Origin of the sequence: Pseudomonas sp. BN415, from assembly GCF_029871195.1 — a bacterium.
Lineage (GTDB): Bacteria > Pseudomonadota > Gammaproteobacteria > Pseudomonadales > Pseudomonadaceae > Metapseudomonas > Metapseudomonas resinovorans.
The window spans coordinates 54,448-106,288 of record NZ_SSOK01000020.1 but is presented as its reverse complement, the minus strand read 5'-3'; the positions used below and the strand labels follow the sequence as shown (position 1 = coordinate 106,288).

At 62.1% G+C, this 51,841-nt stretch carries 69 protein-coding genes (2 of these 69 running past the window's edge); 29 read left to right on the top strand and 40 right to left on the bottom strand.

Translation table 11 applies throughout. The features are described 5' to 3' along the window. On the bottom strand, nt 1-94 hold the start of the coding sequence (locus tag E8F20_RS06170) for a ribosome modulation factor (protein WP_028631373.1). It extends 122 nt beyond the left edge of the window; 94 of the gene's 216 nt are visible here — the first part of the coding sequence; its start codon is at nt 92-94; its stop codon lies off the left edge, out of view. Between the two features lie 432 nt (nt 95-526). On the opposite strand from E8F20_RS06170, the gene rlmKL reads away from it, so the two are divergent. Together rlmKL and E8F20_RS06160 are read left to right on the top strand one after the other, a co-directional pair. Next, a complete protein-coding gene (gene rlmKL / locus E8F20_RS06165; protein WP_280282939.1) occupies nt 527-2,704 on the top strand; it encodes a bifunctional 23S rRNA (guanine(2069)-N(7))-methyltransferase RlmK/23S rRNA (guanine(2445)-N(2))-methyltransferase RlmL in 2,178 nt (725 codons plus the stop codon). 176 nt (nt 2,705-2,880) lie between these two features. Continuing rightward, complete coding sequence (locus E8F20_RS06160) at nt 2,881-5,658, top strand: diguanylate cyclase (RefSeq protein ID WP_280282938.1); 2,778 nt, start codon at nt 2,881-2,883, stop codon at nt 5,656-5,658. 36 nt (nt 5,659-5,694) lie between these two features. On the opposite strand, the gene dacB is transcribed toward E8F20_RS06160, so the two are convergent. Then, nucleotides 5,695-7,152: a D-alanyl-D-alanine carboxypeptidase/D-alanyl-D-alanine-endopeptidase gene (gene dacB / locus E8F20_RS06155; protein ID WP_280282936.1), complete on the bottom strand. Its 1,458-nt coding sequence runs from the start codon at nt 7,150-7,152 to the stop codon at nt 5,695-5,697. Nucleotides 7,153-7,376: 224 nt separating this feature from the next. On the opposite strand from dacB, the gene E8F20_RS06150 reads away from it, so the two are divergent. Then, nucleotides 7,377-7,718 carry a 50S ribosome-binding protein YggL gene (locus E8F20_RS06150; RefSeq protein ID WP_137822801.1) on the top strand — a complete coding sequence of 114 codons (342 nt, stop codon included), beginning with the start codon at nt 7,377-7,379 and terminating at the stop codon, nt 7,716-7,718. 180 nt (nt 7,719-7,898) lie between these two features. Here E8F20_RS06150 and E8F20_RS06145 read toward each other — a convergent pair whose 3' ends face one another. Further along, nucleotides 7,899-10,853, bottom strand: a complete 2,955-nt coding sequence (locus E8F20_RS06145; RefSeq protein ID WP_280282934.1) for an HD domain-containing phosphohydrolase — start codon at nt 10,851-10,853, stop codon at nt 7,899-7,901. A gap of 412 nt (nt 10,854-11,265) precedes the next feature. On the opposite strand from E8F20_RS06145, the gene E8F20_RS06140 reads away from it, so the two are divergent. Next, a complete protein-coding gene (locus tag E8F20_RS06140; protein ID WP_280282984.1) occupies nt 11,266-11,880 on the top strand; it encodes a response regulator transcription factor in 615 nt (204 codons plus the stop codon). Nucleotides 11,881-11,903: 23 nt separating this feature from the next. Then, nucleotides 11,904-15,506, top strand: a complete 3,603-nt coding sequence (locus E8F20_RS06135; RefSeq protein WP_280282933.1) for a transporter substrate-binding domain-containing protein — start codon at nt 11,904-11,906, stop codon at nt 15,504-15,506. Between the two features lie 9 nt (nt 15,507-15,515). Here E8F20_RS06135 and E8F20_RS06130 read toward each other — a convergent pair whose 3' ends face one another. The 6 genes from E8F20_RS06130 to E8F20_RS06105 all read right to left on the bottom strand — a co-directional run bounded on the left by E8F20_RS06130 (nt 15,516) and on the right by E8F20_RS06105 (nt 20,312). After that, nucleotides 15,516-16,580, bottom strand: coding sequence for an FUSC family protein (locus E8F20_RS06130; RefSeq protein ID WP_280282931.1), 1,065 nt, complete (start codon nt 16,578-16,580; stop codon nt 15,516-15,518). 25 nt (nt 16,581-16,605) lie between these two features. Next, the gene (locus E8F20_RS06125) at nt 16,606-17,937 is read right to left on the bottom strand and encodes a deoxyguanosinetriphosphate triphosphohydrolase (protein WP_280282930.1); all 1,332 of its coding nucleotides are present in this window, start codon (nt 17,935-17,937) and stop codon (nt 16,606-16,608) included. A 61-nt stretch (nt 17,938-17,998) separates the two neighbouring features. Further along, entirely contained in the window at nt 17,999-19,171 is a 1,173-nt protein-coding gene (locus E8F20_RS06120) for an EAL domain-containing protein (RefSeq protein ID WP_280282929.1), read from the bottom strand. A gap of 120 nt (nt 19,172-19,291) precedes the next feature. After that, nucleotides 19,292-19,609, bottom strand: coding sequence for a hypothetical protein (locus E8F20_RS06115; protein ID WP_280282928.1), 318 nt, complete (start codon nt 19,607-19,609; stop codon nt 19,292-19,294). Further along, nucleotides 19,606-19,995: a phage holin family protein gene (locus E8F20_RS06110; RefSeq protein WP_274801000.1), complete on the bottom strand. Its 390-nt coding sequence runs from the start codon at nt 19,993-19,995 to the stop codon at nt 19,606-19,608. The genes E8F20_RS06115 and E8F20_RS06110 overlap by 4 nt, the downstream gene beginning before the upstream one ends. Nucleotides 19,996-19,997: 2 nt before the next feature. Then, nucleotides 19,998-20,312, bottom strand: a complete 315-nt coding sequence (locus E8F20_RS06105; RefSeq protein WP_028627179.1) for a YqjD family protein — start codon at nt 20,310-20,312, stop codon at nt 19,998-20,000. Between the two features lie 355 nt (nt 20,313-20,667). Between E8F20_RS06105 and E8F20_RS06100 the strand changes: the two genes are divergently transcribed. Both E8F20_RS06100 and E8F20_RS06095 read left to right on the top strand, forming a co-directional pair. Further along, the gene (locus E8F20_RS06100; protein WP_280282982.1) at nt 20,668-21,876 is read left to right on the top strand and encodes an ammonium transporter; all 1,209 of its coding nucleotides are present in this window, start codon (nt 20,668-20,670) and stop codon (nt 21,874-21,876) included. A gap of 255 nt (nt 21,877-22,131) precedes the next feature. After that, the gene (locus tag E8F20_RS06095) at nt 22,132-22,740 is read left to right on the top strand and encodes an FMN-dependent NADH-azoreductase (RefSeq protein ID WP_280282927.1); all 609 of its coding nucleotides are present in this window, start codon (nt 22,132-22,134) and stop codon (nt 22,738-22,740) included. Nucleotides 22,741-22,955: 215 nt separating this feature from the next. Here the strand turns inward: E8F20_RS06095 and E8F20_RS06090 are convergent, their stop codons facing one another. The 9 genes from E8F20_RS06090 to E8F20_RS06050 form a co-directional block, all read right to left on the bottom strand. Then, nucleotides 22,956-24,545: an ABC-F family ATPase gene (locus E8F20_RS06090; RefSeq protein ID WP_280282926.1), complete on the bottom strand. Its 1,590-nt coding sequence runs from the start codon at nt 24,543-24,545 to the stop codon at nt 22,956-22,958. A 20-nt stretch (nt 24,546-24,565) separates the two neighbouring features. Further along, nucleotides 24,566-25,759, bottom strand: a complete 1,194-nt coding sequence (locus E8F20_RS06085; protein WP_280282925.1) for a site-specific integrase — start codon at nt 25,757-25,759, stop codon at nt 24,566-24,568. 520 nt (nt 25,760-26,279) lie between these two features. Next, nucleotides 26,280-26,426, bottom strand: coding sequence for a hypothetical protein (locus tag E8F20_RS06080; RefSeq protein WP_280282924.1), 147 nt, complete (start codon nt 26,424-26,426; stop codon nt 26,280-26,282). Between the two features lie 249 nt (nt 26,427-26,675). Then, nucleotides 26,676-27,083 carry a hypothetical protein gene (locus tag E8F20_RS06075; protein WP_280282923.1) on the bottom strand — a complete coding sequence of 136 codons (408 nt, stop codon included), beginning with the start codon at nt 27,081-27,083 and terminating at the stop codon, nt 26,676-26,678. Then, nucleotides 27,080-27,271, bottom strand: a complete 192-nt coding sequence (locus E8F20_RS06070; protein WP_280282922.1) for a hypothetical protein — start codon at nt 27,269-27,271, stop codon at nt 27,080-27,082. Before E8F20_RS06070 ends, E8F20_RS06075 begins: the two co-directional genes overlap by 4 nt. Continuing rightward, complete coding sequence (locus tag E8F20_RS06065; protein WP_280282921.1) at nt 27,268-27,603, bottom strand: DUF4406 domain-containing protein; 336 nt, start codon at nt 27,601-27,603, stop codon at nt 27,268-27,270. Before E8F20_RS06065 ends, E8F20_RS06070 begins: the two co-directional genes overlap by 4 nt. Further along, nucleotides 27,600-27,797: a hypothetical protein gene (locus E8F20_RS06060; protein WP_280282920.1), complete on the bottom strand. Its 198-nt coding sequence runs from the start codon at nt 27,795-27,797 to the stop codon at nt 27,600-27,602. Before E8F20_RS06060 ends, E8F20_RS06065 begins: the two co-directional genes overlap by 4 nt. Nucleotides 27,798-27,930: 133 nt before the next feature. After that, nucleotides 27,931-28,125, bottom strand: coding sequence for a hypothetical protein (locus E8F20_RS06055; RefSeq protein WP_280282919.1), 195 nt, complete (start codon nt 28,123-28,125; stop codon nt 27,931-27,933). Continuing rightward, a complete protein-coding gene (locus E8F20_RS06050; RefSeq protein WP_280282918.1) occupies nt 28,122-28,451 on the bottom strand; it encodes a hypothetical protein in 330 nt (109 codons plus the stop codon). Before E8F20_RS06050 ends, E8F20_RS06055 begins: the two co-directional genes overlap by 4 nt. A gap of 173 nt (nt 28,452-28,624) precedes the next feature. Between E8F20_RS06050 and E8F20_RS06045 the strand changes: the two genes are divergently transcribed. Then, complete coding sequence (locus E8F20_RS06045) at nt 28,625-28,786, top strand: hypothetical protein (protein WP_280282917.1); 162 nt, start codon at nt 28,625-28,627, stop codon at nt 28,784-28,786. 6 nt (nt 28,787-28,792) lie between these two features. Here E8F20_RS06045 and E8F20_RS06040 read toward each other — a convergent pair whose 3' ends face one another. Continuing rightward, entirely contained in the window at nt 28,793-29,362 is a 570-nt protein-coding gene (locus E8F20_RS06040; protein WP_280282916.1) for a hypothetical protein, read from the bottom strand. Nucleotides 29,363-29,418: 56 nt separating this feature from the next. Here E8F20_RS06040 and E8F20_RS06035 point away from each other — a divergent pair, with 56 nt between their 5' ends. Further along, a complete protein-coding gene (locus E8F20_RS06035; RefSeq protein WP_280282915.1) occupies nt 29,419-30,009 on the top strand; it encodes a hypothetical protein in 591 nt (196 codons plus the stop codon). Nucleotides 30,010-30,217: 208 nt separating this feature from the next. On the opposite strand, the gene E8F20_RS06030 is transcribed toward E8F20_RS06035, so the two are convergent. From E8F20_RS06030 to E8F20_RS05965, 14 genes are all read right to left on the bottom strand, one after another. After that, on the bottom strand, nt 30,218-31,444 hold the full coding sequence (locus E8F20_RS06030; RefSeq protein ID WP_280282914.1) for a phosphoadenosine phosphosulfate reductase family protein: 1,227 nt from the start codon (nt 31,442-31,444) through the stop codon (nt 30,218-30,220). Next, entirely contained in the window at nt 31,441-31,833 is a 393-nt protein-coding gene (locus E8F20_RS06025) for a hypothetical protein (protein ID WP_280282913.1), read from the bottom strand. Before E8F20_RS06025 ends, E8F20_RS06030 begins: the two co-directional genes overlap by 4 nt. Nucleotides 31,834-31,893: 60 nt before the next feature. Next, nucleotides 31,894-32,259, bottom strand: coding sequence for a hypothetical protein (locus E8F20_RS06020; protein ID WP_280282912.1), 366 nt, complete (start codon nt 32,257-32,259; stop codon nt 31,894-31,896). Next, nucleotides 32,252-32,578 carry a hypothetical protein gene (locus E8F20_RS06015; protein ID WP_280282911.1) on the bottom strand — a complete coding sequence of 109 codons (327 nt, stop codon included), beginning with the start codon at nt 32,576-32,578 and terminating at the stop codon, nt 32,252-32,254. Before E8F20_RS06015 ends, E8F20_RS06020 begins: the two co-directional genes overlap by 8 nt. Further along, complete coding sequence (locus E8F20_RS06010; protein WP_280282909.1) at nt 32,575-33,219, bottom strand: lambda exonuclease family protein; 645 nt, start codon at nt 33,217-33,219, stop codon at nt 32,575-32,577. Before E8F20_RS06010 ends, E8F20_RS06015 begins: the two co-directional genes overlap by 4 nt. Beyond that, complete coding sequence (locus E8F20_RS06005) at nt 33,216-34,082, bottom strand: hypothetical protein (protein WP_280282908.1); 867 nt, start codon at nt 34,080-34,082, stop codon at nt 33,216-33,218. Before E8F20_RS06005 ends, E8F20_RS06010 begins: the two co-directional genes overlap by 4 nt. Before the next feature lie 7 nt (nt 34,083-34,089). Continuing rightward, complete coding sequence (locus tag E8F20_RS06000; protein WP_280282907.1) at nt 34,090-35,154, bottom strand: hypothetical protein; 1,065 nt, start codon at nt 35,152-35,154, stop codon at nt 34,090-34,092. Between the two features lie 44 nt (nt 35,155-35,198). Then, nucleotides 35,199-35,345 carry a hypothetical protein gene (locus E8F20_RS05995; RefSeq protein WP_280282906.1) on the bottom strand — a complete coding sequence of 49 codons (147 nt, stop codon included), beginning with the start codon at nt 35,343-35,345 and terminating at the stop codon, nt 35,199-35,201. A gap of 247 nt (nt 35,346-35,592) precedes the next feature. Next, nucleotides 35,593-35,748: a hypothetical protein gene (locus E8F20_RS05990; RefSeq protein WP_280282905.1), complete on the bottom strand. Its 156-nt coding sequence runs from the start codon at nt 35,746-35,748 to the stop codon at nt 35,593-35,595. Beyond that, nucleotides 35,745-36,041 (bottom strand): hypothetical protein, encoded by a 297-nt coding sequence (locus E8F20_RS05985; protein WP_280282904.1) that lies wholly within the window; start codon nt 36,039-36,041, stop codon nt 35,745-35,747. Before E8F20_RS05985 ends, E8F20_RS05990 begins: the two co-directional genes overlap by 4 nt. Further along, on the bottom strand, nt 36,038-36,223 hold the full coding sequence (locus E8F20_RS05980; RefSeq protein ID WP_280282903.1) for a hypothetical protein: 186 nt from the start codon (nt 36,221-36,223) through the stop codon (nt 36,038-36,040). The genes E8F20_RS05985 and E8F20_RS05980 overlap by 4 nt, the downstream gene beginning before the upstream one ends. Beyond that, nucleotides 36,220-36,504 (bottom strand): hypothetical protein, encoded by a 285-nt coding sequence (locus tag E8F20_RS05975; RefSeq protein WP_280282902.1) that lies wholly within the window; start codon nt 36,502-36,504, stop codon nt 36,220-36,222. Before E8F20_RS05975 ends, E8F20_RS05980 begins: the two co-directional genes overlap by 4 nt. Continuing rightward, nucleotides 36,501-36,779: a hypothetical protein gene (locus E8F20_RS05970; RefSeq protein ID WP_280282901.1), complete on the bottom strand. Its 279-nt coding sequence runs from the start codon at nt 36,777-36,779 to the stop codon at nt 36,501-36,503. Before E8F20_RS05970 ends, E8F20_RS05975 begins: the two co-directional genes overlap by 4 nt. 430 nt (nt 36,780-37,209) lie before the next feature. Continuing rightward, the gene (locus E8F20_RS05965; RefSeq protein WP_280282900.1) at nt 37,210-37,803 is read right to left on the bottom strand and encodes a hypothetical protein; all 594 of its coding nucleotides are present in this window, start codon (nt 37,801-37,803) and stop codon (nt 37,210-37,212) included. A 628-nt stretch (nt 37,804-38,431) separates the two neighbouring features. Here E8F20_RS05965 and E8F20_RS05960 point away from each other — a divergent pair. Further along, complete coding sequence (locus E8F20_RS05960; protein ID WP_280282899.1) at nt 38,432-38,761, top strand: DUF1654 domain-containing protein; 330 nt, start codon at nt 38,432-38,434, stop codon at nt 38,759-38,761. Between the two features lie 92 nt (nt 38,762-38,853). After that, entirely contained in the window at nt 38,854-39,096 is a 243-nt protein-coding gene (locus E8F20_RS05955) for a hypothetical protein (protein ID WP_280282898.1), read from the top strand. Nucleotides 39,097-39,193: 97 nt separating this feature from the next. Here E8F20_RS05955 and E8F20_RS05950 read toward each other — a convergent pair whose 3' ends face one another. The 7 genes from E8F20_RS05950 to E8F20_RS05920 form a co-directional block, all read right to left on the bottom strand. Next, nucleotides 39,194-39,439, bottom strand: a complete 246-nt coding sequence (locus tag E8F20_RS05950; RefSeq protein ID WP_280282897.1) for a hypothetical protein — start codon at nt 39,437-39,439, stop codon at nt 39,194-39,196. Between the two features lie 135 nt (nt 39,440-39,574). Continuing rightward, nucleotides 39,575-40,339 (bottom strand): DUF1828 domain-containing protein, encoded by a 765-nt coding sequence (locus E8F20_RS05945; protein WP_280282896.1) that lies wholly within the window; start codon nt 40,337-40,339, stop codon nt 39,575-39,577. Continuing rightward, entirely contained in the window at nt 40,336-40,860 is a 525-nt protein-coding gene (locus E8F20_RS05940; protein ID WP_280282895.1) for a hypothetical protein, read from the bottom strand. The genes E8F20_RS05945 and E8F20_RS05940 overlap by 4 nt, the downstream gene beginning before the upstream one ends. 139 nt (nt 40,861-40,999) lie before the next feature. Then, nucleotides 41,000-41,788 carry a PDZ domain-containing protein gene (locus E8F20_RS05935; RefSeq protein ID WP_280282894.1) on the bottom strand — a complete coding sequence of 263 codons (789 nt, stop codon included), beginning with the start codon at nt 41,786-41,788 and terminating at the stop codon, nt 41,000-41,002. A 24-nt stretch (nt 41,789-41,812) separates the two neighbouring features. Beyond that, nucleotides 41,813-42,244: a hypothetical protein gene (locus tag E8F20_RS05930; protein ID WP_280282893.1), complete on the bottom strand. Its 432-nt coding sequence runs from the start codon at nt 42,242-42,244 to the stop codon at nt 41,813-41,815. Nucleotides 42,245-42,261: 17 nt separating this feature from the next. After that, nucleotides 42,262-42,483 carry a hypothetical protein gene (locus tag E8F20_RS05925; protein WP_280282892.1) on the bottom strand — a complete coding sequence of 74 codons (222 nt, stop codon included), beginning with the start codon at nt 42,481-42,483 and terminating at the stop codon, nt 42,262-42,264. A 25-nt stretch (nt 42,484-42,508) separates the two neighbouring features. Continuing rightward, a complete protein-coding gene (locus E8F20_RS05920; protein WP_280282891.1) occupies nt 42,509-43,492 on the bottom strand; it encodes a S24 family peptidase in 984 nt (327 codons plus the stop codon). Between the two features lie 39 nt (nt 43,493-43,531). Here E8F20_RS05920 and E8F20_RS05915 point away from each other — a divergent pair, with 39 nt between their 5' ends. From E8F20_RS05915 to E8F20_RS05830, 18 genes are all read left to right on the top strand, one after another. Then, the gene (locus E8F20_RS05915; RefSeq protein WP_280282890.1) at nt 43,532-43,771 is read left to right on the top strand and encodes a hypothetical protein; all 240 of its coding nucleotides are present in this window, start codon (nt 43,532-43,534) and stop codon (nt 43,769-43,771) included. A gap of 282 nt (nt 43,772-44,053) precedes the next feature. Continuing rightward, the gene (locus E8F20_RS05910; protein ID WP_280282889.1) at nt 44,054-44,488 is read left to right on the top strand and encodes a phage regulatory CII family protein; all 435 of its coding nucleotides are present in this window, start codon (nt 44,054-44,056) and stop codon (nt 44,486-44,488) included. Nucleotide 44,489: 1 nt separating this feature from the next. Then, nucleotides 44,490-45,338, top strand: coding sequence for a hypothetical protein (locus tag E8F20_RS05905; protein ID WP_280282888.1), 849 nt, complete (start codon nt 44,490-44,492; stop codon nt 45,336-45,338). Beyond that, entirely contained in the window at nt 45,319-46,131 is an 813-nt protein-coding gene (locus tag E8F20_RS05900) for an ATP-binding protein (protein ID WP_280282887.1), read from the top strand. The genes E8F20_RS05905 and E8F20_RS05900 overlap by 20 nt, the downstream gene beginning before the upstream one ends. After that, on the top strand, nt 46,124-46,276 hold the full coding sequence (locus tag E8F20_RS05895; protein ID WP_280282886.1) for a hypothetical protein: 153 nt from the start codon (nt 46,124-46,126) through the stop codon (nt 46,274-46,276). The genes E8F20_RS05900 and E8F20_RS05895 overlap by 8 nt, the downstream gene beginning before the upstream one ends. Beyond that, a complete protein-coding gene (locus E8F20_RS05890; RefSeq protein WP_280282885.1) occupies nt 46,269-46,574 on the top strand; it encodes a hypothetical protein in 306 nt (101 codons plus the stop codon). Before E8F20_RS05895 ends, E8F20_RS05890 begins: the two co-directional genes overlap by 8 nt. After that, a complete protein-coding gene (locus E8F20_RS05885) occupies nt 46,567-47,466 on the top strand; it encodes an MmcB family DNA repair protein (RefSeq protein WP_280282884.1) in 900 nt (299 codons plus the stop codon). The genes E8F20_RS05890 and E8F20_RS05885 overlap by 8 nt, the downstream gene beginning before the upstream one ends. Further along, nucleotides 47,459-47,917: a hypothetical protein gene (locus E8F20_RS05880; protein WP_280282883.1), complete on the top strand. Its 459-nt coding sequence runs from the start codon at nt 47,459-47,461 to the stop codon at nt 47,915-47,917. The genes E8F20_RS05885 and E8F20_RS05880 overlap by 8 nt, the downstream gene beginning before the upstream one ends. After that, nucleotides 47,914-48,519 (top strand): recombination protein NinG, encoded by a 606-nt coding sequence (locus tag E8F20_RS05875; RefSeq protein ID WP_280282882.1) that lies wholly within the window; start codon nt 47,914-47,916, stop codon nt 48,517-48,519. Before E8F20_RS05880 ends, E8F20_RS05875 begins: the two co-directional genes overlap by 4 nt. Beyond that, nucleotides 48,516-49,229, top strand: coding sequence for a metallophosphoesterase (locus E8F20_RS05870; RefSeq protein WP_280282881.1), 714 nt, complete (start codon nt 48,516-48,518; stop codon nt 49,227-49,229). The genes E8F20_RS05875 and E8F20_RS05870 overlap by 4 nt, the downstream gene beginning before the upstream one ends. Next, nucleotides 49,226-49,354 (top strand): PSPA7_2676 family Cys-rich small protein, encoded by a 129-nt coding sequence (locus E8F20_RS05865; RefSeq protein ID WP_280282880.1) that lies wholly within the window; start codon nt 49,226-49,228, stop codon nt 49,352-49,354. The genes E8F20_RS05870 and E8F20_RS05865 overlap by 4 nt, the downstream gene beginning before the upstream one ends. 82 nt (nt 49,355-49,436) lie before the next feature. Continuing rightward, nucleotides 49,437-50,111 carry a hypothetical protein gene (locus E8F20_RS05860; protein WP_280282879.1) on the top strand — a complete coding sequence of 225 codons (675 nt, stop codon included), beginning with the start codon at nt 49,437-49,439 and terminating at the stop codon, nt 50,109-50,111. Nucleotides 50,112-50,204: 93 nt separating this feature from the next. Beyond that, nucleotides 50,205-50,471 carry a hypothetical protein gene (locus tag E8F20_RS05855; RefSeq protein ID WP_280282878.1) on the top strand — a complete coding sequence of 89 codons (267 nt, stop codon included), beginning with the start codon at nt 50,205-50,207 and terminating at the stop codon, nt 50,469-50,471. Nucleotides 50,472-50,601: 130 nt separating this feature from the next. Then, the gene (locus tag E8F20_RS05850; protein WP_280282877.1) at nt 50,602-50,922 is read left to right on the top strand and encodes a phage holin, lambda family; all 321 of its coding nucleotides are present in this window, start codon (nt 50,602-50,604) and stop codon (nt 50,920-50,922) included. Between the two features lie 15 nt (nt 50,923-50,937). After that, nucleotides 50,938-51,105, top strand: a complete 168-nt coding sequence (locus tag E8F20_RS05845; protein ID WP_280282876.1) for a hypothetical protein — start codon at nt 50,938-50,940, stop codon at nt 51,103-51,105. Then, the gene (locus E8F20_RS05840) at nt 51,102-51,542 is read left to right on the top strand and encodes a cell wall hydrolase (protein WP_280282875.1); all 441 of its coding nucleotides are present in this window, start codon (nt 51,102-51,104) and stop codon (nt 51,540-51,542) included. The genes E8F20_RS05845 and E8F20_RS05840 overlap by 4 nt, the downstream gene beginning before the upstream one ends. Before the next feature lie 2 nt (nt 51,543-51,544). Next, nucleotides 51,545-51,736: a hypothetical protein gene (locus E8F20_RS05835; protein WP_280282874.1), complete on the top strand. Its 192-nt coding sequence runs from the start codon at nt 51,545-51,547 to the stop codon at nt 51,734-51,736. Between the two features lie 63 nt (nt 51,737-51,799). Further along, on the top strand, nt 51,800-51,841 hold the 5' end (the start) of the coding sequence (locus E8F20_RS05830) for a hypothetical protein (RefSeq protein WP_280282873.1). 237 nt of this gene lie beyond the right edge of the window; 42 of the gene's 279 nt are visible here — the first part of the coding sequence; its start codon is at nt 51,800-51,802; its stop codon lies off the right edge, out of view.

The following is a 51,841-nucleotide window of genomic DNA, read 5'->3' as shown; positions in this document are numbered from 1 at the left end:
TGAAAGGACAAAGATCGCGGGATTTGCCATTGATGCCGTGCTGATAGCCGCGCAAGAATGCTCGTTCCATCGGATCACGCTTAAGTCTTCTCATAGGGTGAAGCCCTCATTTGTTGACTGTTATGTCCATTGGTCCCAAGTCGGGACCTGGCAGAAAAATCTCTGCCTTCGAGGGCCCGCTGCCGGCGTGACGGGCCTTCATCCATCGCCATTGCGGCGACGGGTTAAGCTGATTTCTAACCAATGCCCCCAGGCATGTGAATGATCGTTTTGTCATAAGGACGTAACTTGAAGGTGGCAACGGCCATAAGCAGATGGAAACGTTTTTTGCCACTTTTCGGTCTAAGCCCCGTGGCTTGGGGGCTGACCAGAGTCATGATGTCGTAGTGCTATTTCGTTTTGCGCACGAATCAGACAGTTTTTGATTCCGACGAAGGGCCGTTCCGCGACCTTACGTCACACATTTTCTTACCGCACAGCTTCTGCCCTGTGCCGCTGATCGCCTCTGAGGCCCCAGGATTCTCCAATGTCGGATCGCTACGAACTATTCCTTACCTGCCCGAAGAGCCTGGAGGGCCTGTTGGCCGACGAGGCCACGCAACTCGGCCTGCAGGACGTACGCGAGCAGGTTGCCGCCGTGCGCGGCCAGGGTGACCTGGAAACCGCCTTCCGCCTCTGCCTCTGGTCCCGTCTGGCCAACCGGGTACTGCTGGTGCTCAAGCGCTTCCCGGTGCAGAACGCCGAGGATCTCTACCAGGGCGTGCTGGCGGTGGATTGGCACGACCACCTGATGTCCAACGGCAGCCTTGCGGTCGAGTTCAGTGGCCATGGTTCGGGCATCGACAATACTCACTTCGGCGCGCTCAAAGTCAAAGACGCTGTCGTCGACAAGCTGCGTACTGCCGACGGCACGCGCCCGTCGATCGACAAGGTCAACCCGGATCTGCGCATCCACCTGCGTCTGGAAAAGGGCGAGGCCATCCTCTCCCTCGATCTTGCCGGGCACAGCCTGCACCAGCGCGGTTATCGCCTTCAGCAAGGTGCTGCACCACTGAAAGAGAACCTGGCCGCAGCCATCCTGATTCGTGCCGGTTGGCCGAGGATCGCCGCAGAAGGCGGTGCCTTGGCGGACCCCATGTGCGGCGTCGGCACCTTCCTGGTGGAAGCCGCGATGATGGCCGCCGACATTGCACCCAACCTCAAGCGCGAGCGTTGGGGCTTTTCCAATTGGCTGGGCCATGTGCCTGCGTTGTGGAAGAAGCTCCACGAAGAGGCCCGTGCGCGCGCTGAGGCTGGCCTGGCCAAGCCACCGCTGTGGATTCGCGGCTATGAGGCCGATCCGCGCCTGATTCAACCCGGCCGCAACAACATCGACCGTGCCGGTCTTGGCGACTGGGTGAAGATCTATCAGGGCGAGTTGGCCACCTTCGAACCGCGTCCGGACCAGAACCAGAAGGGGCTGGTCATCAGCAACCCGCCCTATGGCGAGCGCCTGGGCGATGAAGCCAGTCTGCTCTACCTCTACCAGAATCTCGGCGAGCGCCTGCGTCAGTCCTGCCTGGGCTGGGAGGCGGCAGTGTTCACGGGGGCGCCGGAACTGGGCAAGCGCATGGGCATTCGCAGCCACAAACAGTACGCGTTCTGGAACGGTGCCCTGGCGTGCAAGCTGCTTTTGCTGAAGGTCCTGCCGGAGCAGTTCGTTACGGGCGAGCGGCGTGCAGCCGGGGAGGGCGATCGCGCCGCTCCGCGTAGCGAGCCTGCGCGCTTGAGCGAAGGTGGCCAGATGTTCGCCAATCGCCTGCAGAAGAACTTCAAGCAGTTGGGCAAGTGGGCGCGCAAGGAGGGCATTCAATGCTATCGCCTGTATGACGCCGACATGCCTGAATACGCGCTTGCCGTCGATCTCTATGGCGACTGGGTGCATGTGCAGGAGTACGCACCGCCTCGATCCATCGATCCTGAGAAGGCCCAGGCGCGCCTGCTGGATGCCCTGGCCGCAATTCCCCAGGCGCTGGATGTGGACCCGGCCCGTGTGGTGGTCAAGCGCCGCGAGCGCCAGAGTGGCACCCGCCAGTACGAGCGCCAAGGCAGCGAAGGACGCTTCATGGAAGTCAGCGAAGGCGGGGTCAGGTTGCTGGTGAACCTCACCGACTACCTGGACACCGGCCTGTTCCTCGACCATCGACCGATCCGTCTGCGCATCCAGCGTGAGGCTGCCGGCAAGCGTTTCCTCAACCTGTTCTGCTACACCGCGACCGCCAGTGTGCATGCGGCCAAGGGTGGTGCGCGCAGTACCACCAGCGTCGACCTGTCGAAGACTTACCTGGATTGGGCGCGGCGCAACCTGTCTCTGAACGGTTTCTCCGACAAGCACAAGCTCCAGCAGGGCGATGTGATGGCCTGGCTGGCGGAAGACCGTGGTGAATACGACCTGATCTTCATCGATCCGCCGACCTTCTCCAACTCCAAGCGCATGGAGGGTGTGTTCGATGTGCAGCGTGACCATGTCCAGTTGCTGGATCTGGCCATGGCGCGCCTGGCGCCGGGTGGGGCGCTGTATTTCTCCAACAACTTTCGCAAGTTCCAGTTGGATGAAAGCCTGGAATCCCGCTATTCAGTCACTGAAATCAGTGCCGAAACCCTGGACCCGGACTTCGCGCGCAACTCGAAGATCCATCGCGCCTGGCGCATGACTACCCGCTGAGGCGTTCTCGCGCCTCAGCACTTTCCTTTCTCGGCACTGGCGTCGGCGGCTCCGGCCGTCCGGCGTTTACTTTGGCCGGTCGGCTGCCCATGCGCGCTCCTAGGCAAAGTGCCACCATCTAGCTATGTTGATGCTCACAGGGACGGTATTTCCACACCCAGATTCGAGAAGTGAGCATGCAGTCGCTTGCGAAGGAAAAACTGAACCTGTCGGCATTGCTGTCCGGCCGCCCGCTGGTTTGGCTGGTTTGTCTATTGACCGTCTTCGGCGGCGCGGCGCTTACCCTCCTGCTCAGCCAGGCGGTGCGTCACGCAGAAGAAGCGCAGTTGCGCGAGCGCTTCAGCTTGGCCGCCAGCGAACGCATCAGCCGGATCCAGGAGCGCCTGGACGGCCAGCTCAAGGAGCTGGATGCCGTCCAGCGCTTCTTCAGTAACTCCCGTGAGGTCACCCTTAGAGAATTCCAGGGCTTCGTCGGTCCGTTGCTGGGCGACACCCTGGTCTATTCCTGGGTGCCGCGCATTACGGGGAGCATGCGGGAGGCGTTCGAGTCGCGTGCCCGGGCCGAGGGCATGGCCGGCTTTGCCATCCGCGACCTGAAGGGCGACCGCCTGGTGCCCAGCCCACCGCGGGATGAGTATTTCCCGGTCTACTACAGCGTGACCGCGCGCATTGATGATGTGCCTTTGGGGATGGACATGAATTCCAATCCGGCGCGACGTGCGGCCATTGAGAAGGCGCGCCGGACCCACAGTATCACCGTCACCGAGCTGTTGCGGGTGATCGGCGTGGTGGAGCGTGAAGCCAGCGGGGTGGCCATCCTGGCGCCGGTGTACGAAGGCAATGTGCCGAGCGATGCGGGCCTGCGCGGTTTCGTCGTGTCGGTGCTCAGCCTGAACCTGGAAATGGAGGCGGCGATTGCGCCGCACAGCCTTGAAAGCCTGGTGATGCGGGTCAGTGATGTCAGTGACGACGGCCATGAGCAGCTGATCTACCAGAGTGCCGAGGCCCCGGAGAGCGAGCTGCGCCTGCGCCGCGTAGTGCCGTTTGCTGATCGCCATTACCTGCTGGAAGTGGTGCCGAGCGCGGCCTTCCTTGCGGGGCCGCCGCTTTCTACGGCAAATCTGGTGGCCATCAGTGGCCTGGCATTTACCCTGCTGCTGGCGGGATACCTGTTGTTGATGGTCAATCAACGGCAGGGTGCCCTGGCCCTGGTGGCCGAGCGCACGATGGAGCTGCGCGAGCGCGAAATCGAGCTTCAGTTGAGCGAGGAGCGCTGGAGCTTTGCCCTGGATGGTGCCGGGCATGGTGTCTGGGACTGGGAACCTCAAGCCGGTCGCATGTTTCTTTCCAGCGGTTGGAAGACCATGCTCGGCTATGCGGAAGATGAGGTGAATGACAGCCTCGAAGCTCGTAATCGCCTGATCCATCCCCAGGACCAGCCCCTGGCGCGTGCTGAGCTGGAGCGTCACCTGCGCGGTGCCAGTGCGGTTTACCAGAGTCAGCATCGCATGCTGCACAAGGACGGCCGCTGGCTCTGGGTACTGGACCGCGGCAAGGTCGTCGAACGCGGGGCCGATGGTTCGCCCTTGCGGATGATCGGCACCCAGACCGATATCAGCTCCAGCAAGGCAGTCGAACTGCAGTTGGCCATGGCTCACGGACAACTGCGCAGCCTCTTCAATGCGGCGACCCAGGTCGCCATCATCAGCACTGACCTGCGAGGTGCGATCCTCCAGTTCAACGTTGGTGCCGAGCGCATGTTTGGCTACCGCGCCCTCGAAATGATCGGCCGCCACCCTGTGGTGTTGCACCTGGAGCGCGAGGTGGAGGAGCGCTGTCGGGAGCTGGGGGGGCAACTGGGCAAGCGGATTCCCGACTACCAGGCCTATGTGGAGGAAGTTACGGCTGGCGACCGCTATGACGAGCATGAATGGACTTTTCAGCGTCGCGATGGCAGCCAGCTCATCGGCAGCCTGATTCTCACTGGCGTGCGCGATGAGCGTGACGTGCTGGTGGGTTTTCTGGGCGTTGCCATCGATGTGACCGAGCGCAAGCATGTGCAGCAGGCGCTGGAGGCGCGAGACCGCTTGCTGGAGAAGCTCAGTGCGCAGGTACCGGGTGTGCTTTATCAGTTCCGCATGGAGGCCAGCGGGCATTTCAGCTTCCCCTATACCAGTGCTGGCGTACTTGAAATCTTCGAAGTGGAACAGGACGTAGTGCGGGACGACGCCATGGGGCTGCTGGAGCGAGTCCACCCCGATGACCTGGAACGGGTCCAGAGCTCGATCCGTCGCTCAGCCGAACTGCTTACCCCCTGGCGCGAAGATTTCCGTGTGCTGCTTCCACGTCAGGGTCTGCGCTGGCTGCGGGGCGAGTCGGTGCCCGAGCGGGGCGAAGATGGCGCCGTGCTCTGGCACGGCTACATCACCGATATCACCGGGCTCAAGCTGGTGGAGCAGGAGCTGCGTGCACTATCGGTGACCGACGCCCTGACCGGTGTCTACAACCGGCGCTACTTCCAGGAGCGCCTGGACCTTGAAATCGCCCGCGCCGAACGTCGCGAAGGCCCGCTGGCGCTGGTGATGCTGGATGTCGATCATTTCAAGCAGATCAATGATCGCCACGGCCACGAGGCGGGGGACCGGGTACTCAAGGCCTTGTGCGTGCGGGTTGGCGAGCGTCTTCGGCGCATCGACGTGCTGTGTCGGCTGGGGGGTGAAGAGTTCGTGGTGCTTTGCCCGGATACCAATGTCGACCAGGCATTCCAGGTGGCTCAGGCACTCTGGCAGGCGCTGGCGCGGGAGAACGTGGCAGGCGTAGGCCAGGTGACCGCCAGTTTCGGTTGTGCCGGCTGGCGTGAAGGGGAGGATGCCGACGACCTGCTGCGGCGGGTGGATGCTGCGGTGTATGCGGCCAAGCAGGCTGGCCGCAATCAGATCCGCATCGCCGACTGACGGGGTGGCCGCCCGCGCGGGTCGGCCACTCATGAGTCAGTTGGCGCCAGCGACGCTCTTCGGTTGGCGATAGAGGTCCACCAGCACCTGGTCGAGGATGGCTGAGGCCCCCCAGGGGCGGGAATCGTTGAGGATTGCTACCACGGCCCAACTGTTGCCGTTGCTGTCACGGCTGAAGCCGGCAATCGCACGGACAGTGTTCAGGGTGCCGGTCTTGATATGCGCCTCACCTTCCAGGGCGGTTCGGCGCAGGCGCTTGCGCATGGTGCCGTCCATCGCCACCAGCGGCATCGAGGAGATGAACTCGGCCGCGTAAGGGCTCTGCCAGGCGGCCTGGAGGATGGTGGCCATCTCGCGGGCGCTGACTCGCTCGTTGCGCGACAGGCCTGAACCGTTCTCCATCACCAGGTGCGGTGCGGTGATGCCTTTCTTCGCCAGCCAGTTTCGGATGACCCGTTGCGCCGCCTTGGCGTCGTCGCCATCGGCGGCGGTGCGGTAACGCGCGCCGATGCTGAGGAACAGCTGCTGGGCCATGGTGTTGTTGCTGTACTTGTTGATATCGCGGATGACTTCCACAAGGTCCGGCGAGAACGCACGCGCCAGCAGCTTGGCGTCCTTGGGCACATCGCCCAGGCGGTCCTTGCCGTCGATGCTGCCGCCCAGTTCCTTCCAGAACGCGCGTACGGCGCCAGCGGCGTAGCCAGGATGGTCAAGCAGGGACATGTAGGTCTGTGCACTGCAGCCTTCCGGCAGCTTGCCGCTGGCGATCAGGGTGGTGCCGTCGTACTGGGTCACCGGGTTGTAGCGCACGTCGGGCCAGGAGGGGCACTTGCCAGCCTTGGTCACTTGCACCTTGCTGTCGATGCGGATGCTCTCGATCGGCGGCTCCATGGCCAGGTTCACCCTGCCGCCTTCGGCTCGGGCGATCAGGCGCACGGCCTTGAGGTTGACCAGCAGCGAGTCGGGTCCGACCAGGAAGGGTTTGTTGTCGTCGCCGCCGTCGTCATTGAAGGCGGGAAGTTGCGGATGGACGAAGTAGCTGCGGTCCAGCACCAGGTCGCCGGTGACCTGGCGTACGCCGTTGGCGCGCAGGTCCCGCATCATCAGCCAGAGCTTTTCCATGTTCAGCTTGGGATCACCGCCACCCTTCAGGTACAGGTTGCCGTTGAGCACCCCGTTCTTCAGGGGGCCGTCGGCGTAGAACTCGGTCTTCCATTGATAGGTGGGGCCGAGCAGCTCCAGGGCGGCGTAGGTCGTGATCAGCTTCATGGTGGACGCCGGATTCACCGACACATCGGCGTTGACCAGGGTCTGGGCGCCCGGACCGGTGAGGGGCAGCGTCACCAGGGAAAGCGAGTTCGAGGAGATCTTGTTGGCGGTCAGGGCCTTCTGCACTTTGGGCGGAAGGTTGGTGTTGACCTGCGCGGCTTGCAGCGGCGCGGTGCAGGGCAGGATCAGGGCGGCGAGCGCGAGGGTACGAATGGACTTGAACATCAAAGCGTGCCCTCCTGGCGAGGGCGAGTGACGAAAATGAATGACATGGCAGCTGTTCCCATGATGGGGCGGGAAATCGGCGCATTATGCCGCAACCCTGCCCCAACTGTGCGAGTTAGCTGCTCATTTCGTCTGCCAGTAGCACTCCTGGTGAGCTGCGGGCGGGCAAGTTGCGACGGAAGCTGCTAGAGTGCCGCCCGTCATTTCTGCCGAGGAACTGCCTAATGGCTACCAATCGCTCCCGCCGCCTGCGCAAGAAGCTTTGCGTCGATGAATTCCAGGAACTAGGTTTCGAGCTCACCTTCAACTACAAGGAGGGTCTGGATCCGGAAGCGGTTTCGGCGTACTTCGAGCGTTTCATTGACGAAGCGATCGAGGGCAACGGCCTGGGCTTCATCGGTTCCGAGGACTACGGCTTCGTCTGCCTCGGCAAACGTGGCTCGGTAACTGCGGAACAACGCGCCCAGGTCGAAGCCTGGCTGCAGAAGGGCCACGCTGAACTGGCCGGCTCGACTGTCAGCCCGTTGCTGGACGTGTGGTATCCGGAAAATTCCGTCAACGCCTGACGGGGTCGGAATGTAGAAGGGCGCCTTGGGGCGCCCTTTTTTGTGCCTGGCCGATAGGCCAGGGGCTTTGCGGTTCATGTGGGGCGATTTCAACGCCAGGCAGGCCGCAGGTCTACCTGGCGCCCTCCGCGGATGAAAGCGTCCCGCGATATCGCCCTGAATTTCTGGCCAGAACTCGAATCAGGCCAACCCCGCCTTGGTCAACACATCCGCCACATCCACCTGGTCGATCTGCTCCGGCTTGAGAAAGCGCCGGGCGTATTCCATGTACACCCCGGAACGGATGAACAGGCCGAACAGGTCGGGGTCGATGTGGGCGCTGCGGCACATGTTGGTCATGATTCCCAGGGCTTCGGAGAGCGTCTTGCCCTTCTTGTAGGGCCGGTCTACCGCCGTGAGCGCTTCGAAGATGTCGGCGATGGCCATCATCCGCGCCGGCAGGCTCATCTCGTCTCGGGTGAGGCATTTCGGGTAGCCGGTGCCGTCCATCTTCTCGTGGTGCCCGCCGGCTATCTCCGCCACGTTCGCCAGGTGGACGGGGAAGGGTAAGTGGTTGAGCATCAGGATGGTTTGCACGATGTGGTGGTTGATGATGTAGCGCTCCTCTTCAGTCAGGGTGCCGCGCCCGATCGAGAGGTTGTGTAGCTCGCCACGGTTGAATTTGTACTCGGGTGCCTGCAGCTTGAAACCCCAGGGGTTATCGGGCGGTATCAGCTCGCTTGCGGAGCGCTCGAAGAGGTGGTCCGGGCGGTCGGCCAGCAGGTTTTCCTCCACGGGTAGCCGTGGCGACGGCGTGCGGGCCAGCCGCTGCGCCTCTTCCCAGGACACGCCCAGGCGATTGTCCAGGGTGCGGGTCCAGGAGCGGGCGGCGATGTGCTTCAGGCGTTCCTGGTCTGCCTCTGCCATGGCTTCGCCGCCCAGGTTGCAACGGGCGATGAAGGCGAAGTCGTCGTCCAGTGCGGCCAGGGCAGCATCCCGAAACTGCGCCTGTTCACGCTCGTCAGCGCCTTGGGCGAGTGACTTCCAGTAGTGCACCCAAGCGTCGCGCTTGAGTACCTCGAAGCGGGTACGAATTTCATGGATACGGTCGTTCAGGGTTTCCAGTTTGGTGGCCTTGTCCACCACGTACTCCGGGGTGGTCACCTTGCCGCAGTCGTGGAGCCAGGCGGCGATGTGCAGCGCCTCCCAATCCTCGTCACTGGGCTGGAACCCGCGGAATGCCGGCTCATTGCTGGCGGCGGCAGCGCGGGCGAGCATCAGGGTGATCTCCGGCACCCGCTGGCAGTGGCCGCCGGTGTAGGGGCTCTTGGCGTCAATGGCACTGGCCATCAACTGGATGAAGGCATCCAGCAGTTGTTTCTGCTTCTCCAGCAGGCGCTGACTTTCGATGCACAGTGCGGCGACGCCGGAGATGGCTTCAACGAAGGCAATGCGTTCCGGCCTGAGGATGGCGGGGCGTGATTCCTTGCCCGAATCGCGATGCAGCAGGACCAGCACGCCGATGGTGACGCCCTGGCGGTTGTGCAATCCGGTGCTGACCAGATGCACCCGCGGGCTTTCAAGGGTTTGCAGCAGGTCGCGGTAGGCGCCGGCCTGGTCATAACCGAAGGAGCACACCTGGCTGGGGCCACCGTGGGCCGGAAGATCCAGCCAGCGCGGCATGGCTGGACCCTCCAGGTTGAAACCACGGATGCCGTGGGTTTCCAGGTCCTGCTCCTGATTATTAAGGAACAGGGCATGGGGTTCCAGGCGGCCCTTCTGGTTGTCTATCAGATAGATCAGGCCGCCGGATGCTTCGCTGATTTCGATGGTTTCGTCGAGGACGCGACGCAGCAGGTTGTCGAAGCGGGTTTCTGCCGAGAGGCTGGCGGCGATTTCGAGGAAGCTGGAAATGGTTTCTTTCATCCGCGCCATGGCCACGGCCAGTTGGTCCACTTCCAGTACCGGCGAGCGGCCCATGGCGGGCAGGCTGAAATTGAAACTGCGAATGGCTTCGGCCTGGGTCACCAGCGCCCGCAGCGGCTTGACCACGATTCGCGAAAGCAGGACGCCAACCGGGATGCACAGTAACAGGATGGCCAGGGTCAGCATCGCGCTTTGCCAGCGAATGCGGTAAGCGTCATCCAGCAGTTCGTCTTCCGGAGCCAGGATGGCCAGTTGCAAGCCCAGGGGGCCTCCCTCCTTGAAGTGTTGGCGAGCCACGACCCAGCGGCGTCCGTCGATTTCCATGCTGGTGCGTAGTTCATCCTGGGCGGGGAGTCCCATCAGCGCGGCGAGCGGCGGGCTGAAGTTCTTCACCTCGCCCAACGTGGGCGCGCCGTTGATCCGTTCGACCAACCTGCTGGTATCGGGGTAGGCCACCGCACGACCGTCATGCTGGTACAGCACCACCTCGGTGGAAGGGGTGACCCGGTGGTTGGCGAGGGTAGCGGACAGGTCGTCCAGGGTCAGGTCTGCGCCGATGACGGCATCGCTGCCGCTGGGACGCGCCAGGGTTGTGCCAACCGCACCGCTGGAGAAGAACACGTAGGGTGCGGTGGTGATCAATCCATCCTGTTCCAGGGCCCGGTAATACCAGGGCCGGCCGCGGGGATCGTAGCGCTCGTTGAGCTCCTCGCGGGTGGTGATCTGATTGAGCTGGTCGTCGAAGAAGTAGGACAGCGAGCGTGCTTTGGCCTGGTTGTCGCGCTCGATGCTCCACACCTGATAGGCAGCGTTCGGTGGGGCATCGAAGGTTTTCTTCAGGGGCTCGCTGCGCAGGGGGCGGACCATGAAGAAGTCGCCGTCGTCATAGCCCAGGTAAAGCGATGCCAGCTTGGGGTTGTCCTTCAGCGCCTGCGTCAGGGGGCGCAGCAGGATGCCCAGGCGGTCGACGCTCTCTTGCTGCTGGTGCGAGCCGCTCAGGGCCAGCAGGTTCAGCAGGTGGTGGATGGGCTGATAGGTGCGCTGCAGGTCGGTTTCCACTTCCTGGCTGATGCGGCCGAAGAGCTCGTCACTGCTGGAAAGGATTATCTGGCTGGTCTGGCGGTAATTGAAAAGGCCCAGGACGACACCAGTGAGCAACAGAAGCAAAGTGAACAGCGCGCTGATATGGACGTGCAGCGGAAAGCGACGCTCAGCAAACTTTTGCGGCATTGCGGCAGCTCCTTACCCCCTCTCCCTGAGGGGCTAAAGGAGCATAGATGAGGCCTGTGACGCTCGTCGTGCAAATCGCCATGCCAGTGCGGATGTCAGCGACAGCGCCGAGGATGCTGGGAAAAGGTAACGAGCGGCCATTCCGGAGAGAACGCCCGCTCATGGATATGACGGTCGCTTCCCCGGAACCGAGCCTTGGTTCCCGTAGAAATTAGCTCCCGCATGTAGGACAGAACCCAAGGTGGAGTAGGTTGCGTCCTGAAAGCGGTGAGCGGCCTTTTTCGGGGTCGACAGTGCATTGAGCTTCTCTATCTTGGCAGCCACCAAACCGCGCCAAGGGAGCGATGCTGTGAGCAAACTGGTCAATCTGGACGATTTCCTCGAGCCGGGGAGCGAGTCCGCCTACAAGGTCATGATCGTCGACGATCATCCAGTGATTCGTCTTGCCGTGCGCCTGTTGCTGGATCGAGAGGGCTACGCAATCGTGGCGGAGACGGACAACGGCGTGGATGCCATTGCCCTGGCACGCGAGCATCAGCCGGACATGGTGATTCTCGACATCGGGATTCCCAAGCTGGGTGGGCTGGACGTCATCGCCCGCCTGCATTCACTGGATCTGCCCCTTCGGGTGCTGGTGCTCACCGGCCAGAATCCCAACCACTACGCCACGCGTTGCATGCAGGCCGGTGCAGCGGGTTTCGTGTGCAAGGAGGGGGACCTGGCCGAAGTCACGGCAGCGGTGCGCGCGGTGCTCTCTGGCTACAGCTACTTCCCCAGCGATGTGATCAAGTCCGGCAAGCGTCAGGTCGGCCTCCCCGACGAGATCGAGATGATCGGCCGTCTTTCCGACCGGGAGCTGGTGGTGCTCAAGTTCCTCGCCAACGGCTACAGCAACAAGGACATCGCTGAAGAGATGTTCATCAGCAACAAGACTGTCAGCACCTACAAGACGCGCCTGTTGCTCAAGCTCAACGCCCGATCCCTGATCGAACTGGTGGAGTTCGCCAACCGCAACGCCCTGATCTGATTACTCCCATGCGCCTATTTGCCATGCTTGCATGCCTCCTGCTTGGAGGCTCCCTGCTGCCGTCGGTCTGCCTTGGCGAAAGCCCCCTCTCGCTGGAACTGCTGGGCCGCTCTCTGGTGCGAGGCCTGCAAGCGCCGCTGGACGAGGCGGACGAACGCTGGCTGCAGCAGAAGGGCACGTTGCGAGTGGGTACCAGCGAGCCTGATTTTCCTCCGTTCGATATAACCGCCAGCGGCCAGGACTATGAGGGGGTGACAGCTGACTTTCTGCGCCTTATCGCCCAGTCACTTGGCGTCGAGATCAAGGTCCTGCGCTTCGCGGACCGCCAAGCGGCCCGCGATGCACTGAGCAGGGGCGACGTCGATGTACTGGGTAACAGCGTAGAGGGAGATGCTGCCAGCCCCGGACTGATCCAGACGATGCCCTACTTGCAGCACCAGCCAGTGATGGTGACGCGCATAGACGATCGTCGTGCCGCCACCGGAAACCTCAAGGGGCTGCGGCTTGCCTACTCCCCGGAAGGGCCAAGTCGTGAGCTGATCCACAAGCTTTACCCCGACGCCCGCCCCATCAAGTTCGGATCGGTGCGCAGTGCGCTGCAATCGGTGGCCTTCGACCAGAGCGACGTATTCATCGGTGACGCCGTGGCCGCCAACTACCTGATCAGGCAGGGTTACCTCATCAATCTGCGCATGACCAACTTCGCCGGCTTCGAGGGGGTGGGCGTCTGCTTTTCATTGGCCGAGGGCAACGAGCGTCTCAGGCGCATTTTCGATAGCGCGATCCAAGCCATTCCCGATACGGAGAAGGCCAGCATTCTGAAACGCTGGGGAGGTGGTGTGGGAATGTTCCTGGACAATCTCCGGCCCCAGCTCACCCAGCGCGAACTTCGTTGGTTGGAGCAGCATGGATCGGCCCGGCTGGTGGTAGATGGCACATTCGAGCCCTTGACCTTTTTCAATGCCAAAGGCCGTTTTCGCGGGATAGTGCCGGACCTTCTGGACCTGATTCGACAACGGACGGGCCTGGAGTTCGAAGTCAGCAGCAGACCTTCGGCCAAAGGGATGCTCGCCGATCTGCGTGAAGGGCGGGCCGACATGGCCGCCACGCTGTTCTTCACGCCCGAGCGGAACCAGTACCTGAGCTTCACCCGACCTTATTTCAGCACCAGCAGCGTGCTGGTTGTTCGCATGTCCGGCACTGAGCCGCAGGGGCTGAACCAGCTCGGTGGACGAACCCTGGCGATTCCGGCCGGGCACTCCCTGAGTGCCTACATCCGGCAGCATTATCCCGAGGTGGCGGTGATCGAAGTGGAAACGGGCATGCAGGCCCTTGCCAGCGTGGCTGAAGGCAAGGTCGATGCGGCGCTGCATGCGATGGCGTCCTCGACTTTCCTGATCAATCGCTACTTCCCGGGCAACTTGCGCATTGCCGACACCATTGGGCGGGACCCGGGCCGTTTCTCATTTGCCGTGTCGCGCAATGCGCCCGAGCTGCAGAGCATTCTCGAAAAGGCCCTGCTGTCCATCTCCCCGGACGAGCTGGGCACGATCATCAACCGCTGGTACACCGATGCTGAAGAATCCGAAAGCACCTGGGTCGAGTACCGGGCACGGCTTTACCAGGTGGGCTTCGCCCTGCTGTTGCTGGCGCTGGTGTTTGCCGGCTGGGCGTTGTACCTGCGCCGTCAGGTGTTGCGACGTGCGCGAGAGGAGCGGCGCCTGAGTGACCAGTTGGCCTTCAAGCGTTCGCTGATCGATGGAATTCCCTTTCCGCTGTCGGTCCGGGGCCTTGATGGCCGGACCATCACCTGTAACCGCAGCTACGTCGACGCCATTGGGGTACCGCGCGCGGCCCTGATCGGTCGACGCCTGACCGACGTGAAAGGGCTGCGGATCGATGCCCTGGACGCGTTGGAGGGACTGAACCGTCGGGCCCTGGAACAGGGGGAGGCGCTGTTCAGCGATCAGCAACTGCACCTGTGGGATTGCACGCTCGAGGTTTCTTACTGGGCCATTCCCTACCGCAATGCCCAACAAGACATCCGGGGGCTGATCTGTGGTTGGGTCGATATCACCGAACGCAATGGGCTGATGGACGAACTGCGCCAGGCCAAGGAGCAGGCTGAATCGGCGAATGTCGCAAAAAGCCGCTTCCTCGCCACCATGAGCCATGAAATCCGCACCCCGTTGAACGCAATCATTGGCATGCTCGAACTGGCCCTCAAGCGTGAACGTCTGGACCGGGATGCAATCCTGGTGGCGCGGGATTCAGCCGATTCCCTGCTGGCGCTGATCGGCGACATCCTCGACATCGCCAAGATAGAGTCCGGACGCATGGTCCAGGAGCCGCGTCGAGAGGCGCCCCGTGCGCTGACCGAATCGGTCGTTCGGGTCTTCGAAGGGTTGGCATGGCAGAAGGGACTTCGGCTCTCGCTCGACCTGGACCTGCCCGACCAGGACGACGTGATGGTGGACCCCTCCAGCTTCAAGCAGATCCTGTCCAACCTCATCAGCAATGCCATCAAATTCACCGACCGGGGCACGGTTGGAGTCCACCTGCGGGCCCGGCGCGATGGCGAAGAGCACCTGCTGCTGACCATGGTGGTGGTGGACAGTGGAATCGGTATCGCTGAGGCCGATCAGAAACGCCTGTTCCAGCCCTTCACGCAGCTAGCCGGCAACATGAGTGTGGGGCGAGGGGGCACCGGCCTGGGTCTGAGCATCTGTCGGCGACTGGTGGACATGATGGATGGCCGTCTGGAGATGCACAGTGAACTGGGTGTCGGTACGCGTATATCGGTGAGCTTGCGCCTTCCGCGGCTCGAGCCTTTGCCACCGGTTGCGGAGCAGCCCGAAGCCCGGGAGCTGCCGCCAGGATGTCTGCGCGTGCTGGTAGTGGACGATCACCCGGTCAATCGGATGATGCTGGTGCAACAACTGGAACTCCTCGGGCAGCCCGGCGAGCAGGCCGAGAATGGCGAGGAGGCCCTGCGCATCTGGGCTGAGTCTGCGTTCGATCTGGTGATCACCGATTGCAACATGCCGGTTATGGATGGCTACGAGCTGGCTCGGCGTATCCGTGAACAGGAGTACGAGCGGGGCGCGCACCCCGTCCTGATCGTTGGCCTCACTGCCAATGCCCAGGCAGAGGAGCGGGCGCGCTGCCGCGAGGCGGGCATGGACGACTGCCTGTTCAAGCCCATCGGCCTGGAGGGTCTGCAGCGTTACCTGCAGCGCCTGGTTCCTCCGACCACGGCTCCCGAGATCCAGGACGACGACCAATCGGTCTGCCTCAATCTGAGCTTGTTGGATCGCACCACCGGCGGCTCACCCGACGTGGCCCGCATGCTGCTCAGTGCGTTGCATCAGGCCAACGAGGCTGATGTCGCGGAGGTAGAAGGTTTCCTGCGAGCGGGGCGTTGGGATGACCTGGAGCGCTTGGTGCACAAGATCAAGGGCGCAGTGGAGCTGATCAACGCCCAGCCGTTGTTGACCCATTGCATTGCGTTTGGCGAGGCCCACGACAGGGGAGCCGAAGGTTCCGAACTGGCGCAACGGGCCGAAGCAGTGTGGCGAAGCCTGGGAAGCCTGCAAGGAGAACTGGAGCAGCGCCTGCTTGACTGAAGTCGGGCACTAATCGCTCTGACGCACCGTTTCCATTTGCGCTGACCGGATCCCCCAGCGCAAGCGGGCGCGGTGAGCCAGATAGGCGACCAATAGCGCCAGCCCGGCCCCCAGCAGCGTGTTGTAAAGACGCAGCAAAGGCAGGTGCCAGTCAAGGGACAGGCTCTCGGCCAGCAGCACGAAGCACACGGTGGTCTGTACCACGAACAGTCCATAGTGCTGGGCGATAAAAGCCCGACTGAGCACGATCAGCGGCAACATGCAGGCTACCAGTAGGGCAGGGCTCTGCAGCCAGCTTCCCACGCCGATTAGAACCAGCGCACCTACAAGGCTTCCCAGGCAGCGCTGGATGCCACGTTCCAGGCTTCCATTGAGGTCCATCTGGATGGTGGTCATCACCGTCAGCGTCAGCCAATAGCCCCGCGGTAGGCCGGACAGGTTGACCGCCAGACCAGCGAAGGCGCCGGCCGCGCTGCAGGCCAGGGCATGGATCAGCCAAAGGCGCTGGGGCAGGCGCTGGGCATGGCGACGCATCACCCGCGCGAAGTTGCCCAGGCGCGGCATCAGCGGCCACAGCCGCATCCCCTGTGAGGCTCGCAAGGCGAAGGCAAGCAGCATCACCCAGAGGCCGCCAATGGCAAAGAGTGCCCCCACCGCCAGTCCATTGTGCAAGTTGCCGAGCCCTGCCTGGCCCTGACCCAGGCACAGGCACGCCGCAAGCCCCACTCCCAGCTTGCCGAGCTCCGTGCCGTAGCGTTGCAACACGGCCAACAGCAGTCCCATGAAGGCGAAACTGGCCAGGCTCAGGAGTGGATGGCTGGCCGCCCAGAAGCCCAGGCCAGCACAGACCGCACCCAGGCCGGTGAGCAGGCTCATGCGCAGCATGCCGAGGCGATGGTAAGGATTCGCCAGGGCAGCCTGGAAGGCTCCTGTGGCTGCCCAGAGGAAGCCGCTGTGACTTGTGAACAGGCCCAGCATCAGCGGAAGGCCGCAGCCCATGCCGGCCATCAGCGCGGCGCCCCAAGCGGGTGGGCCGGCGTGCCAGCGCAGGCTTCTTCTGAACAAGGTACGCATCAACGCGACTCCTGTAGGCGCTGGGTCAGGTCGGGCTGGAGCGGCCGGTCATCTCTCGGGCCATTTCGGTAGCGTAGCTGTCGGTCATTCCGGCGATGAAGTCGATCACTCGGACGAACGCCCGGTAAAGCGGCCAGTCCGGGTCAGGGGCGTTGTTGCCGAGCAGGTCGAGAATGCGCCGGTGCTTGAACGACGGCGTGCGCCCGCCGTGCTGCTCCAGAGCGGCTCCGCAGAAGGCGTTGAGGAGGATTTCCAGGGTGGTGTAGGCACCGATCTCATGGAGCGTCTTGCGCTTGTCCTGGAATATCTTCTCACGGGCGATGGCCTTGGCCCGCAGCACGCAGCGCTTGGCCGGGCCGTGCATGTGTTCCACCAGGTCGCCTTGCAGGGTGCCGGCCAGCAGCGCGTCGTGTTGCTCGACGAAGGCTCGGGCGGCAGCGTTGGTCAGGTGCTCGATGGCTTTGCCCCGCAGGATCGCCAGTTTGCGTCGGCGGGAGTCCTTGGGGCCGAGCTGGCGGTAGGTCTCCGGCAGGTCGTCGCCAACCAGGCCAAGCAACAGCGCCTCGACTTCCGCGTACTCCAGCAGCTCCATCTCCAGGCCGTCTTCCAGGTCGATAAGGCCGTAGCAGATGTCGTCCGCAGCTTCCATCAGGTACACCAGCGGATGCCGTGCCCAGCGGTGCTCGTCAATGCGCGGCAGCTCCAGCTTGGCGGCGATCTGCTCCAGCAGTGGCAGCTCGCTCTGGTAGCAACCGAACTTGTGCTTCTTGTAGCCCAGCGCCTCGGCATGGCGCGAGGTCCAGGGATACTTCAGGTAAGTGCCGAGGGTGGCGTAGGTCAGACGCATGCCGCCATCGAACTGGTGGTATTCCAGTTGGGTCAGCACCCGCAGCCCCTGGGCGTTGCCTTCGAAGCTGAGGAAGTCGGCTCGCTCCACTGGGCTCATGTCGTCCAGCCAGCCCCGCGCGGCGGCCTGTTCGAACCAATGGCGGATCGCGTCTTCGCCTGAATGGCCGAAGGGCGGGTTGCCGATGTCGTGCGCCAGGCAGGCCGACTGGACGATGACGCCCAAGTCCGAGGGCTCACACCAGTTCGGCAGCACATCGCGCAGGGTTTCTCCGACCCGCATGCCCAGCGAGCGCCCCACGCAGCTCACTTCGAGGGAGTGCGTAAGACGCGTGTGAATGTGGTCATTGCTGGAGACCGGATGCACCTGGGTCTTGCGCCCGAGGCGGCGGAAGGCGCCGGAGAAAATGATGCGGTCGTGGTCTTTATGGAAGGGGCTGCGGCCCAGCTCATCGGCGCTGTGCACCGGTTTGCCAAGGCGTTCGCGGGTAAGCAGAGTCTGCCAGTCCAAGGCCTGTCCTCGCCGTTCAGTGGCTGAAGACCCTACTCTAACCCAAGCGTTCGCGCACGACTCAGGCCATTGCCAGACCGGCGGCGTCGATATCCACCAGCAGCAGGCGGCGACCGTTGTCGATGAACTGTCCGGCCGTCAGGCAGTACTGGTTGGTGGTCGCATCGCGGTAGGTCGTGGACAGCGTAAGGCGGCGTTCTTCCCAACCCTCGGCCAGCAGTTGATAGAAGTAGGGGCGCCAGGACCAGTTGTGACCCCGGTAGCTCGCATCTTCCTGCCAGCCGCCCGGCCCCCAATGCAGATTGGGTGTGATCTGCGTACCGTTGCGGTCGCACTGATAGATGCGCAGCAGCCAGGGGTAGTCCTCCGGGCTGGCCAGGCTCGACGCTGGCGCGCCGCTTTCAGCCCAGGCGCGCAACCGCGACATCAACTGGTTGAGACTACGGCGCAATGTCATCAGTCGCGCCCGTTCGGCCAGCTTGCTCTGTACGTAGCGGTCGCGCAGGAGGGCGAACCGCTGTACGAAGGCATCGGTTTCAAAGAGCTCCAGGCGGGGTTCGGCGAACAGGTAGCCCTGCACGTAGCGGGCCCCGCACTCCAAGGCAAAATCCAGTTCGGCTTCGGTCTCCACCCCCTCGGCGATGATCCAGCAACCGGTTTTCTCGGCCATTTGCGCGAGGGCCTTCACCACTTCGCCGCTGGGCCCGCCACGGGCTGCCGCCTGGAACAGGCGCATGTCGAGCTTGAGGATGTCCGGTTGCAGAGCTAGCACCCGGTCGAGCTGGGAATAGCCGGCGCCGAAATCGTCGATGGCAATCCGCGCCCCGGCCTCGCGGTAACGCGCGACCACGTCTGCCAGGCGCTGACTGGCGCCGCCCAGTTCGGTGATTTCGAAGACGATGCGTTCTGCGGGTACGCCAAAGCGTTGCAATTGCTTGAGGCTGGGCAGGGTCTGCCCCGGACGCAGGCGACTGATCCAGCGCGGGGAGATGTTCAGGCTGAGGAACCATTCCGAGGGGGCTTCATGCAGGCGCCGCAGGGCATCTTCGCGCAGTTGCCGGTCAAGTCGGCGCAGGGCCGTCGGCGACACTCTCGAATCAAGGAACAGCGGGCCTACCGATTGCAACGTGCCGTCTGGCTGGCGCAGCCGGCCCAGGGCCTCGACGCCAGCGATCAGCCCCGTAGCGGTATCGATGAAGGGCTGGAAGCAGGCGAGCGGTTGCCCATCGATCACGTTGACTCCTTAGGTGGAAGGCCATGGGAATGCGCGCGGCGCACGTTGGTGCCCATGCCTGGTGCAATGGACCGCTCACCTGTAGCAAGAATGTGGCCAGTTGCCTTCCAGCAGGGGATGTCAGCTGGGATCGTCCCGCGGGGGTTTTCTCAACAGGGCCTGCAGCAGGGGGTAGAGCGCACTGCCCAGGCGCAAGCCGCGGCTCAGGCTGCCTTTGTGCGCGGCGAGAAAGCCCAGCGCTGCAACCGCTGCAATGCCCCAGAGTGGGGCGTGGGGAATGTCCAGCTTGCGGGTGAAGTCCCGAGCCTGCCGCAGTGGCTGGGTCAGCAAAAGGGACTCGTGGCGCAGTTCCTGGCGCTGCATTTCCAGACGCAGGCGCACCAGCGCCTTGCGCATGTCCCGACGGGTGGCGTTGCGGGGCAGTTCCGGCGGGTTCATGGCAACAGGCGCTCCCGGTCACGGGCCAGTTCTTCGAGGGTCGCGCTGAAGGGCGACTCGTCGTCATCCACTGCTGCCCTCAGGCGCACACCGCAGTAAAGCGTTGCGATCAGGTAGAAGGCGCAGAGGCCGGTGAGGGCCTCGAAGCGCCAGTTGTCCCAGAGCAGAGCCAGTATCAGGCCGGACAGTCCGATCAGCAGCAGCATGGCGAAGATCAGCGTGAGCCCGCCGAATAGCAGCAGATAGAGGCTGTTGGCTTTTTGCTCCTGCAGTTCAATGCCGAACAACTCCACATGGCTGTGCAGCAGGCCGAGCAGCGAGGCACTGAGACGCCTGGGCGAGGGACCGCGTCCCGCCTCCTGGGCGGAAGGGGCTTCGTCGCTCATGATCAGCGCCGGGCGGCCAGCAGGCCGAGCAGGAAACCGATACCGGCGGCGAGACCGACGCTCTGCCAGGGATGTTCCTGGACATAGTCTTCGGTGGCCTGGACGGCGGCCTGGCCACGTTCACGCAGGTTCTGCTCGGTGTCGCGAAGGGTGTCGCGGGCGCGCTTCAGGCTTTCGTGGATCTGCACGCGCAATTCATCGGCCTGCTCGCCAGCCAGGCTGGCGGTGTCTTGCAGCAGCTTCTCGGTGTCGTTGACCAGGGTCTGGAAGTCGGCCAACAGGTCGTCCTGGGCGCGGGCGGCGGTCTTACGGGGCATGGCGATTCTCCTTGTAGGACTCAAGTCCTAAGAGTAGGTGCCTTCGCGCAAGGTTCCCGCGGAATTTTCTTTGGTGCTGCTGGTATAGCGCTTGCATCGCGCTGGTGCGCGGTTGCGGCGAGATGCGCTGGATCGGGGCGCCCTGGATGGCCTGTCGAGACGCGTAATCCACGCGCAACCTAATGAAAATCATAAAGAAACGCCGTTCTAGATAATTCTTGCGCTGGCCTGCCTGCACCAATTCGGGAACCGGATTCGATCCTTTGCGGTGCGGTGTGGCCTCAGGATGGTGCGCTGGAAGTCGTTCATGAACTGCATTGGTGCTTTTTCCTTACTGCCGGAGTTGTCTTCGCCAATGGAAAACCTCAACAGCGCCGTGGAGACCCTGATCCACGGTTCCAACACCCTGTTCATCCTGATGGGCGCCGTCATGGTGCTGGCCATGCATGCTGGCTTCGCCTTCCTTGAAGTCGGCACGGTGCGACAGAAGAACCAGGTCAACGCCTTGTCGAAGATTCTCTCCGACTTCGCCGTCTCGACCCTGGCCTATTTCTTCATCGGTTACTGGATCGCCTATGGCGTGACCTTCCTGGAGCCGGCCAGTGCACTTGCCGCCGACCACGGTTATGCCCTGGTGAAGTTCTTCTTCCTGCTGACCTTCGCCGCGGCCATTCCCGCCATCATCTCCGGCGGCATTGCCGAGCGCGCCCGGTTCTACCCGCAGCTGTGCGCCACACTGCTGATCGTCGCCTTCGTTTATCCCTTCTTCGAAGGTCTGATCTGGAACGGCAACTTCGGCCTGCAGGACTGGCTGAAGAACAGTTTTGGCGCCAGCTTCCATGACTTCGCCGGTTCGGTGGTGGTGCACGCCGTGGGCGGCTGGCTGGCCTTCGGCGCCGTGCTGTTGCTGGGGCACCGCAACGGGCGCTACCGCGAAGGCCGCCTGGTGGCGTTCGCTCCGTCGAACATTCCCTTCCTGGCGCTGGGCTCCTGGATCCTCATCGTCGGTTGGTTTGGCTTCAATGTGATGAGTGCGCAGACCCTACAGGGCGTCAGCGGCCTGGTGGCGGTGAACTCGCTGATGGCCATGGTCGGCGGCACTGTTGCCGCGCTGCTGGTGGGCCGTAACGACCCTGGTTTCCTGCACAACGGACCACTCGCCGGTCTGGTCGCGATCTGCGCCGGCTCCGATCTGATGCATCCGATTGGAGCCTTGGTGACCGGCGCTGTGGCCGGTGGCCTGTTCGTCTGGGCGTTCACCGCCACCCAAGTGAAATGGAAGATCGACGATGTGCTCGGCGTTTGGCCGCTGCACGGCCTTTGCGGCGTCTGGGGCGGCATCGCCTGTGGCATCTTCGGCCAGGAGGCGTTGGGGGGCCTGGGTGGCGTCAGCTTCGTCAGCCAACTGATCGGCACCGGCCTGGGCGTGCTGGTCGCGCTGGTGGGAGGCTTTGTGGTCTATGGCTTGCTGAGGTCCACCGTTGGCATCCGCCTCAGCCAGGAAGAGGAATACTACGGCGCCGATCTGTCGGTACATAAGATTGGTGCCACTTCGCAGGATTGAGCAGCAGTCGAAAATGAGTCCGCCTCCACCGGGGCGCTCTTGCTGGTGGGCCAGGCATCATTGGCCCACCGTTTGCGGTCTGGCGTGGCCGCGGTGGTGGAAAGGCCAAGCGTCATCCCCCCGCAAAGGTAGTTTCGTCCTATGAGTGGGACGCTCAATCACAAAATCGCTGGCTAATCAGCGTTTGTCGACATGGATAGGATTGCCCTCAATCCGATCGGCCGTCGCCGGTCGCCCAACTGAGGGTAACCATCCATGAAACTCCTGCACCTCGATTCCAGCATCCTCGGCGACGCCTCCGCCTCCCGCCAACTGAGCCGTGACGTCGTCGCCGCTTGGGAAGCCGCCGAGCCGAATGCCCAGGTTACCTACCGTGACCTGGCCAGTGACGCCATCAGCCACCTGTCGGCCCTGAGCCTGGTTGCTGGCGGTACTCCGTCCGAACTGCGCGATGCTGCGCAGAAGCACGAAGCCGAGCTGGGTGAAACCACCCTGAACGAATTCCTCGCCGCCGACGCCATCGTCATCGGCGCGCCGATGTACAACTTCACCATCCCGACCCAGCTCAAGGCCTGGATCGACCGCATCGCCGTTGCCGGCAAGACCTTCCACTACACCGAAAACGGCCCGGAAGGCCTGGCGGGTGGCAAGAAAGTGGTGATCGTTTCCACTGCAGGCGGCATCCACGCCGGCCAGGCCAGCGGCCAGGCTCACGAGGACTATCTGAAGCGGGTGCTGAACTTCCTCGGCGTGACCGATATCGAGATCGTCCGCGCAGAAGGCCTGGCCTATGGCGAAGAGCCCCGTGCCAATGCCTTCAGCGCCGCCAAAGCGCAGATCGGCGAGCTGTTCGCCGCCGCCTGATTCCGCTAGCCGGAAAACACAAAGCCCCGCGCGTGCGGGGCTTTGTCGTTTGCAGCGAGTGAGCAATCTCAAGCGGCAAGGCCCGCTTTACCTGTAGCGGCGATTTCAATCGCCAACCGGACCGCAGGTTCGGCCTGCGATGCAGATGGGGGCAGCTTCGCCGTCCTTGGCGAATGAATTCGCCCCTACAGATTCGGCCTTCTTTCTGAAAGGGATCAGACAATCACACCCTGGCTGCGCAGGTAGTCGTCATAGGTGCCGCTGAAGTCGGTCACACCGTTCTCCGACAGCTCGATGATGCGGGTGGCCAGGGAGCCGACGAACTCGCGGTCGTGGCTGACGAAGATCAGCGTGCCCGGGTAGTTTTCCAGCGCCAGGTTGAGCGCCTCGATGGATTCCATGTCCAGGTGGTTGGTGGGTTCGTCCATCACCAGCACGTTGGGCTTCTTCAGGATCAGCTTGCCGAACAGCATGCGGCCCTGTTCGCCACCGGAGATCACCTTCACCGATTTGAGGATCTCGTCGTTGGAGAACAGCATGCGGCCGAGGGTGCCGCGCACCAGTTGCTCGCCGCCCTGGGTCCACTGGCCCATCCAGTCGAACAGGGTGACGTCGTCTTCGAAATCGTGGGCATGGTCCTGGGCGTAGTACCCCAGGTCTGCGCTTTCGGTCCATTTCACAGCACCACTGTCCGGGGCCATTTCGCCGACCAGAGTACGCAGCAGGGTGGTCTTGCCGATACCGTTGGGGCCGATGATGGCGACGCGCTCGCCCGCTTCGATCTGCAGGTCCAGGCCCTTGAACAGTTGCTTGCCTTCGAAACCCTTGGCCAGTTTCTCCACGGTCACCGCCTGGCGGTGCAACTTCTTGTGCTGGTCGAAGCGGATGAAGGGGCTGACGCGGCTGGACGGCTTGACCTCGGCCAGCTGGATCTTGTCGATCTGCTTGGCGCGCGAGGTCGCCTGCTTGGCTTTCGAGGCGTTGGCGGAGAAGCGGCTGACGAAGGTCTGCAGTTCGGCGATCTGCGCCTTCTTCTTGGCGTTATCGGCCAGCAGTTGCTCGCGCGACTGGGTCGCAGCGGTCATGTACTCGTCGTAGTTGCCCGGGAACAGGCGCAGTTCGCCGTAGTCCAGGTCCGCCATGTGGGTGCACACGCTGTTCAGGAAGTGGCGGTCGTGGGAAATGATGATCATGGTGCTGTTACGCGCCGTGAGGATGTTTTCCAGCCAGCGGATGGTGTTGATGTCCAGGTGGTTGGTCGGCTCGTCCAGCAGCAGCACGTCCGGGTCCGAGAACAACGCCTGGGCCAGCAGTACGCGCAGCTTCCAGCCGGGGGCGACCTCGCTCATCGGGCCGAAGTGCTGGTTCAGCGGGATGCCCAGCCCGAGCAGCAGCTCGCCGGCGCGGGACTCGGCGGTGTAGCCGTCCATTTCGGCGAACTCGGTCTCCAGCTCAGCCACGGCCATGCCGTCTTCTTCGCTCATTTCCGGCAGCGAGTAGATGCGGTCACGCTCGGCCTTCACCTTCCAGAGCTCTTCGTGGCCCATGATCACGGTGTCGATCACGCTGAAGTTTTCGTAGGCGAACTGATCCTGGCGCAGCTTGCCCAGACGCACGTTGGGTTCCAGCATCACCTGGCCACCGGAAGGCTCCAGGTCGCTGCCGAGAATCTTCATGAAGGTCGACTTGCCGCAGCCATTGGCACCGATCAGGCCGTAGCGGTTGCCGCTGCCGAACTTGACGGAAACGTTCTCGAACAGCGGCTTGGCGCCGAACTGCATGGTGATATTTGCGGTGGAGATCAAGGGGTTTACCTATCAATAACTTACGAAGTGGCGCCTTCGGCTGATACCGATTTGATACCGATATTCAACTTTTCAAGCTCGCTCCAGTCGGAGCAGGAGTTGATCCAGCGGGCATACGTCGACAGCAACATCTGGACGCTGTGGCCAAGCTGCTGGGAGATGAAGGCGGGGTTCATGCCGGACATTAAGCAGATTGTCGCATAGGTGTGACGGCAATTGTATGGCGGGCGGTATCTGATCCCGAGTGCGGCCAGGGTAGGGCGCCACTGGAAATGCACGTCTGAGGTCTGCGTGACGTACTCCCGGTTCTTCGAGGGCGGGAAAACGTAGGGAGTCTCTTTCACCTTTCCTTTGCCGTTTTTCCGACGCTCGGCATACTCCTTGGCATACTGGAGGGCGTTCAGGGCCCGCTCGTTGAGCAGGACGAAACGGTCATTACCCGTCTTGGTCCGCTCCACCACCTCACCCAGGGCCACTGTGCGGCAGACGTGCACCTGGCGCTTCTCCACGTTCACCGACTCCCAGCGCAGGGCCAGTGCCTCGGAAATGCGCAAGCCGGTGAAGAATAGGAACTCGAACAGGGCCGCGTAGATGCGGCTCGGCCAATGCTCCATCTGGTACAGCCTCTCAATGATCTGGGTCGCCTCCTCCAGGGTGAACGGGTCGATCTCCTTCCGCGCACGCCGCGGTAGCTCCAGCGGCTCTGCTGGGTTCTTATCAATCAATCCATCTGCCACCGCAGCTTTAAGGATCGTCGAGATCCGCACGATCGCATTGCGCTTAACCCCCGGTGAGGTCCACTCCGTTGCCGAGAGAATGCGACGTAGGGCGGTCGTGGTGATCAGGTCGATCCGGGTCAGCGCCAGGTGTGGCATCCAGTACAGGTTCAGGCAGCTCTTGTAGTTCTGGTAGGTGCCCGGGGTGATCTCGCGGCTGTCCAGCCAGAGCTGGGCGTAGTCGTTAAAGCGGTGGCCGCCACCGGCTGCACCGCTCGACCAAGGGAACAGCTCGGCATACTTGGCGTCATCCAGGAGGCCGAGCTTGATCAGGCCGACTACCTGATCCCTAAGCTGGGATGCAGCCTTGATCCCCTTTTGCGTGGTGGGATACGGGAGCGTTTCACTGCAGCGTCGTCCGTGCCAGGTGAAGCGAATACGGAGGGAGTTGCGGAAGAGTTCCACCCCGGTGGGCATACCCACTGACTCTCGAGCCATTCGTCATATCTCCGTTTGCTGTAGATGATCTGGCGGCCGTTTTTGATCCAGACGCCTTCCGGGATTTGTTTGCGGGCGCGGCGCGCCTGGAGGGACCGGACCGTGGTGCCGAGCAGCGCGGCCATCTGCTTCTCGGAGACCTTGTCTAGGCCCTCTTCGGTTTGTGCTGCAGACATGAGGATGCCTCCTGCCGACTCTCGCCGGCAGCTGGTGGGGTAGATGGGGAAGGGTGCTAGGCTGGATCCAAAGGAACTCAGGGAGTCGCCCATGGCTTACATTCCAGGCCTTGATGGATTGCGTGATGCGCTAGAAGGTCGAGTCGACGACTCTCACGACAGGTGGCTTCTGTCTGTTGCGGAAAAGCACGGACGGATTTCTCCACAGTTCGTTGCCGACACACTCCGCATATCGAGGAAAGAGGCTAAGGCCAGGCTGCAGGCAGCCTCCGCCAGAGGTCTGCTTTCTGTGACGCCCTCAGGTTGGTATGAGGGGCGCGCCAAGAACTAGACCTGGCTAGCGCCTACTCTCGACCTGCCAGCGGCCTGCCGTTCTCGTCGTACTCGGGCCGGGCCGGGGGGTAAGCGTCGGCAGTCATGGCCTGGTCGATGGCGGCCCGCAGGTTCTCGTCGTAGTTCTCGCCCACGATCCGCTCATGCGGGGCACCCATGAAGTGGCCGACGATCTCGATGCTGATGGTGCTGTCGCCGGCGTCAGCGTTGGGCTGCTGTCGTAGCGTACGTCCCAGCAGTTTCCCTCTATGGCGTCGAGGCGGTCCTTGTCCTTGCGAAGCGCCTCCAACTCTTCCCGAAGCCTGGCGTTCTCCTTCTCCACCTTCAGGTGATCCTCTTCCAGTACAACGGTCTCCCGCTTGCTGTACTGCATGAAATCGACCATGGCGCTGTGGCGTGGGGCTCGCTCAGCCATTGCTCTCTTCCTCCAGTTTCCCGCCGCAGGCATGGCAGAAGTGCATGCCGTTCTCCTTCGGCCCGCCATCCATTAGCGTCCACTTCTCGCCGCAGCCGGTGTCCCAGGAGAAGCTGTCGCTGTCATAGGTCCAGCAGCAGATGCTGGACTGTGGCGCTGCACCCACCTCCTCCAGCTTCCTCGACAGCCAGCGGATGCGGTCCTTCGCGGCGGTCAGGTAGGCGATGCTCTCAAGGCTGGTCCGGTGGTCACACATGAAGACGGCATTCGCCAACTGGTCGTCAGTCAGGCTGCCCATGCATAGCGCGGCTCGCTCGCAGTTGTAGCGGTCGCCGTGCGGATCGGGCTGGTTCTTGGCGCGCCAGGTGGCAGATGGGGTTCCCTGGGTTTGCTGGGTCACGACTGCTGCTCCTTCCGCTCATAGGCGGCGGTGAACTCGGAAATTTCGGTGCTCAGGTCCTGGGCCAGGACGCTGGAGTGGTTGAGGTGGTTCTTGGCGCGCTTGAGAAGGGCGATGGCCTGGGCCAGGGGATGGTCGGTAAGCAGGCTCTCGGTGAGCTTCTGCCGGGCGGACATGTCGAGGCTCATGCCGGCAGCCCTCCCGGCGTGGCCATGGCGCGTACCCCGATGTCGGCTGCCATCACCCGGAGGATTCCCAGGTTGCAGGCAATGTGGTGCTCGAGCATGGCGCCCTTGGATTCGTGCCAGCCAGGCAGCAGGGCCACGGTGTCGCAGGTGATCAGTTGGGCGATGGCCAGGCGGAGGTAGCCGGACCAGGTGGTGTCGGCCGGCGCTTCGTTCTCGGCAGGGTTCTCGACGTGGAAGCCCAGGGCCCGGAGGCGGTCGGCTTCGGCATTGAAGGCCGGGTAGTTGAACTCCGGAAGGCCGGTCATGGGGCCGGCGAGGTAGATGCGCTTCATTTCATCAGGGCCTCAAGGTCATCAATGACTTCGCCATAGGCCCAGCGGGCTTTCTCGGCAGTTACCGGCACAACGATCAGCCCTTCTTCCAGGGCTTCCATTACGTCGTCCGGATGGCGCCTTGCGATGAAGGTGCATTCGCGCGTCTTCGGGTTTACGCCGGCAATCGCCAGCGCCTCGGTTTCTGCGGGCATGACGGGGCCTCCCTGGCGTGTATCGCCAAGCTGAGTAGGTAGGGGATGGATCAGGACTTGGGTGGAACGGGGGAGCACTGAATGCAGCGGCATTCGTCGGCGAACTTGCGGCTGGCGCGGCAGATGAAGCGGGTCATCGTCTGTTTCTTCCTCCGCCAGCCTTCAGCGAGGCGTCGTGGTTGGCCTGGCGGAACTGATTACAGATGACCACCACGTCCGCTCCGTCTCGCCGGTGAACTGGCATGGTGTGAAAGGGCAGGGCCGAGCAATCATCGTGGGCCTTCTGGCAAGCAGAGCAGCGACCGCCCTTGGGGTAGTAGTTGGTCATGGCGTCATCGCCGTGTTGTTCAACAGCTGAGCCAGCGCCGGGTGAATCTCCAGCGTGTCGGCGGCCGGGTCCAGCAACTCATTGCGCGGATCCAGCAGCACCTCCATGCCGAAGGTGACGCGGAACATGGAGCCTTGCTGGGCTACCTCGATCAGCTTCTCCAGCACCCGCTTGCACTGGTCGTGATCGTCGAGACGGAACCATTCGATCTCGTCTTCATCTTCGGTGATGCAGTCGGGCAGGTAGCCCTTGATAAGCGATTCCAGGAAGGAGGCGACCTGCTGGGCGCACTCGAGGTCCTGCTCGCTGGCGCGTGCCATCTTCATATGTGCAATTCCCTCGCCAGATAGGCGGAAAAGAGTTTCCGAAAACGGGTAACAGGTTTCCGGGGAAGGGGTGACAGGTTGTTGTGTGATATCCCGGCGCTCTCACCGGGCCACGATTGTGCGAGATCCAGAATGCGGCGATCCTTCAACCACCCTATCCACGGAGGTTGGTCATGAAGGTAGAACTGCTGAAGTTGGTCACGCCCGAGGGCGTAGAGGTTGAGTACGTGCGCACTATTAGGCAGGAAGGGAGGCTGACACTGGGTCAGTCCATACTGCTGAGCCGGTACACTGAAGAGCAGCAGAAGGCGATCCGGGAAGGGAGGCCGATCTAGTCGCTATCAAGCGGCGAGCGCCGGCGGGCTCTGCTGAAGGGCCTGCTGGACGGCAGCGATGATCCGCTCCAGGTACTGGTAGTCAGGGTTCGGTTCGCTGGCGCGGTCAGCCTCGTACCACCACTCGTCTCCGAACACCTTGTTCATCAGGTCGCTGTGTCCGCCCCAGAGGTAGTCGAGCGAGGTCGCGGCCTCCAGCTCTTCAGCTTCGTCGTACAGCTCGCGCGCATCTTCAGCATCGAGGTGGCCTCGCCGGCGATCGTTCAGGACCACGCCGCGCACTTTCTTCATCAACTCCTCACCCGAGAACTTGGTGGCGCTCATCTGCTGATCGAAGTAGCCGATGATGTAGCCGGCATCGAGTTGGCAGAAAAACGATCCAACGGTGTGACCGTCCCACATCCCGCCCCAGAAAGCCGTCCAGCTCTTGCCCCAGCAGCTGACGGTGATCTTCCCCTTCCTGGGTTCGAAGTCCTCGAGGAAGACGGTTATCGGGTCCAGGCGGTCGGCGCCGGTGATGTAGAGCTTCGTGACGTTGGAGGTCTCGACCTTCATGGTCTTGTTTTCTGTGGGCATGGGGATACCTCGGCGGTATATTTGCGAACTGCAGTTCAAATGGATGATTCAGTTTGATGGATAACAAACACTACTTTGCGGCAGGGATAGCAATAGTTTCTATCTTCGCGCTATTTCTCTCGTTCGCATTTGGGCTCTCTTTCGGAGCCTCCACCGACAGTAGTACTTTTGTTGATTACTGGTTGCCCGTGCTGTCTATGGCTGGAGGCTGGGTGTCTGGCATCGGTGCATTCGCGGCCGTGGGCGTATCATTGTGGCTTGCGAGAAGGCAGGCTCTGGATGAAGCGGAGAATATTGATGCCAGCATCATGTGGGGGACCACTGGAGGTCCGCCATTTCTGATGGTTAGCGTGATCAATAAAGGCAGGCGGCCTGCAAATATCAGGTCGGCCGTCATTTATGGTGATGGCGCGCCGATGATATATCTTAATAAGTTTGATGCCGGAAGCTCTCCAATGCCTACTTTTCTTAACTATGGAGAGAGTGCTGCTTATATCCTTTTGCCAAGTGGCGCAGATCAGATAAGAGGATATGTTAAGGATCATCTGTCCGATGATTACTCTAAGCTAAGGCTGGTTGTATCAACTATCTTCAAGAGCTATACAACTAAGCCGTCCAAGAACTTCATTGATTCATTGAGGAAGTAATACGCTTTCAGTTGTCATCATGGCAGGTCAACGATCGATATCGGTTCTTTCGTCTGGCTACACCACCCTGCAATGCCACGACTGCGCATAGGCCATGTAATGGCGCTTTGGCATTAATTGGTCTATTCCTTCTGCTCCCCCTCCCGGCCACCGCATCGGGCAAGGATGCTGGCCGGGTAGGGTGGTTAGGCTTCGAGCTGGTGCTGGGTCACACAAACAGCAGGGGCTGCACGGCACCGTCTGAGTAGATCTTGTCGAGCGGGGTGTCCGCGGTCGGCTCGTCGCCTTCCCATCCATCCGGCCATGTCTCCAGTGCGATCAACTCGCGGATTCGGGCTTCTTCCTCGGCGTTGATGAGGTCGACGGTGGGGCGTCCCAGCCGGATAGCAGCCTCGTTGATCTCAGTCTGGATGGCCAAGATGTGCTCCAGACCCATCAGGCGTGACTCCAACAAAATCGGCCCCATACGCTGCGGGTTGGCAGCAATGCTGCCGTCCTTCAGGCGCTCGATGCCGGCCTTACGCAAGCGGTGGTGCGGCTCGCGAAGTTCCCGCCAGAGTCGCTTGATGCGCTTCAGCGGTGCCAGGTAGGCCCAGTACGGGTTGAGCAGGATGGTATCCAGCGCCTTGTCCTCGCTGGCCAGCGGGCAGCCGGTGCAGCCGGTGCGGGCGTTGATCTCCTCGGCCTCATCGCCGCCGTAAGCGTCGGCGATCATCGCGGTGGACCAGTCGCCAAATTCGGCTTGAGGCGCCCAGTGCTTCAGCCACTCCCACACATGGCAGACCCGCCAGTGCAGCAGTGGAGCGAGGGTGGCCAGGCGGCCTTTCAGGCCCTTCGCCTCAGGCAGCACCTTCTGGTACCAGCCTTGGCCACACTCGGCACCGTCCTTTCCGCAAGACATCTCGATCCGCTTATCGCGGATCGCGCTCTCGCCCTGGCGCACGCCGGTGATCATCAGGACGTTGCCGTCCAGTTCGGCCAGGCGCTGCTCCAAGGCGGCCGTCATCGGGTCGATCTTGATCTGACGGGTACACCAGCGAAGCGTGTTGTTGTTCGGCGGCGGGACGCCGCGGCCGAGGATGTAGACCATGAAGCGCTTGTCCAGCGGCGCGGTTACCACCTCGACGTGGATGCCGCGCTCCTCAAGCTCATCCATGATCTGCCGCGCGGCGATCGCCAGCGGGGGAAGTTCCTGGCGGGTGTCGGCGTAGAAGATGGTCAGGGTCTTCGGGGTCTTGATCCGGCCGGTGTCGATCAGCCAGATAATCAGGGTGAGCGTGGCGCTGGAATCCTTTCCGCCCGACCAGGCCAAACCCCAGTGAGCGTGATCGGCGCCATAGGCCTGGAGCGACTGGATGGTTAGTTCGATGCTCTCGGTCATCTGCAGGCGCTGGGCGCCGGCGGCGAAGATGTCGCCCTGACGAAGGGAGGTCATGCGGATGGCTCCTTGGAGTCGCAAAAGATGTCGATCTGGGCCTCGGCGCATTCGGCCTGGCCGTGAGGAAGGGGCTGGCTCGAACCCCCTTTCTTAGCCCAGTCTTTCGCCTGCGAAACGTAGTAACTCCTGTTGCTCATGGCTTCGCGCATCGAGCGGTTGGAGAACGTTCCAGAGTTGCGGCGGAAGGATTTTTCCACTCCGTTGATGCTGGCGATCACGGTTACTGAATAGCCGGGACTGGCGTAGTCCTGGTTCAGGTCGCGAATGGTGCTCTCAATTGCACCTACCACTTCGCCATCGCGCTTGATCTCCCACTGTTTGGTAACGGTGCAGTTCCCAGCCTGGCGGAAGTCAGGGCCCATCGGCTTGAAAGTGACATTGCTCATGGCTTTCTCCAGGTCGAGCGATGCCGTGCCGCTGGTGCGGCTGGCGGGTGGGATGGGGAATCAGGGTCTTGCGGTAGCCGGGTATGCGTAGCCGTACCGGGCGGCGATCTGTTCCGCCTTCGCAGCGGTGATGGTCGTGCGGTCGCCCCAGCGCTTGCGCAACTGGCGGACGGCTTGCTCGACGGTCAGGCCAGTGGAAGCCAGCGTCCGGCCGTGCTCGGCAATCTGCTGTTCCAGCTCGAGGAATTCGCGCCGGTTCTCGGCGTTGTGCGTGATGCCGCCGTTCCAGACTGCCTGGCGGATCGGGGCGCGCTCGACGTGGGCGAGGCGTTCAATCTGGCCGCCGTTGGCCAGAAAGGCGGAAGTGAGCTGAGCCAGTTCGGCGCGCTGCGGCTCGCGGATACTGATGCCTGATGCGTCAATCATGACGATCTCCTGATTGGGCGCGGTTATTGATGTCGATCCAGTGTTCTTCGGCGGTGCGCCGGAGAATGGCGCGGGTGATGCCCAAGCGTTCGCAGATTTCGCGCTGGCTGAGCCCCTGGGCGGCCAGTTCGGCAATGGCAGGGGCTAGACGGTCGCGTTGCTGCTGACGGCGCTCAAGCTGTTGCGGCGTGTGCGTCTTGAACTCGACACCGAGTTGCTCGGCTAGTCGGTTAATCGTGCGGGTGCTGAAGTGGAGCCCGCGAGCCGCTGCGACGACGCCAGCATCGGCATAGGTCTCCAGGGACTCGCGGGAGATCATGCGGCCTTCTCCCGGAGCTTGGCTTCGTACTGGTCCACTAGCAGCTTGAATTTCCAGAGGTCGTCCTCCAGCTGCTCGATGTAGTCGTCGTCGCGCTTGAACTCTTGCCACCAGAGCTGGCGGCCGACAGGGCGGAGGTCGGGGCAGTAGAGGCCGATGTGCCACCACTTGCGGCCCGTGATCCACATGCAGCCCTGCACCTGGTCCATGATCTCGCTGGCATCGTTGTCGATGTGGAAGGAGCGCAGCTTCTCTGGAGCGAGGAAGCACTTGTACTCGCTGCCGCCGTCCTCACCGATGAAGCCGTCCGCGCTGGCGCCGAATGCGCCGTCATCCGTCAGCACGATTCCGACCTGAGTGACGATGAGGCCGGTTTGGATTTCGTGCTCCATGCGCGCTTCGGGCTCCAGTTCGTGTCCGCGGCGCATCTGCCAAGTCTCGAAGCCACCATCCAGCGGGTGACCGCTAATGCGCTCAACCGCCAGGCGGAAGGCGTAGTCGAGCGCCTTGGAGGTCGGCTCGCCCTTGCTCGGGCCCGACTTCAGCCGGGAGCGAGCATCGCTGAACATGCTGGCGGTGATCACACCCGCCCTGGCTTGGTGCCAATCCGGCGAGCCCTGAGCGCAGTTCACAATCTTCATTGCGTCACCTCTGAGAATTCGGGAATGTCGTCGGCGGTCGGTTCGGCCTGCGGCTCGGCGGCTTTCAGGGCCTTGCCGCGCGCTTCCACGGCCGCCTTGAAGGCGCTGTAGGCCGGCATGTCCTTCACGGCCTGGATCTCCTTGACGCCTTCCTTCCAAACGGAGGTGAGCGCTTCGGAGGTCTGGGCGGCGTTGGCCTGGTCGACCCACTTGGCGGTCAGTTCGGGGTTGGTGGCCGGCTGGTGAGGCTCGTGTTCGCGCAACTCCTCCGGCAGGTCCTCGATGTCCTGGGTGAAGATGTCGGAGGCGGCCGTGACGTTGAGGGTCATGGCGATCATGGCGCGCTTGCAGGCCATCTTGAGCACGGTGTTGGCCAGATCGGCCGCCTCGGTGCGCACCTGGGCCTTCTTCTCGACGGCGCCGCGGTACTTGGAGAATTTGATGCGGCGCATGTTCTCCGGGGTGGCGTCGAACTCTTCCGAGCAGATGGCTCCGCGCCACTTGTACTTCTCCTCGCCGGAGGAGCATTCGCCGACGCCTTCCCCCAACTTGATGCCGGTGGTCTGGTGTACGCCGATGCAGGTCACCCGGTACCGCGCCATGTCCGCCGTGGACAGGTCCTCGATCTCGTATTCCTGGGCTACCCGGAAGGTGACGCAGAGGACTTCGGCGCCTGGCTTGTACAGGGTGGGCTTCGGCGTGCCGGGGATGGTGCCGTAGTGGGTGTCCCTCTTCATGATCCCCTGCATCACCTCCTGGACGAGGTTGACGCGCTGGCGGATCTCGACGGCCGAGAAGCGGTGAACCTCGCCGGCGACGATGCCGGCGTTCTCCCGCTGCGGGATCTGGATGATCTCGTTCATGATTGCCTCAATAGGAGATGTAGACGCGGGGTACGCCACCGCCGGCGATCAGCTTGATCACGGCCTTGGCCTGTTCTTCGTCGAGGCCGACGGTCATGACGGCTTCCTTGGCGGCCTTCAGGACAGCGCTTTTGTGGGCGCGGTCGGCTTCGCGGGCATCGGCTTCTGCCTTGATGCGGACCTGCTCGTCGGCCTGGCGCTGGCGCTCTGCCTGGGCGGCGGCTTCGGCTTTCGCCTGGGCATCCCGCTCGGCCTGCTCTGCGCGGCGCTGGGCCTCGACCTTCTCGCGTTCGGCCTGCTCTGCCTGCAGCTTCAGTTCCAGCTCGCGGCGCTCGGCTGCGGCCTTGGCTTCGGCTTCACGGCGGGTGGCGGCGTCACGTTCTTCCTGGGCGCGACGTTCGGCAGCCAGGCGCTCAGCCTCGGCGGCCTCACGAGCAATGCGTTCCTCGCGCTCCCGCTGCTCGCGGGCGGCAGCTTCAGCGCGCAGGCGTTCCAGTTCGGCCTGCTCGGCTTCGTATTTCTCCCTGGCTGCCAGAGCCTCCCGCAGGGCGGCCACAGCCTTGTCCTTGGCGCGGGCGGCCTCGGCTTCGAACTCTTCCCAGCTCTCGTTGATCGCGAGGCCTTCCAGCCAGGCGATGTTGGACTTCAGTTCGGCGGCATCCAGGTCGCGGCATTCCAGGCGCAGGTTGATTTGATTGATGGCGGCCTGATGTTTGGCCTTGCGCGCTTCTTCCGCCTCTTCCCACTCGGTCAGCGGTTTGCGCACCTCGGCCTGCCAGACATCCAGCAGGTCGCGCATCCGCTTGCGCTCGGCGTCGATCTTCTTCGGCACTTCCTTCAGCTCGGCGACCAGTTCCTTGCCCGCGTTGTCCAGGGCCGTCTTGGAGCGGGCCACCTTGTAGGCGATGGAGGCGATAGCGTCGCGGCCTTTCTTGGTACTCACATCCGGCACGAACGAATCGATCTCGGCCTTGATGATCTGCAGGTAAGGCTCCAGGCCGTTCTCGGCGGAGTAGACCTGCAGGGCGGTTTCCTTGGGCGGCACGGTGGCCAGTTGCATTTCAGCAGACATGAGAACTCCATCCGCCCGAGGGCAGAGATTGAAAGGGAAGGGGGTCAGCGCTGGGCGCTGTAGCTGGTCGGCTGTTCTGCCGTGACGTAGCCGCTCAGCGAGGAGCAGCCAGCGAAGCCAGTGATCAGGAACATGACGAGGTAGAAGCCGCGCCAGAAGGCGAGGCGCTTGGCGCGTTGGTAGCGGGTCATCAGGAATTCCTCCTGAGCTTTTCGGGCTTGTAGCCCCATTCGCGCAAAACCTTCATCGCTCTCGCCTTCGCTCGCGGGGAAGGAGACCGCATGTTTCGCAGAGTCCTGCGGGCCAGTCGTCGTCCTTCATCATCAACATGGCTGAATAGCGATATCCCAAGATCGCAGCATTCGACGGCAGCCGCCTGCCAGCCAATCCCGATGTCAACGTAGTGATATGGGTCTCGCCTGCAAAACGGGCAGATGGTCATGGCTTCACCTGATAGATGAGAGTCCATTCCCCACCGACCCAGAGCCGCTTGCTCCAGGCGTGTACGTTCTCGATGCCGGCATCCCAGGCCAGCGACAGGGCGCCGTGGAGTTTCTTGTGGGTGAAGGCCAGATGAGTGACAGGGGTGTTCATGCTTCACTTCCGGCTTTCGCCATGGCGGCGGCTGCGATGTGAATGGCCTCCTCCAGGGCATCGGAAAGGCCTTGCAGGTCCATCGGGTCTGGACCGCCTACGCGCAGGGCGCGAGACAGGCCGGTGATGTTATCCAGCGCCTCAAACATGTCAGGCGCGGCGGCAATCAAGCGGGCGTTGGCGACCTGATCATTGGGCGCGATATAGGCAATCCGGCGACCGTCTTCGCCACGATTGACCAGGTAGGTCAATGTCGGGTCGACCACCCACGGGCCCGGCGTGTGCTGGCTCATGCTGCCTCCTTGCTGACTAGCGTGATCACGGTCTTGATTGGCGTGGCGCTGAAGCCGTCTTCCTTGGCCTGCGCCCTGGCCTTCAGTTCCGCCTCGCCGCGAGTGATGGCCTCGAACTTCGCGCTGTAGACCGGCATCCGCGAGGTCTTGGGGAAAGTGAACTCGACGCGGTAGGTGCTCATGCGTGCACCTCTGGCTTGTACTCCAGGCATTTCAGTTGGCTGATCTGTTCCAGCAGCAGGTTGCACTCGCGGGTGCAGTCGGCACGCTTCTGTGCGATCCGCTGCTCCAAGTTGTCGATCATCGCCACCACCGGATCAACGTCGAAGGGTTCGTACTCGACTTCAATCTCGCGGACACCGAGCAGAGCGCCGTAGCTTTGATACATGCTCATGTCGCAGATTTCGGCGCGCTGTTCCTTGCCGGGCAACTGGTGAATGTAAAGCGTGATCGTGGTTTTCATGCTGCCTCCCTCTCGTCGTTCAGTTGATCCCAGAGCTTTTGCTCGATCACTTCGGCGTACTGCTCGGCCACCGCCGCGCAGCCGTTGCGGCCCAGGTCTTGCGGGTTCTCGTCGTTCTCGTCGTAGACCAGGCCGGAGACGACCTCGAACTCCATTTCCTGGTAGCCGTAGTAGTCGAGGTCGCTGTCCCAGGTGCTCGGGTTCGGCGGCACGACAAGGCAACGGGTGATCTCGACCTGCAGCTCGTACTGGTCGATGCAAACGGTTCTGCTCATGGGTAATCCTCGCGGCTGCGTGGATGGGGAATAGGTGCCTGCGTACCGGCAAAAAGGCGCCCGTGTGGAGGCGCAAATGAGGGTGAGGGTGCAGGCGGGGAGCGCTTCCTCCCATGCTTCAGGTCTGGCTCTAGAAGCCCCGCGAATCGCCTGCAAGAGGGTGGGAATGGCCCGTGCTGATCTCGGGCATGTGGACCTTGTTCATATCCGCCAAATACGTCCGGTGACCGCAGGCAGCCTTTCGGCTCTGTTGGCAGCACTGCTCTTAGACCGGCATCGCTCGCCCACTCGCGGCGACCCAACTAGCGCATCAGCCTGCGCATTCATCCCCATAAATCGTTGCCCCTGGTGCCCAGGCGGGGCCCACCTGCTCGTTGCTGCGCTCGGCGTCATGCGTTGCGCGGTGGCGCCCCGTGTCGTTACCGCGGGGTTACTCGTCGTCAGGATCAGGCTGCCAGCGCTTCACCTCGTAGGCGAAGGCTGTCCACTTCTTCTGCTCCGCCTCGCTCATGTCGGCCCAGCGAGGCACCTCGTCGCGGACGATCGCCTTGCCACCAAGGAAGGTCACGCTCCCGCAGTTGCTGCCGATGTCTTCATCGGCGTAGCGAATCTCGATCTTTGCGTCCGGGAACTGCTCGGACACCTTCAGCAGAATCGGCTCCGGGAAGGACCAGGCCGTATCGAATCGCGCGGTCCCGGCCTCCTGATCTACCGTCTGGTCATAGGCATTCCACTTGGTCCCCCATTTAGCTCTGGCGAACTCCATGTTGTGTAGGTAACCGGTGGCGCGGTGGTTGCGGAGCATCTGCACGAACTGCTCGAAGCTCTCATCGGAGAGCTGATCGAGGGTCGTGCGATCACGATTGCCCGCTTCCAGCGAGGCGATCAGCGGATGCTCATCCAGAGGCTTGCGCCGCACGACATCGGCTAGTGTTTCCGCATCGCAGGCAATGCCGTTCCAGGGGAACTCCCCGGCAAACGGGATGATCTTGCTGAAGTCGACGCGCCCTTCCTTGTTGAGCATCCAGGCAATCACCTCTGGGGTTGCCTTAATTTCGGTCGTGACATGGTTTGGCATTGCCTTTCCCTCAAGGTGATTCGGTTGGTGTGCATCCCAAAGCACCCGGTCGCCCAGGTGCTTCAGTGATGCTGTCCGTGTTGCTGCCTATTTCCGCCGGCGGGCGGTGCGCATTGCGTGCGGGTCATTCACTCAGTCGGGTAGAGCCCTTGATCAGCCGTCTCCAGTCGCCCCACGGGGTCGCCTTCGCGTTGGCAGGTATTTTCCTCAGTACCTGTCTGATCACCGGTCGCCGCAGAGGCAATGCGTTCTGCTGTTGATGGTGTCCACCCGACTTTCTGTCGCCCCACGGGTAGTGGCCGGGGCTGCCTCGCCGCTGAGCGGCTAGCTGTTCATGGCGCTGGTTTTTAAAGAACGTGCGCTCGGTGGCGACTTGGTCTTGCTGCCGGCGCGTTTGCGTTCGGCTTGGGGTAAATATGTACCAAGGGTTCACAGTCAGTCAAGAACCAAAAGTACATATTTTTAATGTGAACCCTGAACCTGTCCTTTTTGTTGTCAGGTGAGGGGTGGATGGCTTGCGGTAAGAGTTTTCTGAAATTACTGTATGGATATACAGCACAAGGAGAGCGCCGGAATGGCCAAGCAGAAGCAAGCAAAACAATCCGAACGTCGCGAACTCACCGGCTTGGAAAAGCTGGGGCTTCGGGTATCCGCCATGATCAATTCACCCAAGGCTCAGTCGGAGCACTGCGTGACGATCCACCGGCTGGACACGGATTCGGACGAGGCTTGGAGTGCGGTGATGGAGTTGCTGGCCGAAGAGGACGGGATCGACATGACCTTCAACGACGACGGCAGCGTGAAGCTGCGCTGGCACCTGGAGAGCGAAAACGATCAGCAGGCCGAGGAGCTGGCGCCCGTCGATGAGTTCGTGGTGCAGAACCTCGCTGAGGCGCCGTTCTGATGCTCGGCCGGTCGAGCGGGGCGCTCAATGGTGAGCGAGCGGGGAGGGCGGCCGGGTTACACTGGCGCCCTAACCCATCCACCGGATTCTCCATGTCCTTCAATCTCGCCAAGCTGCCCCAGGATCAACGTCAGGCCCAGGAAGACGAGAAGGGTCGTCTCTTCGAGTTCTGGCAGCTGAACAACGAGCGTGCGAAAGGCGAGGCCAGCCGGATCTGGTCGGAGAAGGACAAGCGGAAATCGAAGTGGCAGGACTGGGCCACCGAGCAGATCGACGCGCTGAACCCGCCTGAGTACCAGAGCCTAGTGAAACGCGAACTTGCGCGAATGGGGTAGAGCATCCAAGAAGTAAAAGCCCGCGCGAGGCGGGCTAGGAAAGTGTGGAGAGGGCCGTTATGGGCCGACCCTCTGCACCACGTTAGGCCTGACGGGGCTAACACTCTGCTGAGCTGAACCAGGGTCGGTCCTGCTTATCGATCTGTTTCAACTTGCGCAGCGCGTCTTCAGCCGCCTCGATGGCATCGGTGCGGCGAAGGAAGTAGGAGCGGTCATAGACCTGGTGGAGACGAGGTTCGTCCTCGCTGCTGTTTGATTGGATGGCGACAAAAGCCAGAACGTGATCGCCGTTGATGCGGGTTTCGGTCCAGGCGGAATGCCCTGGGAAGTCTCGTGTGGTCATCATGACTCCCTGCAGGTGCGTCTCAGGTGGGCGGACTCCAACTATGGACCACGGAGGAGGGCGGGGCGCGGAAACCGGACGAAGGGCCAATTAACGAAAAGCCCCGCTCGGTGGCGGGGCTTCGGGGGGTGATGGTTAGGCAGCCTGAAGCGCCTCAAATAAGTGCTCTTTATTGCCGTCAAACACGATGATTGAGGCGGTTGCCGCCAACGCCACCATCGCTTGCTGCGTCGATTCTTCTTCGCCTCGCTGAAGAATCACCGTCCTTTTGGTCCTGTCGCCGGAGTTTTTCAGGTCGCCCATCTTGCCTACGGTTCCGTAGATGCTGGCCCAATTTGGCCGGCCAACCGATCCGGCAGAGATAGTCTGGATCACCATCTGGTGCTCCGTGCCGGGATTCAGTACAAACGGGAAGGAGAGCTGATGGCCGCTTGCTCCGGCGAGGAAGAAATCACGGCGCATGCGATCCTTGTAATGCTTGCTGAGGATGCTCCCCACCTTCCGCTGAAATTTTGGTACGTGGACGGTCAGCATGTCGCCGCATGCATCGCCTATTCGCGAGGCTGCCTCGATGAATCTGGCGACTTGGAAGCCCACCTGGTCTTCAGAGCAAATCGTATGGAGCTCGCCGTTCTCGGAAATCGACATGCCACTCCGATTGGCTATTTCCGCAAACCGCTTGGCGCGACGCTGGTCCGGCGCAATGCCGTGCGTCATAGCGGTAAACAGGATGTCGGAATTGTCGCTGATTCGCACCAAGCCACGACCTATGTCCTGGACGAACGCGCCTATCGCCAGCCCGTCGAAGGAAAGCGTCAGCGGCGACTGGATGTAGGTCAACCCATCGCCGATAGTGCGGCACCGAAAGCCGAGCTGTCTGCTGATGTCTGCGCAATTCATAGTAGATCCATTTGGCCGCCGCCTGCTTGTGGCTTGCGCGGAGGCAAGTTGAACGGCGGGGCCCCTTCAATGTTGGCACGCTCTAGGAAAATCCGCCATAAACCCTGTATGTCTACCCGTCCGATCGGTTCGGCGTATTCCGAGGAGCTTTCTGGAACGGGGGTGTGCAGATGCGGGTGGTCGACATTCTGCCCATAGAACGGATGCCCCTTGCCGACAGTATTCACGTGCTCGCTCGGGCCGTTCTCATCGAGAGCAAGAACCCGGGCGCCGTTGGCGACCAAGGTCATCGAGACCTTATCAGGTACGGCGGCCAGGCTGCTGTACTTGTGGTAGAGGTCAACGAAGTAGCCCTCCTGTACCACGCCATGGATCGATAAAGGGACCCGGCATTTGTGAGACTCGGGGAACCCCTTGCCGCCCTGGCCCTTCCATAGAATGCGATGCGCACCCGCCCATGCTTTTGGAACCGCAATGGCTGACAGCGCGTCAGCGTATGGAATTTGGCCTGCCTGGGCCATCAATCACTCTCCCTGCACATGATTCATTGCCCCACAATCTCCCGATACCGCCGCTGGTACTCCTCGTAGCTCAGGCCTTGCTAGGCTTTGAGCTGTTGGAGCTGCTGCTCCTGCCACTGCGACTGGCTGAGCGGGGCGGCTATTGAACAGTAAGCTTCTTCGTCAGTGGCTTAGCGTTTCTTATCAGTTGAACGTCGACAGTCTTCCCTTTGCGGGAAGATGCAAACGCCGCCGTAGACTCGATCTGATCAACGGGGATGCCGTCGGCAGCAATGATGATGTCTCCTGGGAGAATGTCTGCTTTATACGCTTCCGATCCTCTGACAACGACCTCAACCACAACCGCCCTCTGAGTCCCAGCAATCGTCGCTTCCGACTGGTTGGGCTCACGAAGATGGAGGCCAAGAGGAATGTTCATGCGAACGAAGTACGCCGCTAGGTGCGAATACTGATCGACGCTGTAGGGCATCATCATCCACTGCTGCCCATTCACAGTTCCCGAAGTGGAGCCATACGCATTCGTGGTGCCGTAGGCGTTGTATGCGGTCGCCATGCTTTGAGAGCTGTATGTCTGCTGGGTCGGCATTGAAATAGGCATTGCGCCTGATTGCGTGCGCTCGTATTGGGGCTGATAGACGACCACGACGTCCGCGCTAATGCGCTTCGCCTGCTCTAGGGCAAGCTGGCCATTCGAAAGCTTTCCGCTGAATTTACTGAAGCCAATCGCCATGTAGCCATTCTGGTAATAGGCGGGAATGTCCTGCTGGGGCGTAGATCCCGGTTCAATGTGCGGATCCTGCGCTGCTTCCGCGCGATTGGCCGACACGTACACAGGGTCGTAATACTGCGTGTAATTCTCGACGTAGGGGTTCTTGGCGCAACCAGAGATGAGCGCGCCAATAGCCGAGATCATGATTAAGACGCGCATGGCGATCTCCTTGTCGATGTTGTTTTAGTTGGAGACGACTTTGAAGCGCATGTTGGCTTGGCTCGCGCTCAGCACCTGCAGGCGGTAACGGCCAATCTGGAATGTGTCGTTCTGGTTCAGATCGAGAGAGTAGGACTGACGAGAGGGCGAGGTGGCATTTCCCGCCATCTCTTGCAGGATGACCAGGGCGGCGCCGCCTTCCAGGCCGCCGTAGTACAGCTCGGTCAGCCGGTAGTCTGGGGACTTGGTGTAGGAGTGATGCATCCCGCCGAATAGCACACCCTGCCACTGCTTGCTGTGCTCGACGCTGCCTCGCTCCTCGGAGAGGAAGGGCACACCTAGAACAGCGACCTGCTCCTGGCCAAGCTGGTAGCTGGTCCGTTCGATCGGCTGGGTGGATTTGCTGGCGCAGCCGGTAACTGCAAGGGCGACTAAGAGTGCTAAGGCAAAACGCATGACGACCTCCTTGCCGGTTACTTGATCTTCTTCGGCTTGCCCTGGGTTTCCATCAGGGTCGCGAACTGCTTCCAGGTCAGGCGGTGCTTATTCACGCTATTCCCGGTCGGCACCCATTCGAGGTTGCCCTTGCTGATCAGAATGGTGCCGAGCTTGGCGCCATCCGCCTTCACCTCAACCTCCACGTCTTTGCTGAGCACGATCTTCTGGTGAAGGTTGACGCTTACTTCATGGGCCATTGCGACCTCCTTGTCTGGGTGTTGGCTAGACCTTCATCCCTCGCCACACATAGAGCACCCGGGCATGGATGGTCACTTCATCCACATGCACCACGCGATCCTTGTGCTTGGGGTTGTCGGAAATCAGGTCGAAATGATCGGCGTCTGCTTTCTGCAGGCGCTTGATATAGAGGTGGTCGTCCCAGGTCAGCACGTAGATGCCGTCGCCGGCGAACTCGGTGACGCCGCGATCAACAATCAGCGGATCCTTGTCCTCGATGGTGCCGGCCATGGACTGGCCCCAGCCGGTGATGATCGAGAGGTTGGCAGGGGAGGTGTACTCCAGGCCCAGCTTCTCCAGCTGTGGTCCGCTGACCACCACGTTGCGCACGAACTCGGCATAGTCGGCCGGCACCTGGCCGTGGCCCATCGACGCGCGAACGTCGTATTGCGGAATCAAGACATCGCCATCCACAAGCCGGGGCGGCCGCGGGAAATCTCCGGCGATGACGTTGCCATGCCTGGAGTGCTGCTGTCCGTCCTGCTCTTCGGCCGCTTGAAGTAGGCGAGATCGCGCTTCTTCGGAAAGAGCCTTGCCTGCCTTGGTGGCAAGCATGGAATGGAGCAGGTCGAGAGTTGCCGTTGTCTTCCCGGTTCCTGTCGATGTGGAAAGCGTGTTCTTCCCAGAAGCCAGGTCAGCCACGAGGGCGCGAGTCATGTTCGTCGTCAGGAACTCACTGACCCTGGGCTCTTCGCCGTACTCAAGCCATTCGACGCGAACCTTTGTTGCATCAGCCAATTTCAACATGGCGATTCGGTCAGGCATCGACTCGCAGTTGAGCCACTTGCTCACGGCCTTCGGGGTCTTCCCGGTGATTTTCGCCAGATGAGCGCCAAGACCCCATTCGGGGAAGTCGGCTTCGCGCGCTGCATCCTTCAGCCGCTGAACGAACGAGCGGCGGATGCTCTCAATGTCCTGAACCATGGGTTCAATATCGCACGCGCTTGCGTGTACTTTCAGTTCCGACATAATATGTACTTAGGGTTCATAAATTGCCCCGGAGAACGCATGAACGCGCTCAAGAAATCCATAGATGAAGCGGGTGGTGTAGCTGCAGTCGCCGCAGCCTGCGAATTGAGCCAGCGCGCCATCTACAAGTGGCTCACCGCTGAAGCTCTTCCCCGTACCGAATTCACCGGCGAAACCGACTACGCAAGCCGCATTTCGGCCTTGGCCGCAGCTAGAGGCTTCGCTGTCGACCCGGCAGAACTGAGGGCTCACGCAACCCCAAAGCGGGCTGCCGCCTAACCGCCAGCGCTGTCGCTGCGCGGGCGAACCCGGCTTGCCCGGATTCGTCGAGTTGATCGCGGATGACCTCCGCACGGTTTTCAAAGGCTGCCGGTAGTCGCAGCTGAGAGGAGAGGGGCAGTACCTGGATCAGGGCTGCCACGTAGCAACGAAGGGCGAGTAGCTCGCCGCGTAATTCGGAAAGGTCGGTCGGCATGGGGGACTCCCTGTCGGTTGATCAAGTGATGGCAGGTTGCCAGGCAATGGACCGAGGCGACACGGAAAGAAACCGGGAGGTTTCCGATGGAAGAGTTTCTCAAGGCGCTTCACGAAGCCGTCAAGGATGAAGGCGCCAAGGACTTCTACGCCAAGGCCGGCTTCAAGACCCTGATCGGGCTTCTGCAACAAACCAACCCCAATGACGAATCCCACAACCTCAACCTGCCGAAGTTCCTGCTGATCCTGCAGAACCTGTCGGAGCAGGGCCGCTATCGCGTGTTGCGCGAACTGGTGAGCCCTTTCGGCTATGAGCTGGAAGGGAAGGAGAAGGTCGCCGCCACCGGCCTGACCAGTGCCTTGCTGCACATGTCGGCCGAAGTGGCAGACGTGACCCGTGCCTGTACCGATGCCCTGGAAGACAAGCGCATCTGCCAGACCGAGAAGGCGTTGATTCGCCGCGAGATCGAACACGCACGCGCCAGCCTGGATGTGCTGGAAGCGTCCGTGAAGGTGGCGTGACATGGCCGGCGACTGGATCAAGTTCGAACTGGCCACGCTGGACAAGCCGGAGGTGTGCCAACTGGCGGACCTTGCCAACATCGACATGGATGCGGTCGTCGGCAAGCTGCTGCGAGTCTGGGGCTGGTTCGATCAGCACACCGAATCCGGTAACGCTCCGAGCGTTAGCAAACGGTTACTCGATCGTATGGTCGGCGTTACCAACTTCTGCGAACACATGAAATCGGTCGGCTGGATGTTCGAAGACGAAGGCCTCATCAGCCTGCCTCGTTTCGAGCGCCACAACGGCAAGACCGCGAAGAATCGGCTTCTCACGGCCAAGCGCGTGGCCAATCACAAGGCCGCTAACGCAAAAGGTAACGGTGAAGGTAACGCACCGAGCGTTAGCGGAGCGTTACCTAAAGAAGATGTAGAGAAGAGTAAGAGCAAAGAGCAAGACCCCCCCTTACCCCCCAAGGGGGAGGCGGGCCCACAACCTGAGCCGAAGCCTGCCGCTGCTCCGGCGATCGCCAAGCCTGCGAAGGCGGATGCGATGGAAGGCTTCGCTGAGTTCTGGATGCGGTACCCCAAGAAGAAATCCAAGGTCGACGCCGAGAAGGCCTGGGCGAAGCTCAAGCCGAATGCCGAACTCCGCGCCGAGATCCTGGCCGCCCTCGGTCAGCAGGTCCGCAGCCACGACTGGACCAAGAACGCCGGCCAGTTCATCCCGCTCCCCGCCACCTGGCTGAACGGCCGTCGCTGGCAGGATGAGAGCGCCCCTGACTTGCTGGACAACCACCACGGCTTCACCGGCCAACGCAACTACACCGCAGGACTGGAGGCCAACGGCGATGGCTCTTACCGTTTCTGACCTGACTGTCGACACCATGGAGGCGAAGCTTGGCGTCCTGTCCAAGCACGCCGCGAAATGCGATACCCATGGGGATTACATCGCCCGTGTGCTGAAGCATTCGGAGAAGCCCACCGGCTGCCCGGTTTGCGCCGATGAAGCGCAGAAGGTGCGCGACCAGGAGCAGGCTGCAGAGGATCGGGCCAAGGCGTCGAAGGAGCGATTGGAGCGCCGCCTGGGCGCCGCGATGATCCCCCCTCGCTTCGCTGGAAAGGATTTCTCCGCGTACCGCGCTTCGACCAAGCACCAACGTGAAGTCCTCGCTGTCTGCGCTCAGTACGCAGAGGGATTTCGCGAGCACTACGACGACGGCCGCTGCCTGCTGCTGGTGGGCAACGTCGGCACCGGAAAGACGCATCTGGCCTCTGCTATCGCCGACCACATCATCCGTCAGCTCAACGCATTGGCCGTCTACCGCACCCTGTACAGCCTGATGCAGTACGTGAAGGGCAGCTTCGATAGCCAGTCCGGATACACCGAGGCTCAGGCATACGAAAACCTGATCGAGCCGCACCTACTGATCATCGACGAGATTGGGGCGACCAAGCAGACCGAGTTCGAGCAGGCAACCCTGTTCAACGTCATCAACGGTCGCTACGAGCAAAAGCGCCCGACCCTCGTCATTTCCAACCTGATGCCCGACGAACTGGAAAAGGCCCTTGGCGACCGCGTGATGGATCGCCTGCGCGAGAACGCTGGCCTTTGCCTGGTGTTCGACTGGGGCAGCGCGCGCAAGGGGGTGGTCAATGGCTAATCCCACCCTCGGCAAGATCGCCACCGCCGGCCTGGAGCATCCGCACCTTTGCGACGAATGCGGCAAGGCACGCAATCGAGGCAACCACCAGGCCTGCGCGAAGAAGCGCCAGGCGCGTTATCGCAAGGAGGCCGCCCATGCCTGACATTCACGCCTTCCTGTCCGCCCTGCGCGAACTGCACCCGGACATGCCCCGCTGGGGCCTGCATGGTGGCTGTTTCCTCGTCTACCTGGCGTTGAAGCAGGTCTTCCCCCAGGCTGAGCCCTGGTATGACGGCGACCACGTCCTGACCAAGATCGACGGCGCCTTCTACGACATTCGCGGCGAGGCCCAGCCCCATCGGCACGTTCGCATGGACCCGCTGTGCTTCAACCGCGCCTACGACTGGCAGATGCCGGCCATGACTGCCGAGGCGGCGATGCGGGAGGTGAGCCATGGCTGAACATAAGCAATGGGGCCATGACGAACTCGCTCATGACCTCGCGAATAGCCTGCGGGCGAACCCCGAGCACATCGTCTGGGAGAACATGCAGATGGGGCCGTCAGGCTCTATCCGCCCCGACGTCTATCTGCTGAAGAAGCGTTACGCCACCTTCGCCCCCGTCACCTACGAGGTGAAGATCAGCGTCAGCGACTTCCGCAGCGACATCACTTCCGGCAAGTGGCAGGGCTACCTGAGCTTCTCCAGTGCGGTGATCTTCGCCGTGCCGGTCGGGCTGATCAAGAAAGAGGACGTGCCGGCTGGCTGTGGCCTGATCGTGCGCCACGACGAAGTGTGGCGCATGGTGAAGAAACCGACCATGCAGCACCTGGAGACCTTGCCGCGCGAATCCTGGCTGAAGCTGGTGATTGACGGCATCGGGCGCGCAGTAGAGCAGCGCGACACGCCCAAAGTGCGCCATGCAATGAACTGCTGGGGCGCCGAACAGAGGCTGCGCAAGCAAGTTGGCGACGAGATCGCCTCCCTGATTTCCAAGTGCATGCGTTCCAAGGAACTCGTCGAGCACGAGCTTCAGGAGTTGGAAAAGCAGCGCGAGGACATCCGCGCCAACGCCAAACAGGAGTTGCAATGGGCGCGCGAAGCCATTGAGCGCGACCGGGCGCATCTCACTGGTGAACTGAAGGCGCTGGCCGAAGTTCTCGGCCTTCCTGCTGAAACATCTGTCAGGGAATTGGCCTATGGCATTCGACGCGCCACCAGCAGGCTTGCTGAGGACGCGGAGGTCAACCGTCTGCGCAACCTCTTCGAGCGCATCCAACAAGTCACCGCTAACGGCGTGCTGCCGCTTCCAGGTGAGCAGCTGACCTTGCTGGGGGTGGCTCGTCATGGCTGAGAAAATCCGCCTCTCCCAGATCAGCGACCTGGCTGAACTTCAGGCCGCCATCCGCCGCAAGGGATTCCCCTGCAATGTCGCCATCACCGGCGCCGGTCGCAGTCTTCCGCAGAACGCCCTGTTCCATAAGTGGTGCGAGGAGATCGCCCAGTTCTTCGTCCGCATGGGCAAGACCACCTTCGCCACCGGTGCGCCGATGAACATGGAGAACGTGAAGCGGAACCTGAAGCAGACCTTCCTGGGCGAGGAACTGATCCGCGACATCAACCTGAAGACCGGGGAAGTCACCGAGCGCTACGAGTTGCGCCATACCAGCGAGCTCGACAAGGGCGCGATGCACGCTTTCATGACCTGCGTGGACGCCTGGGCTTCGGAGCACGGCATCTACCTGCCGCATCCGGAGGATTCCGAGTACATGCGGTACCAGCGCGAGATGGGTGCTGCAGCATGACCCTCGCCGCCAAGCCTCCTCGCCCGAAGAAGTGCCAGAACGCCGCCTGCGGGAGCAAGTTCGTTCCGCAGCGATTGGGGCAGCGAGTCTGCAGCCCGGCTTGCGCCCTGGCCACCAAGGACGTCCACGCCGAGCGCGTCCGCAAGGCCATCGCCCAGCGCGAGCGGAAGGAGCTGAAGGCCAGGAAGGAGAAGCTGAAGAGCCGGTCGGATCATCTCCGCGAAGCGCAGCAGGCGTTCAATGCCTACATCCGTGAGCGCGACCGCCATCAGCCCTGCATCAGCTGCGACTCGACCACCAACGACGCCGGATTGATCACCGGCAGCCGCTGGGATGCCGGTCACTATCGGTCGACTGGCTCCTGCCCGGAGCTGCGCTTCGAGCCGCTGAACGTGCACAAGCAGTGCGTCCGCTGCAACCGCGACCTGTCCGGCAATGCCGTGGAGTACCGAATCCGTCTGGTGCAGCGCATCGGCGCCGACCAGGTGGCCTGGCTGGAGGGCTCACACGAGGCCAAGCGCTACACCATCGAGGAACTGAAGGCGATCAAGGCCAAGTACAGGGCCCTGGTGCGGGAGCTGAAGAAGGGGGAGGTTGCATGAGCGTGATCAAGCGTTTCGGGATCAACACTGCCGGCCGCGACTTTGCGGTGGGCGATATCCATGGGCACTTCACTCGCCTGCAAGCTGCTCTGGATGCCGCCGGATTCGATCCGGTCGTGGATCGGCTGTTCTCGGTCGGCGACCTGGTGGACCGAGGCCCGGAAAGTGAGCAGGTGCTGGAGTGGCTGGCCAAGTCCTGGTTCTTCGCCATCCGTGGCAACCATGAGGACATGGTCATCACCGCCAATGCCGACCTGCACTTCGTGAATGGCGGCGCCTGGTTCTATGGCCTCTCGCATTTCGAGCGCGCCGACATCGTTGCTCAGCTCGGCCAGCTGCCCCTGCTTATCGAGGTTGAAGTTCCGAATGGACTGATTGGCCTGGTTCATGCCGACGTGCCGTGCGCGGATTGGGCGGACCTGAAGTCGGCGTTCGATGGCGGCGGGATGGAAGCCGAGCATGTGGCTGCCATGTGCCAATGGTCACGCAAGCGTGTCACGAACAGCGATTCATCTGGGGTCAGCGGCATCAGTGCCGTGGTGGTTGGGCATACCCCTGTTCGGCGCCCGGCCGTGCTCGGCAACGTCATCCATATCGACACCGGCGGCTGGCTGCCGGAGGAGCGGGGTGGCTACTTCACCCTGCTGAACCTGCACACCCTGGAAGCCATCCCGCCGATGCCGGCGAAGCTGGAATGGGAGGTCGCATGAACTGGAAATGCCTGTTCTTCGGTTGCTTCTGGGGCGGCGCGTACACCTGGCACAGCCTGGGCGAGCGCCTGCAGACCTGCACCTGCCGCCGTTGTGGGGCTACGCGGACGGAGGCAGCGGTTTGACGTTGGCTGAGTACGTCGCCTGGAACATGGCGATCTTGAGGGAATTTGGGTTGATCAAATCGAGCGAAGGGGAGAGCAAACGATGAAGCTGATCAGCGCACGCCAAGCCTGGCGAGATGCAATGCACGAAAGCCGCGACTCAGTGATGGCTGTGTCAGCCGAGATCGCACGGCTGCAGAAACGCGAGGACAAGAAATCCAAGGTCGTCGTCATGCTAGAGGACGAGAACGGGAAGGAAGTGGCGCGGACCTACTCGTCAAGGGAGAAGGGGGACGCGAACATCCGTGAGACGCGCCCCGGCATGCGCCTTACCAATGCCCGCTGCGCCCACATGTTGGCGGCCGGCCTGGTCCAGCACGCGATCAGCACCCTCCCGCTCCCGCTGCAGCGCCTCGGGCACTTCTTCTACTCACCGCTGGCCGATGGCGTCGACCTCGCCGCCGCCCATTCCATGGTGTGGTTCTCGTCGGACTGGGGCGTTACCCCGGTGAGGCAGGAGCGGGCCTACTGGCTGGCGATGGTCGCCCTGAATTCCCACAAGCGCCTGGTGCATGGCCAAGATCCAATCGGCCCTGCCGAAGCCTGCATGTTCGTTCAGGATCGACTGGGTGTGCGGATGCACCCGGATAATTGGTCGCGCGACTGGGCCGACCTGTGGGAGCGAATCGCCAAGCAGATCGACCGCTTGGACGCCAAAGCTCTGGCCCCGGTAGCGGCCGTAGTCGAGAAACAGCGGGAGCGAGAAGAGGCCGCTTGATACTTGAAGGGCATTTTGATAGTGTTTCGCCATCGTGACAGAAGTCACTCGAAAGCCCTGGCCGACAAGCCGGGGCTTTTTTGCGAGGGAAGGATGACTCGAGTACTTGCGCTATTTTTCCTGCTTTCTCCAGTCGTGCTTGCTGATACTTTCCAGCCGAGTCATGACTGCAGCGAGCCCTATAAGCCGTACGAATTCACTAGCGAATTCGAGCGCGACAACTTCATCAATGAGGTTGAGGACTACAAGCAGTGCATTTCGGACTTCGTGGACGAGCAGAACGATGCGGTCCGCAAGCACCAGAGCGCCGCGCAGGAAGCCATCGATGAGTGGAATTCCTACGCAAACTCGCTGAATTGAAGTATTGAATCCCCAAAAGCCCGGCCAAGTGCCGGGCTTTTCGTTTCTGCCGCTGACCTGTCACCACCTCCCCCGGCGGGAAGGCGGCGCCCTATTCAACCGAGCGGCCTGACGGCCAGGAACCGGAGCCATGAAGATGGACCAGGACCCCAGCCTGACGGCTGCTTTCGTGGCATGGATGGCATCGCACCATCCCCAGCTCTATGCCTTCGGCCTCTCCGTGGCGATCGCTGTGATCCGCGTGATCTATGGCCGCGGCGGCTGGCGTCAGATGGCCCTGGAAGGCGCTCTCTGCGGTCTGGCCACCCTGACCCTGGTTCCACTGCTGGCTTACCTCGGCCTGCCTGACTCGATGGCCACCTTCGCCGGCGGCGCGGTCGGCTTCATGGGCGTGGAGAAACTGCGTGATTACGCCGACCGGCTGATCGGCCGCAAGGTGGATCAGGTCTGATGCGAGGGATTCGTCATGGTGGTGCACGCGCTGCTGCTGGCTCTGTTCCTGCTGGGCTTCCTGTTCTGGCGGTTGTCCTTTACGACCGATGACGTACTCGTCGCCTACATCCGCTGGGGCACAGGCTTCTTCTGCTTCGTGATCGGCATCGTCGGCAGCCTGATCTACTGGTACCTGACATGAAAGCCACCGAGAAGGACATCGACATCCTGGCCCGGACCCTCTGGGCAGAAGCAAGGGGTGAAGGCTTTGGCGGCATGATCGCCGCCGGCTGGACCGTTCGGAACCGTGTCGAGATGGACCTTCACAATGACGGCAAGCCCGATTGGTGGGGCGAAGGGTACACGGCCGTCTGCCTCAAGCCCTGGCAGTACTCCTGCTGGAACAAGGACGACGCCAACTACCCGTTTCTTTCGGGCGCAAAGCCTATCCCGTCCGCGCAGTACGTGAGGGCCCGGGAAGCCGCCATTGCGGTGATCGAGGGGCGCGAACCCGATCCAACTGCTGGGGCCACGCACTACTACAACCCGAAGGTCGTGAAGAAGACTCCGCCCTGGGTGAAGGGCGCCAAGCCCACCGTCACCATCGGCAATCACCGGTTCTTCAAAGAGGTGCCATAGCCATGCAACTGATCGACAACGTCTCCCAGCTGTTCAAGATGAGCAGCGTGCAGATCGCCGGCGCTACCGGCCTGCTGGCCCTGGCCGAGCAGTTCCTGCCGCAACTGGCTGGCGTGCTGCCGCCCGTGGCCTATGCCGTGCTCACCGCGCTGGTGATCGTCGCCCGCGCCGTGAAGCAGCCGAGCCTGAAGTAATCCGTTTCAACCGCCTGCCTGAGAGATCGGACAGGTGTTCAGCAAACAAGGTAGGAGATAGCCATGAGCCTCATGTACACCTTCAAAGGTTTTCGCCCGGACGGT

Excerpts from the sequence above, each read along its gene's own strand:
- rlmKL (WP_280282939.1), top strand. The coding sequence starts at position 527 with ATGTCGGATCGCTACGAACTATTCCTTACCTGCCCGAAGAGCCTGGAG.
- E8F20_RS06160 (WP_280282938.1), top strand. The coding sequence starts at position 2,881 with ATGCAGTCGCTTGCGAAGGAAAAACTGAACCTGTCGGCATTGCTGTCC.
- dacB (WP_280282936.1), bottom strand. The coding sequence starts at position 7,152 with ATGTTCAAGTCCATTCGTACCCTCGCGCTCGCCGCCCTGATCCTGCCC.
- E8F20_RS06150 (WP_137822801.1), top strand. The coding sequence starts at position 7,377 with ATGGCTACCAATCGCTCCCGCCGCCTGCGCAAGAAGCTTTGCGTCGAT.
- E8F20_RS06145 (WP_280282934.1), bottom strand. The coding sequence starts at position 10,853 with ATGCCGCAAAAGTTTGCTGAGCGTCGCTTTCCGCTGCACGTCCATATC.
- E8F20_RS06140 (WP_280282984.1), top strand. The coding sequence starts at position 11,266 with ATGATCGTCGACGATCATCCAGTGATTCGTCTTGCCGTGCGCCTGTTG.
- E8F20_RS06135 (WP_280282933.1), top strand. The coding sequence starts at position 11,904 with ATGCTTGCATGCCTCCTGCTTGGAGGCTCCCTGCTGCCGTCGGTCTGC.
- E8F20_RS06130 (WP_280282931.1), bottom strand. The coding sequence starts at position 16,580 with ATGCGTACCTTGTTCAGAAGAAGCCTGCGCTGGCACGCCGGCCCACCC.
- E8F20_RS06115 (WP_280282928.1), bottom strand. The coding sequence starts at position 19,609 with ATGAACCCGCCGGAACTGCCCCGCAACGCCACCCGTCGGGACATGCGC.
- E8F20_RS06110 (WP_274801000.1), bottom strand. The coding sequence starts at position 19,995 with ATGAGCGACGAAGCCCCTTCCGCCCAGGAGGCGGGACGCGGTCCCTCG.
- E8F20_RS06105 (WP_028627179.1), bottom strand. The coding sequence starts at position 20,312 with ATGCCCCGTAAGACCGCCGCCCGCGCCCAGGACGACCTGTTGGCCGAC.
- E8F20_RS06100 (WP_280282982.1), top strand. The coding sequence starts at position 20,668 with ATGGAAAACCTCAACAGCGCCGTGGAGACCCTGATCCACGGTTCCAAC.
- E8F20_RS06095 (WP_280282927.1), top strand. The coding sequence starts at position 22,132 with ATGAAACTCCTGCACCTCGATTCCAGCATCCTCGGCGACGCCTCCGCC.
- E8F20_RS06085 (WP_280282925.1), bottom strand. The coding sequence starts at position 25,759 with ATGGCTCGAGAGTCAGTGGGTATGCCCACCGGGGTGGAACTCTTCCGC.
- E8F20_RS06080 (WP_280282924.1), bottom strand. The coding sequence starts at position 26,426 with ATGGGTGCCCCGCATGAGCGGATCGTGGGCGAGAACTACGACGAGAAC.
- E8F20_RS06070 (WP_280282922.1), bottom strand. The coding sequence starts at position 27,271 with ATGAGCCTCGACATGTCCGCCCGGCAGAAGCTCACCGAGAGCCTGCTT.
- E8F20_RS06065 (WP_280282921.1), bottom strand. The coding sequence starts at position 27,603 with ATGAAGCGCATCTACCTCGCCGGCCCCATGACCGGCCTTCCGGAGTTC.
- E8F20_RS06060 (WP_280282920.1), bottom strand. The coding sequence starts at position 27,797 with ATGCCCGCAGAAACCGAGGCGCTGGCGATTGCCGGCGTAAACCCGAAG.
- E8F20_RS06055 (WP_280282919.1), bottom strand. The coding sequence starts at position 28,125 with ATGACCAACTACTACCCCAAGGGCGGTCGCTGCTCTGCTTGCCAGAAG.
- E8F20_RS06050 (WP_280282918.1), bottom strand. The coding sequence starts at position 28,451 with ATGAAGATGGCACGCGCCAGCGAGCAGGACCTCGAGTGCGCCCAGCAG.
- E8F20_RS06045 (WP_280282917.1), top strand. The coding sequence starts at position 28,625 with ATGAAGGTAGAACTGCTGAAGTTGGTCACGCCCGAGGGCGTAGAGGTT.
- E8F20_RS06040 (WP_280282916.1), bottom strand. The coding sequence starts at position 29,362 with ATGCCCACAGAAAACAAGACCATGAAGGTCGAGACCTCCAACGTCACG.
- E8F20_RS06035 (WP_280282915.1), top strand. The coding sequence starts at position 29,419 with ATGGATAACAAACACTACTTTGCGGCAGGGATAGCAATAGTTTCTATC.
- E8F20_RS06030 (WP_280282914.1), bottom strand. The coding sequence starts at position 31,444 with ATGACCTCCCTTCGTCAGGGCGACATCTTCGCCGCCGGCGCCCAGCGC.
- E8F20_RS06025 (WP_280282913.1), bottom strand. The coding sequence starts at position 31,833 with ATGAGCAATGTCACTTTCAAGCCGATGGGCCCTGACTTCCGCCAGGCT.
- E8F20_RS06020 (WP_280282912.1), bottom strand. The coding sequence starts at position 32,259 with ATGATTGACGCATCAGGCATCAGTATCCGCGAGCCGCAGCGCGCCGAA.
- E8F20_RS06015 (WP_280282911.1), bottom strand. The coding sequence starts at position 32,578 with ATGATCTCCCGCGAGTCCCTGGAGACCTATGCCGATGCTGGCGTCGTC.
- E8F20_RS06010 (WP_280282909.1), bottom strand. The coding sequence starts at position 33,219 with ATGAAGATTGTGAACTGCGCTCAGGGCTCGCCGGATTGGCACCAAGCC.
- E8F20_RS06005 (WP_280282908.1), bottom strand. The coding sequence starts at position 34,082 with ATGAACGAGATCATCCAGATCCCGCAGCGGGAGAACGCCGGCATCGTC.
- E8F20_RS06000 (WP_280282907.1), bottom strand. The coding sequence starts at position 35,154 with ATGTCTGCTGAAATGCAACTGGCCACCGTGCCGCCCAAGGAAACCGCC.
- E8F20_RS05995 (WP_280282906.1), bottom strand. The coding sequence starts at position 35,345 with ATGACCCGCTACCAACGCGCCAAGCGCCTCGCCTTCTGGCGCGGCTTC.
- E8F20_RS05990 (WP_280282905.1), bottom strand. The coding sequence starts at position 35,748 with ATGAACACCCCTGTCACTCATCTGGCCTTCACCCACAAGAAACTCCAC.
- E8F20_RS05985 (WP_280282904.1), bottom strand. The coding sequence starts at position 36,041 with ATGAGCCAGCACACGCCGGGCCCGTGGGTGGTCGACCCGACATTGACC.
- E8F20_RS05980 (WP_280282903.1), bottom strand. The coding sequence starts at position 36,223 with ATGAGCACCTACCGCGTCGAGTTCACTTTCCCCAAGACCTCGCGGATG.
- E8F20_RS05975 (WP_280282902.1), bottom strand. The coding sequence starts at position 36,504 with ATGAAAACCACGATCACGCTTTACATTCACCAGTTGCCCGGCAAGGAA.
- E8F20_RS05970 (WP_280282901.1), bottom strand. The coding sequence starts at position 36,779 with ATGAGCAGAACCGTTTGCATCGACCAGTACGAGCTGCAGGTCGAGATC.
- E8F20_RS05965 (WP_280282900.1), bottom strand. The coding sequence starts at position 37,803 with ATGCTCAACAAGGAAGGGCGCGTCGACTTCAGCAAGATCATCCCGTTT.
- E8F20_RS05960 (WP_280282899.1), top strand. The coding sequence starts at position 38,432 with ATGGCCAAGCAGAAGCAAGCAAAACAATCCGAACGTCGCGAACTCACC.
- E8F20_RS05955 (WP_280282898.1), top strand. The coding sequence starts at position 38,854 with ATGTCCTTCAATCTCGCCAAGCTGCCCCAGGATCAACGTCAGGCCCAG.
- E8F20_RS05950 (WP_280282897.1), bottom strand. The coding sequence starts at position 39,439 with ATGACCACACGAGACTTCCCAGGGCATTCCGCCTGGACCGAAACCCGC.
- E8F20_RS05945 (WP_280282896.1), bottom strand. The coding sequence starts at position 40,339 with ATGAATTGCGCAGACATCAGCAGACAGCTCGGCTTTCGGTGCCGCACT.
- E8F20_RS05940 (WP_280282895.1), bottom strand. The coding sequence starts at position 40,860 with ATGGCCCAGGCAGGCCAAATTCCATACGCTGACGCGCTGTCAGCCATT.
- E8F20_RS05935 (WP_280282894.1), bottom strand. The coding sequence starts at position 41,788 with ATGCGCGTCTTAATCATGATCTCGGCTATTGGCGCGCTCATCTCTGGT.
- E8F20_RS05930 (WP_280282893.1), bottom strand. The coding sequence starts at position 42,244 with ATGCGTTTTGCCTTAGCACTCTTAGTCGCCCTTGCAGTTACCGGCTGC.
- E8F20_RS05925 (WP_280282892.1), bottom strand. The coding sequence starts at position 42,483 with ATGGCCCATGAAGTAAGCGTCAACCTTCACCAGAAGATCGTGCTCAGC.
- E8F20_RS05920 (WP_280282891.1), bottom strand. The coding sequence starts at position 43,492 with ATGTCGGAACTGAAAGTACACGCAAGCGCGTGCGATATTGAACCCATG.
- E8F20_RS05915 (WP_280282890.1), top strand. The coding sequence starts at position 43,532 with ATGAACGCGCTCAAGAAATCCATAGATGAAGCGGGTGGTGTAGCTGCA.
- E8F20_RS05910 (WP_280282889.1), top strand. The coding sequence starts at position 44,054 with ATGGAAGAGTTTCTCAAGGCGCTTCACGAAGCCGTCAAGGATGAAGGC.
- E8F20_RS05905 (WP_280282888.1), top strand. The coding sequence starts at position 44,490 with ATGGCCGGCGACTGGATCAAGTTCGAACTGGCCACGCTGGACAAGCCG.
- E8F20_RS05900 (WP_280282887.1), top strand. The coding sequence starts at position 45,319 with ATGGCTCTTACCGTTTCTGACCTGACTGTCGACACCATGGAGGCGAAG.
- E8F20_RS05895 (WP_280282886.1), top strand. The coding sequence starts at position 46,124 with ATGGCTAATCCCACCCTCGGCAAGATCGCCACCGCCGGCCTGGAGCAT.
- E8F20_RS05890 (WP_280282885.1), top strand. The coding sequence starts at position 46,269 with ATGCCTGACATTCACGCCTTCCTGTCCGCCCTGCGCGAACTGCACCCG.
- E8F20_RS05885 (WP_280282884.1), top strand. The coding sequence starts at position 46,567 with ATGGCTGAACATAAGCAATGGGGCCATGACGAACTCGCTCATGACCTC.
- E8F20_RS05880 (WP_280282883.1), top strand. The coding sequence starts at position 47,459 with ATGGCTGAGAAAATCCGCCTCTCCCAGATCAGCGACCTGGCTGAACTT.
- E8F20_RS05875 (WP_280282882.1), top strand. The coding sequence starts at position 47,914 with ATGACCCTCGCCGCCAAGCCTCCTCGCCCGAAGAAGTGCCAGAACGCC.
- E8F20_RS05870 (WP_280282881.1), top strand. The coding sequence starts at position 48,516 with ATGAGCGTGATCAAGCGTTTCGGGATCAACACTGCCGGCCGCGACTTT.
- E8F20_RS05865 (WP_280282880.1), top strand. The coding sequence starts at position 49,226 with ATGAACTGGAAATGCCTGTTCTTCGGTTGCTTCTGGGGCGGCGCGTAC.
- E8F20_RS05860 (WP_280282879.1), top strand. The coding sequence starts at position 49,437 with ATGAAGCTGATCAGCGCACGCCAAGCCTGGCGAGATGCAATGCACGAA.
- E8F20_RS05855 (WP_280282878.1), top strand. The coding sequence starts at position 50,205 with ATGACTCGAGTACTTGCGCTATTTTTCCTGCTTTCTCCAGTCGTGCTT.
- E8F20_RS05850 (WP_280282877.1), top strand. The coding sequence starts at position 50,602 with ATGAAGATGGACCAGGACCCCAGCCTGACGGCTGCTTTCGTGGCATGG.
- E8F20_RS05845 (WP_280282876.1), top strand. The coding sequence starts at position 50,938 with ATGGTGGTGCACGCGCTGCTGCTGGCTCTGTTCCTGCTGGGCTTCCTG.
- E8F20_RS05840 (WP_280282875.1), top strand. The coding sequence starts at position 51,102 with ATGAAAGCCACCGAGAAGGACATCGACATCCTGGCCCGGACCCTCTGG.
- E8F20_RS05835 (WP_280282874.1), top strand. The coding sequence starts at position 51,545 with ATGCAACTGATCGACAACGTCTCCCAGCTGTTCAAGATGAGCAGCGTG.